The following is a 57,671-nucleotide window of genomic DNA, read 5'->3' as shown; positions in this document are numbered from 1 at the left end:
CGGGCGGCGAGCGCCGCGAGGTCGTCTTCGTCGGCCGGGGCCGGCGATTGGGGCGGTGTGTGGAGGACCTGGCTCACATCCGCTGCTTTCGCTCGGGGGGAGGGGAATGCGTGCGTCCGGCTGCGGTGTCCCGTCGCCCGGCGTTTCCTTACGGTTCTCTTTACGTTCTCTTACGTCGGGACGGGACCGTATCGTCGCAACGTGAGCGTAGGCCGATTCGGCGTCGGAACGCAACCGTTTCGTCGTCACGGATGTGATCGGGTCGTTAGGGTCGCTGGGTTTGCGCCGGGACGGGCCTGTTGCATCGGTACGTGCCGGGCGCGACGGGTCCGTTTCGTCGCGACGCGCCCCACCCGCGTCGGAACGCAACCGTTTCGTCGCAACGCCCCTATGCTTGGGCTATGACGACGAACGCCGACGAGCCCACAACACGTCAGCGCCGCCGGACCCCCGCCGGGGCGGCCGTACTCCGCGAGGATGTGACCGAAGCCATCCGCGCGGCGGTCTTCGAGGAGCTGGCGGCGGTCGGGTATGCCCGGATGTCGATCGAGGGGATCGCGCGCCGCGCCGGGGTGGGCAAGACGGCGGTGTACCGCCGCTGGCGTTCGAAGCTGCACCTGGTGCTCGACGTCGTGTCGGCGATCGCGGTGATGGGGCTGCCGACGCCGGACACCGGTTCCCTGGAGGGTGACCTCCGGATGCTGTACGAGGTGACGTCGCGGGCCCTGCGCCACCCGGTGGCCTCGCAGATCATCCCGGACCTCCAGGCCGAGGCGGCCCGGAACCCGGAGATCGCCGACGCCATGCAGAAGGCGTTGCGCGAGGGCCAGGAGGGCGTGGCCAGCAAGATCCTCGCGGCGGCGGAACGCCGGGGCGAGATCGGCCCCGGCATGGACGAGGACCTGGCCCTGGACCTGATCTCCGGCCCCCTGTACTGGCGCGCCGTGGTGATCCGCAGCCCGAAGCTGCCGAAGGGGTACCTGGGGGCGCTGGCCCGGGCCACCACGGAGGGGCTGAAGGCGCTTTAGGGCTGCGCCGCACAGCGCGACGGAAACTCTGCGAAAACCAGCCCCTCAACCCCTCGAGAACGTCAGGACCGCGCCGCCCCCGGATGCAGCCGCACCCACCCCTCCCACGCCGACGTGATCATGTCCTGGACGTCGTGCTTGGCCTTCCAGCCCAGTTCGGTGGTGATGCGGTCGGCGGAGGCGACGACGCGGGCCGGGTCGCCGGGGCGGCGGGGGTGGACGGTCGGGGGGCGGTCGTAGCCGGTGATCGCGTTGATGTTGTCGATCATCTCGCGGACCGAAACGCCTTCCCCGCGGCCGATGTTGAGGGTGAGGGCGCGGCCGGGGGAGGCCTGGAGGGCGCGGGCCGCGGCGACGTGGGCCTCGGCCAGGTCGACGACGTGGATGTAGTCGCGGACGCAGGTGCCGTCCGGGGTGGCGTAGTCGTCGCCGAAGATGCGCGGGGGCGCGTTCTCGGTCAGCTTCTCGAAGACCATGGGGACGATGTTGAAGACGCCCGTGTCCGCGAGTTCGGGGCTTGCGGCCCCGGCCACGTTGAAGTAGCGCAGGGAGGCCGTGGACAGGCCGGTCGCGCGGCCCGTGGCGCGGACCAGCCACTCACCCGCCAGCTTCGTCTCGCCGTACGGCGACATGGGCACGCACGGCGTCTCCTCGGTGACCAGCTCCACGTCCGGCATGCCGTAGACGGCCGCCGAGGACGAGAACACGAAGGACGGGACGCCGGCCGTGGTCACCGCCTCCAGGAGGACGCGCAGGCCCTCGACGTTCTCCCGGTAGTAGTGCAGCGGCCGGTCGACCGACTCGCCGACCTGCTTCTTCGCCGCGAGGTGGACGACTCCGGTGACGTCCTGGTCGGCGAGGGTGCGGGCCACTAGTTCCGCGTCCAGGACCGAACCCTGCACCAGGGGCACGCCGTCGGGCACGCGCGCGGCGATGCCGGTGGACAGGTCGTCGTAGACGACGGTCTGTTCGCCCGCCTCGGTCATCGCCCTCACGACGTGCGCCCCGATGTAGCCGGCTCCGCCGGTGATCAGCCAGGTCATGTGCGGCAGTCCCCTCCGTCACTCGATCACTGGAGGCGCGTCCCTCACGCTCCCCGGGCCTCAGTCAATCAGGCGCCGGAGTGTGCCGCGGTCAACTGCTGGGACTCCCCGTGCGGGCCGGCGGGCCGCACGCGCGCGTGCGGGGTCGCCGGAACCGCCCTCGACGACCGCCACAGACGGACGAAGGAGAGGACGGCCGCGGCGGCCAGCAGACCGTTGCGTACGACCATCAGCGCGCAGCCCGTCCACGTGCTGTGGATGACGTCCCCGTACAGGGCGGGGAACTCGACGGAGCTGATCGCGGTCGCCGCCACGATCAGTGCCGCCACCGGGCGCTGCACGGTGTGCCGGGAGGTCAGGCAGACGGCGGCCAGGCCGAGCAGCCAGATCATGTACTGGGGGCTGATCACCCGGCTGGTGACGGTGAACAGCAGGACGGCGCTCAGCGCGGCGTCGTAGGGGGTCGCGTCGGTCCAGCGGCGGGCCCGGATCCGCCACAGCAGCAGGAACCCGAAGGCGACCGCCGTGAGCGCGAGGGAGGCGTCGGCGACGGCGGCGACGTGCGGTCCCGTGAACTCCATCGCGCCGTACTGGTAGCGAGCCCGGCCCGGCCAGCCGGCGTGGGTCGCCAGGCCGAGGAGCGTGCCGCCCAGTGACTCGATCTGTACGCCTCTGCCGCCCTGTTGGCGCAAGAAGGCGAAAGGATTGTTGAACAAGGCTACGAGCATCATGAGCGACAAGACCCCCGCCCCCACCGCCCACGACCACACCGACCGTGTAGCCCGCCCCCTCGGCACCCCCAGCAGCACCAGCGCCGGCCACACCTTCACCAGCGCGCCCAGCGCCGCGAACGCGCCGCACGCGCGCGTGGAGCGCGACAACGTCAACAGGGAGATGACGGCGAACGCCGTGACCTGCACGTCGTAGCGGACGAGCGGCATGTCCAGGAGGAGGGGGAGACAGACGATCCAGTAGGCGGCGCCGCGCAGGCTGTGACCGGGGCGGGTGCCCGCGCGGGTCAGCACCACGGTGATCAGCGCGTCGGCGGCGAGGGTGAAGGCGACGAACGCCTGGAAGTACGTCAGGTCCGGCAGCAGCGCCGGGGCCAGCAGGATCGGTCCTGCGCCCGGCGGGTACTGCCACAGGTGGTCGTTGGCCGGGAACGCGCCCTGCGACAGCACCCCGTACCAGTGGTAGTAGAGGCGCCACACCTCCCGGGCGACCGCGCCCCGGCCGAGCAGGGGCAGGCCGTTGTACGTGAGGAGGAGCAGCATTCCGGCGCGGGTGGCGAGCCAGGCGAGCGTGAGGGCGGGGAGGCGGTGTCTGCGGACGGCGTTCATCACAGCGGATCGTAAGCCGGGTGAATGCCGCATGAATGCTAATACACCGTCAATCGTTGGTAAGAGCCCGCTTACAGTACAAAATCGGCCAGGTGGAAAGCCAAGGCGAGGGTGAGTACGGGTACGGGCGACGGACGCGTGCGGAGGTCGTGGCCGTCGTCGTGCCGGTGGCCGTCATGCTCGCGCTGGGGCTGTGGGGGCTCGACCGCGGCGGGATGTGGGGCGACGAGGGCGTCACGTACCTGGTGGGGCGGCGCACGGTGCCGCAGATCTGGCACCTGCTGCACGGCGTCGACGCGGTGCACGGCCTGTACTACCTGCTCATGCACGCCGTCCTCGCCGTCCACCCCGGCGAGGTCGCCCTCCGCCTGCCGTCGGTGTGCGGCGCGGCGGCGACGGCGGGCCTGGTCGCGGCCCTCGGCGTCCGCCTGGCCCGCCCCCGGGTCGGCCTCTGGGCCGGCCTGCTCTACGCGATCACCCCGCTGACCGGCCACTACGCACAGGAGGGCCGGTCGTACGCCATCGTCGCGGCCGGAGTCGCCGGGGCGACGCTGCTCCTCGTGCGGGCGCTGGAAGGGCGCTCGTGGTGGCCGTACGGCGCTGTCCTCGCCGTGACCTTTCTGCTGCACGAGTTCGCCGTACTGCTGCTCTGCGCGCACGCGTTGACCCTGGCGGCGGCACGGGTGCCCAGGCCGGTGTGGGCCGGCTGGGCGCGTGCGGCGGGCTCCGCCGTGGGGATCCTGCTGCCCTTGGCGTGGGTGTCCCAGCGGCAGTCGGGGCAGGTGGCGTGGCTGCGGGTGCCGGACCGGGACACGGCCGAGCGGCTGGCCCGCGGGTTTCTCGCCGTCACCCCGACCGGAGTCGTCTTCTGGACCTCGGTCCTGCTGATCCTGCTGGGACTCGGCGCGGGACGGCTCGCGTCGGTGGCGCTGCCGTTGCTGGTGGTGCCGCCGGTGATCCTGCTGACGGTCTCGCAGTTCCGGCCGCTGTTCCACGAGCGGTATGTGCTGTACGCGCTGGCGGGGGCGCCGTTGCTGGTGGCGGCGGGGGCGGACCGGCTGGCGGGGATGGTGGGACGGCTGTGGCTGGAGAGCCTCCTGCGTCCGGAAGCCGCCCATGAGGCGGGCCGAGCGGCTGTGGTCGAACGCCGCCCCCAGTTGGTCGGCGCCCTTACGGTGCACGGTCACCACTCCGGAGCCACCGCGCGCGGTCACCACCCCGGCACCACCGCGCGCGGTCACCACCCCGGCACCACCGCGCGCGGTCACCACCCCGGCACCACCGCGCGCGGTCACCACCCCGGAGCCGCAACTCGCCCACCACTGGCCGGAGTCGACCGCACGACCGGAGCGGCGAGCCCTCCACCGGGTCCCTCACCGCGCCCCCCGAAACGGCCTGCCCGCACCCACCTCATCACTCTCGCCGGCGCGCTGGCCCTGGCCGTCCCCTTCCTCCACGGCCTTCCCGCCTACCGCAACGACCGGCTGGCGGCCCACCGCCCCGAGAACCTCGCCGAGGTCTCCGCGCTGGCCGGTCGTGAGCTGCGACCCGGCGACCCGGTCCTCTTCCTGCCGTCGTTCTGGAGGGTGACGGCGCTGGCGTACCCGAGGCCGTTCGCCGGGGTGCGGGACCTGGCGCTGGCGGAGTCGGGGGCGAGGTCCGGGACGCTGAGCGGACGCGAGGTGGCGCCGGCGGAGCTGGAGGCCGGGCTCGCCGGTGTGGACCGGGTGTGGATCGTCGCGCAGTCGAATCTGCTGCCGTCCCGGTGGGTGCCGGGCGACCCGGTCGACCGGGTCAAACTCGGCGTCGTGGACGGGGAGTTCGCGCGTCGCAGGCAGTATGTGAGCGGACGCGTGAAGCTGGCCCTCTACATCCGCCGAACGCCTCCGCAGGACATGCTCACGCCTGCCCCGGAGTACAAGGTCACGCCTGCTCCAGCGCCGCCGAGTCCAGCGCGCCCGTGAGTTCGTCGAGCCGTGCCCGCAGTGCGCGGATCTCGTCGATGTCGAAGCCGGTCGCGCCGAGGATGCGGCGCGGCACGTCGAGGGCGCGTTCGCGCAGGGCGACGCCCTCGTCCGTGAGCCGTACCTCCACCGAGCGCTCGTCGCGGGCGCTGCGCTCACGCCGTACCAGACCGGCCGTCTCCAGCCGCTTGAGCAGCGGGGACAGTGTGCCGGAGTCGAGCCGCAGGTGTTCGCCGAGCTTCTTGACGGGCAGCTCGCCGTGCTCCCACAGCACCAGCATCACCAGGTACTGCGGGTAGGTGAGGCCGAGATCCTTGAGGAGCACGCGGTAGACGCCGCCGAAGGCGCGTGACGCGGCGTTCAGGGAGAAGCAGATCTGCTGGTCCAGGCGGAGCCAGTCGCTGGTGGGCGTGTCGGCGGGAGTGGTGGTCATGGTTCCAGGATAGCGCGAGTGGGCCATTTAGTTGTGTGCAATTGAATTGTGTGCTCTACTTGTCGTCGTGAGGGGGCCCGGACACCCGGGCCGAACGCCTCGTAAAGACTTCCGAGAGGGATGGTTTTCCATGGACGCGATCTACACCGCCGTAGCCACCGCCACCCACGGCCGTGACGGCCGCGCGGTCAGCAACGACGGCAAGATCGACCTTCAGCTCGGCTTCCCGGTCGAGATGGGCGGCAACGGCGAGGGCACCAACCCCGAGCAGCTGTTCGCCGCCGGTTACGCCGCCTGTTTCGGCAGTGCCCTCGGCGCCGTCGGCCGCCAGGCGAAGGTCGACGTCTCCGACGCGGCCGTGACCGCCGAGGTCGGCATAGGCAAGCAGGGCGAGGGCTTCGCCCTCAAGGTGACGCTGCGCATCGAGCTCCCCGACACCGTGGACGAGGCGACCGGCCGCAAGCTGGTCGAGACCGCCCACCAGGTCTGCCCCTACTCGAACGCGACCCGCGGCAACATCGAGGTCAACCTCGTCATCGAGTAGTGAATACGAACTAGTCAACATGGACTAGTCGATACGACGCTTCTACGACCCCGGCGACGAGCGCTGATCACCTCGTCGCCGGGGTCGCCCGCGTCAGCGGACCGGCTGAGCCTGCTCCCCGAGCCCGTGCGACTGCGCCGGCACCGCGACGGCCGCCTTCCCCCGCACCACGCTCTCCAGCAGCAACGGCACCCCCACCACCGGCAACAGCCACACCAGCACGATCAGCCGCCCGCCCCACACACTGATGTCCGGGTGCGCGGCCTGCGTGAGGATCCCGGTGAACGCGGCCCCGATGACGAACACCCCGAACACCGGCCGCCGCAGCGCACCCCACACACCGGCACCCAGCGCCGCCGCGAGCACCGGCTGCCACAGCTGCTGCCGCGTCCACTCCAGCCAGAAGTCCGCTTCCAGGTGCAGGAATTCGGGGTAGAGCCGGGTGCGGTCGGGACGCGCGTAGTGATCGGTCAGCAGGTCCTGGAGGCTGTCGGTCTGGGACGGGTAGTGCAGCAGCCCCGCCAACAGCAGAGTTCCTACGGCCGCCGCCGCGCCGAGCCCCGCGACCACCGCCCACGCCCGCTTCCGCTGTCGTACGGCGACCAGCGCACCCGCACCGGCCAGGCACAGCCCGAGGAACAGGGCCTGCGAGTGCTTGACCGTGAAGAGCAGGAGCAGCGAGCCGCCGATCAGGGCGAGTCCGGCGCGTGTACGGCGGCCCGTCGACACCAGCGCGCAGCCCCACACCGCGGCCAGCGTCAGGGCCATCATCAGGCCCTCGGTCATCGGGCGCATCGCGGTCGTCCCGCACGGCAGGACGTAGTAGAGGGCCTGCCCGGTCAGCGAGATCGGTACCGACACGGACAGCGTGCGCAGGATCAGGAACACCAGGATCCCGCCCGCGACCGTGAGGACGACACTCGACGTCCACAGCCCCCACACCGGCCCGAGCAGCGTGACGAACGGGACCAGGAACACCGGGTATCCGGGCCGCACTTCGAAGATGCGCATGAACCGCTCGGGCATGAACGGCGTGATGAACCCGCCGCTGTTCCCGGCCCGCACCTGCGCGTCCACCACCCGCCACTGGGCGGCCCGGCACTTCTTCGCGACCCGCGCGGCCGGGTCCTTGCCGTGGAAGTTCAGCACGTTCACGCTCTGGTCGCGCCGCGCGATCGCTCCCCTGCTCGCGCAGTAGTAGTCGATGGTGACGGTCGCCGCCGCGCGCTTGCTCTCCCCGCTCAGACTCAGCGCGTACGAGAGGTAGTTCTTGGTGTCGGGGGTGTCCCGGCCGGTGACATTGGCGAGTTGGAGCACCGCGAACACGGCGGCCAGCACCAGCACCCACGTGCGGGGCCTCATGAGGACGCCAACTGGTCGTGACCGGCGGCGGGGGAGGGCACGCGCGTGACGGATCGGGCCGACGGCTGCCAGTCGTCCTCACCCAGCAGCAGCGTCCGTACGACCCGCTCGGCGGCGTTTCCGTCGTCGAACTCGCAGTAGCGTGACCGGAATTCGGTCCGCAGCCGTGTCGAGTCCTCGTCCCGCCAGGCACCCGAGGCGAACAGCCACGCCAACTCCCGGTAGGAACCGGACACATGGCCCGGTGGCGCGGCGGTGACGTCGAAGTAGGTGCCCCGGCTCGCCGCGTACGCCTCCCGGTCGTCGGCGTGGAGGACGATCGGCCGGTCGAGGTTGGCGTAGTCGAACATCAGGGCCGAGTAGTCGGTGACCAGCGCGTCGGACGCCAGCATGACGTCCTCCACGGAGGGTTCGTCGGTCGCGTCGACCAGCACACCCCGCCGGTGCAGATCCGCGAGCCCCATGCCCCGCGCGGGACCGGTCGCCAGCGACGGATGCAGGCGTACGACGAGGTTGTGCCCCGGGCCGAGATCCTCCGCGAACCGCGCCAGGTCGAGCCGGTCGACGTGGCCGCTCCTCACGTACTCGCGGCGGGTCGGCGCGTACAGCACGACGGTGTGCCCGTCGGGGATCCCGAGCCGCTCCCGAACTGCCGTCCCCGCCTCCGGAGTTGCTCCGACGAGTACGTCGTTGCGCGGGCTGCCCGTCCGCGCCGACGCGAAGTGGCACGGGTACGCCCGCTCCCACACCAGCTCCGAGTGCCGGTTGGCGACCAGGCTGTGGTCCCAGCGGTCGGCGCGGCGCAGCATCTGCGGTACGTCGACGCCGTAGCGGGCGCCGGGCTTGTCCAGCAGGTCGGCCGCCATGTACTTGAGCGGGGTGCCCTGGTGGGTGTGGATGTGGACGCTGCCGGGGCGCTTGGTGAGGGTGCCGGGCCAGTTGACGTTGTTCACGAAGTACTTGGCCCGCGCGGTGACTTGGTGGAAGCGCGGGGTGTTGAGCAGGACGTGCTCGACGTCCGGCGGCAGCAACGCGGCCTGTTCCGCGTCCTGTACGACCCACACGCCCCGGAGGTGCGGGGCGATCTCCCGCGCCTTGTAGTACACGGCGCCCGGGTCGCCGAGGACTCCGCGGTGCGAAAAGGCCGAGTACACAACGAGGTTGGGGTCGAGGGAGCGGCGGGCGTGCAGCGCGCCCCAGCCGCTCTTGACCCGCCCGGCCGCCGACTTGCGTGCCTGCAACGCTCGCCGTTCGAGCTGCCGCGCGGCCCGTCCCGCCTGCCGCCTGACCAGGTACCTGGCGTAACTCCCCTCCAGGGCGCGGACTTCGGCGTCCACCGGTGCCCCCGCCGCCGGCTTGTGCTTGGCGAACAGCTCGGCCGTACGGCGGAAGAACTCGGCCTTGTCGGACGGGGGCAGGCGGTCCGGCTTGCCGAGGATGTCGAGACAGTGCTCGCCCATCTTGCGGTGCAGGTAGGGGCGCCAACTTGCCAGCTCCGGGCGGGAGTCGACGAACGCGAAGACCCGCTCGTACTGGTCGTGGATGTCGAAGTGCTTGCGGCTGGTGGTGGACAGGATGTTGCCCTGCCTGCGCTGCCGGTAGTTGAGGCAGATCCGGTCGAGGGTGGCGATCCGCTCGGCGCTGAGCAGCACCGGGAACGTCCAGGGCGTGTCCTCGTAGTAGCCCGGCGGGAACTCGAAGGCGTGCTTGTGGACGAACTCGCGGCGGTACACCTTGTTCCACACGACCATCAACAGGTCGAGGATCTCCGGGTGTTCGGCGACCGTGAAGGTGTCGTCGACCTCCGTGAGGACGTGTGCGAGGACGTTGCGCCGGGTGCCGCCCCACCAGTAGGTGCGCGCGTAGTCGAAGACCAGGACGTCCGGGTCGCCGCTCGCGTCGAGCCGGTCGGCCATCGCGCGCAGGGCGCCCGGGGTGAGGGTGTCGTCGCTGTCGAGGAAGAAGAGGAAGTCGCCGGTGGCCAGGGGCATTCCGGCGTTGCGGGCACGGCCGAGGCCGACGTTCTCCGGCAGGTGCAGCACCTGTACGCGCGGGTCGCGGGCCGCGTACTCGTCGAGGATCGCGCCGCACCCGTCCGGGGAGCAGTCGTTCACGGCGATCACCTCGATGTCCCGGTAGGACTGCTCCAGGACCGAGTCGAGGCACTCGCGCAGAAAGCCCTGCACCTTGAAGACGGGGACGATGACGCTGAAGCGGGGCACTTCGGGTTCAGCTCCTTACGAGGGTGGCGGCGGGGGCCGGGACGCGCTCCGCGAGCGGGATCACGGGCGGGACCGCCTCCGGCGGCTCACCGAGGAACACCCGGCGTACGACCCGCTCGGAGGCCAGTCCGTCGTCGAACTCGCAGAACCGGGACCGGAATTCGGCCCGCAGGGCCTTGGACTCCGGCCCCGCGTACGAGCCGTCGCGGAACACCTGGGCCAGTTCCTCGGGCGTGCGGGCGACCGGGCCCGGCGGGGCCTCCATGAGGTCGAAGTAGACGCCCCGGGTCTCCCGGTAGACGTCCCAGTCGTCGGCGTACACGACGATCGGCCGGTCGAGGTTGGCGTAGTCGAACATGATCGACGAGTAGTCCGTGACCAGCGCGTCGGCGGCCAGGCACACGTCCTCGGAGGAGCGGTGCCCGGTCACGTCGATGATCCGGCCGGTGCTCTTCCCGCGTCCCTGGTCGTAGAAGTAGTGGGCGCGCAGCAGCACGACCACGTCCTCGCCGGCCGCCGCGCAGAAGGCCTCCAGGTCGAGTCCGGTGTCGAAGCCGGTCCGGTAGTCGCGGTGGGTGGGCGCGTACAGGACGGCCGTCTTGCCCTCCGGGACGCCCAACTCCCGCCGCACACGCGCCACTTCATCCGCCGTGGCTGTGTAGTAGACGTCGTTGCGCGGATAGCCGTACTCCAGCGCCTCGTAGGAGCCCGGGAAGGCGCGCTCCCACATCTGGGTGGAGTGCCGGTTGGAGGAGATGTTGTAGTCCCAACGGTCCACCCGGCCCAGCAACTTGGCGAAGCTGCCGGTCGCCGCGGCCACCACCGGGTACGTCGACTGGTCGACGCCCATCTTCTTCAGCGGGGTCCCGTGCTGCGTCTGGACGTGCACGCTGCCGCGCCGCTTGACGACGCCCTCGGCGAAGTTGGCGTTGTTCACCAGGTACTTGGCCCGGGCCAGGACCTCCCAGTACTTCCGGCTGCCGATCACGGCGTGCTCGACGCCCTTCGGTACGGCGTCCACCGCGTCCGGCTCGACCAGGAACACCGAGCGGATGTGCGGGGCGAGTTCGGCCGCCTTGGCGTGGATCGCGGCCGGGCTGCACGCGTAGCCCCGCCCCCAATAGGCGCAGTACACGGCCAGGTTGGGGTCGAGGGGGCGGCGCAGATCGCGGGCGTAGCGCATGCGGGTGCGGAGCATCCGGGGGCGGGGGACCCGCTCGGCCGCCTCCGACGCCGAGCGGTTGGCGCCGCGCAGTGCCCGGAACGCCGAGTACGCCCCCGATGCCAGCAGCCGGTGCTGCACGCCCACACTCCCGCCCGGCGCGCGGAAACCGGCGGGCCGGTGTGTGCGGTACAGCCGCCCCGCCCGGCGGAAGAAGGCGCGGTGCCCGGAGGGGAGGCGCTCGGGCCGCGAGGCCGTCTTCAGCACCACGGCGAAGAGCTGCTCGAACAGGGCGCCGGACAGCTCGCTGTCGGCCGCCCGCGTCAGCACCATGTCGACCTGCTCGAGGAGTTGGTGGTGGTGCGCGCCCGGCAGGTTGAGCCGGCTGCCCTGCCGGCGCAGCAGATGCCGTACGACCACCGAGCGCAGCACCGCGACCCGCTCGCCGGCGAGGGTGACCAGGCCACCCCAGCCGAGGTCGGTGAACGGGCCCTCGGGGAAGGTGAGTTGGCGGTCGGTGAGGAAGGCGCGGCGGTAGGCGGCGCTCCAGGCCGGGAGCTGAACGCCCGTCAACTGCGGTGCCTGGGACGGGGAGAAGGCAGCGGCCGGGGTCTTCGCCAGCAGCGGGGCCGCCGGGTTGGTGGGCTCGCCCTCCCACCACGGGGTCCGCTCGTGCTCGAAGTACAGGACGTCGACGTCACCGGTCTCCGTGAGGCGGGCGTTCAGCGCGGCCAGCGCACCGGGGGCGAGGGTGTCGTCGCCGTCCAGGAAGAGGACGTAGGTGCCGGTCGCCGTCCGCAGGCCGGTGTTGCGTGCCCCGCTCAGGCCCGCCGAGGGTGGTGAGTGGACCGGGGCCACCCGGGAGTCCCGTCCGGCGTGGGCGTCGGCGACGTCGGCGGCCGGGGAGCCGGGGGCGTCGCAGACCGGGATCAGCTCGAAGTCGCCGTAGGACTGCGCGAGGACCGAGTCCAGGGCCTGGGAGAGCCGGCCGGCGACCCCGTGGGACGGGACGATGATGCTGAAGCGGGGCATTCTGTTCTTTCTCCAGTGGTCCGGAGGGGAGGTTCCGGGTCAGTGCGCGCGGCGGCCGGGGCGCCCGGTCGGACGCCAGGTGGACGGCCGGGTCGGTGTGGGGCGCGAGGGGCTTGAGGGCATGCGAACTCCCCGGTGTGGAAACGGCGTTCAGAGGCGGTCGGTGACGGGCCGGGGCGCCGTGGGCTGCGGCACGGTGGCGAGGGGGGAGTGCGTGCGGCTCGCGGCGGCCGACGGGACCGGGTGGCGGTCGGCGAGCGGGACGACCGGCGGGAGGTCTCTCTCGCCCAACACCACGTGGCGTACGACCCGTTCGGCGGCGCGGCCGTCGTCGTAGGGGCAGAAGCGTTCGCGGAACGCGGTGCGCAGCTGGGCCGAGCGGGAGCCGCGCCAGTGGTCGGTCGCGAAGATGTCGATCAGTTCGTCCTCGCTGCGCGCGACCGCGCCCGGCGGGAAGGCCCGCAGGTCGAAGTAGGTGCCGCGGGCCGCCTCGTAGGCCTCCCAGTCGTCGGCGTGGATGACGATCGGGCGGTCGAGGTTGGCGTAGTCGAACATCAGGGACGAGTAGTCGGTGACCAGCGCGTCCGAGGCGAGGCAGAGCGACTCGACGCTGGGGTGGTCGGTGACGTCGATGATCCGGCCGGACGCGGCGGCCGCGAGCGGGCCCTCGTGCCAGTAGTGGGCGCGGGCGAGCACGACGAAGCGCGGGCCGAGGCGGCGCAGCACGCGGTCGAGGTCCAAGTGGGCGCGCTGGACGCGGCGGTAGTCGCGGTGGGTCGGCGCGTAGAGGAGCGCGATCGCGTCCTGCGGGATGCCGAGCGACTCGCGCAGGCGGTGCACGTCGGCCGAAGTCGCCTGCTGGAACACGTCGTTGCGGGGATAGCCGTAGGCGAGCGTGGTGTAGCTGCCGGGGTAGACCCGCTCCCAGGTCAGGGTGGTGTGGCGGTTGGGGGACAGGACGTGGTCCCACTTGTCGACGCCCTTGAGGAGTTCGCCGAAGTCCATGTCCCGTGCGGCGGCCGGGCGTTCCTGGAGATCGAGGCCCATGTGCTTGAGGGGGGTGCCGTGTTGGGTCTGGATCAGGACCTGGCCGGGGCGCTTGACCAGCCGGCGGTCGAAGTTGACGTTGTTCACCAGGTACTTGGAGCGGGCCAGCGCCGTCCAGTAGGCGACCGTGTTCGGGCGCAGTCTGCGGGTGGCGGCCGGGATCGTGTGGTGGTGCTCGGGGCGGGCGATCCACGCGGTGCGGATGTGCGGGGCGTGGGTGCGGAACGCGGTCTCCAGCGCGCCCGGGTTGCAGCTGTGGCCGCGTCCCCAGTAGGCGGCGAACACCGCGCGATCCCTCAGCGGGAGCCGGAGTTGGACCTTGTAGTGCAGTTGGAGGACCGCCGCCTTGAGGTTGCGCAGGAGTTTGGCGGTGAGCTTGACCGCCCGGCGGCGCCAGCTCATCGCCTTCTGCACGGCCCGGAAGGTGCGGTGCACGCCGAAGTGCACGAAGGTGTGCCGCATCCGGGTGCGCAGCGGGACCGAGGTGCCCGGGATGCGGTAACGGCGGTAGTGGGCACGGGCCTTGCGCAGGAACTCGGCGCGGGTGCCGCGCGGCAGCCGGTCCGGCTTCGTGAAGACCGTCGCGAGGTGGTCGACCATGCGGCGGAACAACACCGGCCGCCACTGGGCGAGTTCGGGGCGCGCGTCGAGGAACGCGAAGACCCGGTCGTACTGGTCGAAGACGTCGAAGTGCTTACGGCTGGTGGTGCCGAGGATGTTGCCCTGGCGGCGCTGCCGGTAGTGGACGCAGACCCGGTCCAGGGTCGCGATCGTCTCCGCCGCCATCAGGACCGGGTAGGTCCACGGGGTGTCCTCGTAGTAGCCGGGCGGGAAGGCGAAACCCTCGCGCTCGACGAACTCCCGCCGGTACGCCTTGTTCCAGGCGACCATGATGACCCGGAGCAGCCCGGGGCGGTCCTCCAGGCGGAAGGGGGCCGGGCCCTGTTCGGTCAACTGGGCGGCGACCTTGTTGCGTTGGGCCTCCCCGGACCAGTAGGTGCGGGCGTAGTCGAAGACGAGGACGTCGGGTTCGCCGGTCTCCTTGACGCGGTCGGCGATCGAGCGCAGCGCGTCGGGCGTGAGCGTGTCGTCGCTGTCGAGGAAGACCAGATAGTCGCCGGTCGCCTGTTCCAGACCGGCGTTGCGGGCGCGGCCGAGGCCCTGGTTCTCGGGGAGGTGGACGGCGCGTACGCGGGCGTCGCGGGCCGCGAACTCGTCGATGATCGCGCCGCAGGCGTCCGGCGAGCAGTCGTCGACCGCGATCAGCTCCAGATCGGGATACGACTGCGAGAGCACCGATTCCAGGCATTCGTGCAGGTACGCCTGGACCTTGTACGCGGGGACAATGACACTGAACCTGGGCAAGGGACATCCATGGGTCGGTCGGCGCGGGCGTTCTGCCCGGGAACGGCCGATGGAGTGACTTGGTTACGCCGCGTACGGCATACGGGGGACACACGGTGAACGCGAAGGGGCGGGCCGGTGACGGCCCACCCCTTGAACCTTGTGCGGTTTATAGCTATTTGACCGCGCCCGCCATGACACCGGACACGAACTGCCGCTGGAACGCGAAGAACACGGCCAGCGGGATCACCATGGAGATGAACGCGCCGGGTGCCAGCACGTCGATGTTGTTGCCGAACTGGCGTACCTGCGTCTGGAGTGCGACCGTGATCGGCTGGGTGCTGGACTTGGTGAACACCAGCGCGACCAGCATGTCGTTCCACACCCACAGGAACTGGAAGATGCCCAGGCTCGCGATCGCGGGCCCGCCGAGCGGCATCACGACCCGTGCGAACAGCCGGAGTTCACCGGCGCCGTCCAGCCGTGCCGCTTCCAACAGCTCACGCGGGATCTCCGCGAAGAAGTTCCGCAGCAGGAACACCGCGAACGGCAGCCCGTACCCCACATGGAACAGGATCACCCCGAAGATGGTCCCGAACAGGCCGATCTTTCCGAAGAGTTCGGCGATCGGGATCAGCGCGACCTGCACCGGCACGACCAACAGGCTGACCACGCCCAGGAACCACCAGTCGCGGCCAGGGAACTCCATCCACGCGAACGCGTAGCCCGCGAGCGCGCCGATCACCACGACGAGGATCGTCGCCGGGACGGTGATCAGGACGGTGTTCCACAGCGAGCTGGTGATGTCGCTGTTCTCCAGCAGCGTCTTGTAGCTGTGGAAGGTGAGTTGGGAGGGCTGGCTGAAGACCTTCCACCAGCCGCTCGCGTTCATGTCCTCCGGGCTGCGCAGCGAGGACAGCAGCAGCCCGATCGTCGGCACCAGCCAGAACAGGCCGACGAGGATCAGGAACACGCGGACCAGACCCCCGCTCGCCGCCGCCGCGAGCCGCCCGCCGAGCGACTCCCGCGCCTTGACGACCTCAACAGGCCCTGTCTTTCCCAGAGTTCCGGCATCCGTCGTCATCGCCGCACCTCCCGCCGCAGCCGGCGCACATTGAAGAGCATCACCGGGATCACCAGCAGGAGCAGGAACACCGAGATGGCGCTGGCGATCCCCGGCTGGCCCTCCGAGAAGCCCTTCCGGTACAGCTCAAGGGCGAGCACGTTGGCGTCGTCCTGCGAGGAGCCCGGGGCGATGATGAAGACCAGGTCGAAGATCTTCAGCACATTGATCATCAGCGTGACGGCGACGACCGCGAGTACCGGCGCCAGCAGCGGCACCGTGACCCGCCGGAACACCTGCCACTCATTGGCGCCGTCGACGCGGGCCGCCTCCAGCAACTCCCTCGGCACGCCCGCGAGTCCGGCCGCGATCAGCACCATCGCGAACCCGGCCCACATCCACACGTACGACCCGATGATGGCCGGCGTCACGAGCGACGGGCCCAGCCACTCCACGCCGTTGTACGGCGCCTTGAAGTTGCTTGCGGGGAGCCGGAGTTGGGCCCCGTCCGCACTCGCGGGCAGCGTGAAGGTGCCGTCGCCCGCGGCCTTCGTCGAGGCGACCACCTTGCCGTCCTTCACGGCCTCGATGCGCATCCCGCCGTAGCCGAGCTCGGACGGGTCGACCGCGCCGAGCTTGCCGACGCCCTTGCCGCGGGTGAAGTCCTGCCAGGTCGTGCCGGTGATCTTCCCCGGCTCCGGCTTGGCCGCCGCGGCCTTCTTCGCGCTGTCGGGCATCTGGTCGGGGGCGACGCCGACCAGCGGGAGCGTGACGGTCTGGCCGGCGTGGACCGTCGTACTGGTGATGAAGCCGCCCTTGTCCGCCTTCAGCGGCGACTCGCGGCCGGGGTGGGCGTTGGGGAACGCCGACGACGAGACGAACGTGTCGTGGATGCCGACCCAGACCGCGTTGGCGACGCCCTTGTGCGGGTCCTGGTCGTAGACGAGCCGGAAGATGATGCCGGCGGCGAGCATCGAGATCGCCATCGGCATGAAGACGACCAGCTTGAACGCCGTTCCCCAGCGCACCCGTTCGGTCAGCACCGCGAAGATCAGGCCGAGGGCGGTGGCGACCGTCGGCGCGAAGATGACCCAGATGATGTTGTTCTTCAGGGCGGTGCGGATGCCGTCGTCGGTGAACAGGGCCTTGTAGTTGTCGAATCCGGCGAAACCGTCGCCGGCCTGGTTGCCGAAGCTGCGGACCAGCGAGTACCCGATCGGGTAGACCACGAGCGCGCCCAGCAGCACCAGGGCGGGCAGCAGGAACAGCACTGCCACGGTCCTGCGGGTGCCGGTCACGCTCTTGCGGTTGCGGGGAGGGACGGAGGCCCCGGGGGCCTCCGCCGCTGCCGATGCCATCTCGGGCTCAGCTCCCGCTCGCGTAGGCCGCCGCCGCGTCCTTCTCCAGCTGCGCCTGCGTGCCCGCGATATTGGTCGGGTTCTTCAGGAAGTCCTGGAGGTCCTTCCACTCGCCCTTGCCCGGGGTACCGCCGAAGGACTGCGGGGCCTGGTCGGACATGTCGAAGCGGAAGTCGTCACCGGCCGCGATCAGCGACTTGGCGATCGTCCGCTGCACCGCGTTCGGGTACGCCGAGTCCGGCACGTTCTTGTTCGGGGAGAGATAGCCGCCGAGCTTCGCCTGGATCGTCGCCGCGTCCGGCGAGGCGAGGAAGGTCGCCAGCGCCTGGGCCGCCTTGGAGTCCTTCAGGATGACGGCCGCGTCGCCGCCGGAGACCACCGGCGCGGTCGAGCCCACCGACGGGAACGGGAACACCTTGGCGTCGGTGCCCACCTTCGCCTTCGTCTCACCGATGTTTACCTGCACGAAGTCGCCCTCGTAGACCATCGCGGACTTCGGCTGGTCGCCGCCGGTGAAGGTCTGGGTGACCGACGCCGGGAACTCGGTCTGCAGCGCGCCGTTCTGGCCGCCCGCGATGTACGCCTTCTTGCCCCAGATCTGCGCCAGCGTGGTGAGCGCCTCCTTCACGGAGGGGTCCGTCCACTTGATCTTGTGCTGGGCGAGTTCGTCGTACTTCTCCGGGCCCGCCTGCGACAGATACACGTTCTCGAACCAGTCGGTGAGCGGCCAGCCGTCCGCGCCCGCGATCGAGAAGGGGGTGACCCCGGAGTCGTAGACCGTCTGCGCGGTGGTCAGCAGGTCCTGCCAGGTCTTGGGCTCCTTGGCGCCCGCGTTCTCGAAGACCTTGGCGTTGTACCAGATCAGCGACTTGTTGGCGGCCTTGTAGTACACGCCGTACTGCTTGCCGCCGACCTTGCCGATGTCCTGCCAGCCCTGCGAGTAGTTCTTCTGCAACTCCGCGAGCGCGTCGGCTCCGAGGGGCTTGGCCCACTTCTTGTCGACGGCCTGTTTGATCGCGCCGGGCTGCGGGAGCATCGCGACGTCCGGCGGCTGGCCGCCCGCGATCTTCGAACCGAGGAAGTTGATGATCGGGTCCTGCGCGGGCACGAAGGTGACCTTGGCACCCGTGCGCTTCTCGAACTCCGCGAGGACCGCCTTGAAGTTCTTCTGCTCGGCACCCGTCCACACGGCGGCCACCTCGAGGCTCTCGCCGTTCAGCTTGGGGAGGGCGACCGTGCCGATGCTCTCGGAAGGACTGCTGGATTTGCCGTTGTCGCTCTTGTTGTCGCTGCCACCGCAAGAGGTGAGAGAGAGCGCCAGTGCTCCCGCGGCGACAACTGCCGCTGTACGTACGGTGGTGCGTGTCCGGTTTGTGCTGCTCGTGCTGCGCATCACTGCCCCGTTCTTCGTTCCTCGTCGAACGCTCGAACGCTTCCGTGCGCACTGGTCTACGCCCGGTACTTGAACGCGGCAAGATGGCGTCCGCTGTCAAGACCGGGATCGTGACTGGGTCGTGACGTGGGGTTGTGTGGGCGACCTGTGAACGATCAGAGGAGTGACGGGACCTCCGCCGCCGACACCGAACGCGTCGCCCGCTCCAGCGCGCTGGCCAGGAGCGCCAAGTCCGTCGGCCCGTTGCCCAGTTCGCGGACCGGGCGGCGGGCCGGGGGGTCGCCCATGCGCTGCCACTCCAGCGGGACGACCGTGGGGCGGAGCGTCGCCGTGCGCGGGATACGGCCCGTCACACGGCCACCCTGGAACGGGGTGCTCCGGCCGTCCGCGAGGGTCAACCGGCCGCGGCCGGGCGCCGGTTCCTCCGGGCCCTGGGTCGTCGGGTCGAGGGTGACGCGGAGCGTGGCGTGCCGGGCGGGTTCCGTCTCGGCCGTACGGGCGTCCAGTGCGGCGGCCGCCACCAGGTGCACGCCGAGCCGCTCGCCCTCGCGGGCCACCGCCTCCAGCGCGCGTATGACCGAACCGGCGGCGGGACGGCCGGGCGAGCCCAACGGCGGCTTCACCAGGGCGTCCAGGTCGTCGACGACCACGACGAGCCGGGGCAACGGCGGCGCCGCCTCGGTCTGTTGACGGGCCGCAGCCGGGCGCAGCCGGATCGTCGAACTCGTCGGACTCTCCAGATCGCCGGCACCGGACGAGCCCCGCTGGGCGACGATCCGGCCCGACACCTCGTGCCGCGCGTGCCACTCGGCGAACCCGATCATGCCCAGCAGCTCGGCCCGCCGCTTCAGCTCCGCGCTCAGCGACTGCGCGAACTCCCGCATCCGCACCGGGTCGTTGGCCGTGAGATGCGTGGTCACATGCGGTACGTCCGTGCAGACCCGCAGGCCCTCGCCGTGACCGCCGCCCGCGCCGACACTGTCCCGGCCGTCGATCAGCACGATGCCCAGCCGGTCGGGCCGCTCGGCCGCCGCGAGCGAGGCGACCACCGCCCGCAGCGACTCCGTACGGCCGCTGCCCGGCGGGCCCTCGATCAGCAGATGCGGGCCCTCGGCGGCGAGGTCCGCGCTGACCGGCCCGCGCGGTCCGGCCCCGAGCACCGCCCAGGCCCGCCCGCCGAGCGCGTCCTTGTCGTCCCCCGCGTCCGCCCAACGCGCCAGCAGCGACGCCGGGGTGGCCCGGGCAAGACCCAACTCGTCCAGCAGCCGCGCCGATTGGGGCAACGGCGCCGACACGCGCGCGTGCCGCTCACCCGTCGCGCCGTCCGCCCTGAGCGGCGCCAGCGCCCGCGCGAACCGCTCGGCCCACGCGAGTGAGACGGCGTCCACGGCGGCCACGGTGCCTTCGCCTACGGGGCCCACGGGAGCGGAGTCCGCCGAGCCGGGCGCGCCGGGGCGTGGTTCCGCCGCGCCGGGCTGCTGCGACCCGTCGTGCGCCACCCGCAGCAGCCGCAGCGCCGTCGCCACGTCGCCGCTCAGCAGCGCGACCGCGCCGCACTCCCGGAACGTCGGCGCCGCCGCGCAGGCCGCCTCGTAGGTCTCCGTCACCGGCGACGTGGGCGAGGCCGCCTCCGTCTCGGCGAGACACACGACGTGGATACCGGCCCGGGGCCCGTCGTGGGCCAGCCGCGCCACCGCCTCGCGCACATCGGCGCCACCGGGGTCACCGTCCACCACCAGCACGGTGTACGGCCCCGCGAACCCGTCCGCCGGGCTGTCACCGTCGTCGGTGCGGGCCCAGGAGGGGCGGTGGACGGCGCCGCGCACGGAGTCGGAGTCGGCGGGGTCGGTGGAACGGGGCCGGGTGGCACCGGAGTCCGGGTCGTCGAAGGTGCGCGGACCGGGGGCGCCGGAGCGGTCGTGATGGGCCTCGTCGGTGATCGAGTACGCGGTGGGGGCGCTCGACGGGGAACTCGCGCCCGTCTGGTGACGGTCGTCCGCCGGACCGCGCTGCGCGCCGATCCCCGGAGTACGCCGGCCGGCGTTGAGGGAGCCCCCGTAGGTGGCCCTCGGCAGGCCCCCGCCGTGCGGGTCCGAGATGTGATCCTCCAGGCGCCGCAGGAGTTCGTCGGTGCGGGCCGTGGCCTGTTCGCGGTCGTAGGCCAGCAGCAGGCGGCAGTCCTGGCCGTGCCCGGGGCGCAGATGCGGCAGCCAGCCGAGCCAGGACCACTCGGCGGTCCGCTCGGCCACAGGACGCGCCCGGTCCGTGCTGATCAGCACGATCTCCAGGGCGTCCGGGGAGTGCAGCGCGGCGAGCTGGGCCACCACCGCGCGGGCGAGCCCCGCCAGCCGCGTGCGCGGTCCGGCCAGGCCCAGCGCGCCGACCTCGCGGAGCCCGGAGGTCACCGGCACCGCGGGCAGCAGCGCCGAGCCGTCCGGTGTCGCGCGGTCGGCGGTGCCGAGCCGCACGGTGAGCGCCTCGGGGTGGCCGGGGCCGCGCTCCCACAGCCGGGGTCCCGGGCCCAGGGCGGTGAGCAGCAGGGCGGCCGGGTCGGGCCAGGTGTCCGACTGCTGGGCGGGCACGGGCGGGGTCGGCGCGTTCTGACCGGCGCCCTCCCCGTCGTAGGAGTCGTGGGAATCGCCGTACGAGGTGTCGTACGACGACTCGGGGTCCTCGCCGGCCGACTCGCCGCGGCCGCCCGTCAGGCGGCGGGCCCACTTGCCGATGCCGCCACGCCTGCGCACACCCTGCGGCACGTCGGTGCCCCGCAGGGGAGTGCCCTTGCGGCCGTCGTCCTCGCCGGGTTCGTCGCGTACGGGGATGCGGGAGGTCGTCGTCCGCGCGGAGAACGATTCCTCGGCGCGCTCGCCCTCGAGGGCCTCGCCGAGCGCCCCGAAGCGGCCCGCGTGGGTGTCCCCGCCGTCGGGGACCACGCGGTGCTCGATGCTCGGGGCGGCGCCCTGGCCGGGCACCACGGGCGGCTGCGCGCGGGGGCCGGCGGGGGAGCCGGGGGACACGCGCACGTGGCCCTCGCCGTCCGGGGTCGTCTCGGTGCGCGCTCCCGGGCCGCCGGACGGGGTCAGCCGCAGGGCGGACTCGCCGATCCGCAGCAGCGCGCCCGGGGCGAAGCGCACCGGGCGGGTGCCCACGCGCGTGCCCGCCAGCGTGGTGCCGTTCGTCGAGCCCAGGTCGGCGACCGAGACCCGGCCGCCGGGGTCGACCGTCACCGCGCAGTGCAGCCGGGAGACGTCCGGGTCGTCGAGCGGGACGTCGGCGTCGGCGGAGCGGCCGATGTGGATCTGGCCGCCGTGCAGGAGGTGCACCCCGCCCGCGTCCGGGCCCGCGACCACATGGAGCTGGGTCGGGGCGTCGTCCAGCTCGGGATGCGCCTCGGGCTCGGCGGGGGCGCCCAGGGACAGCACCGCGCCGTCCGTCAGCGGGGGCTCGCCGAGCGTGCAGCGCTGGGTGTCCAGGCGCTCCACGCCCGCGTAGAGCACGATCGGGGCGCCGGACTCACGGCTCCGCTCGGGCGCGGACGCGCCCGGGTCGGCGGAGACCGCCGAGGCCAGCGCCGACGCCACCGCGGCCAGGGCCGTGCCGGCGGGCGCGGTGACCAGCACATCGCAGCTCGCGGAGCGGCCCCGCGGCTGCGCGGGCGGCCCCAGCGGGTCTACGACGGTCAGCCGGATCTGCATCGCCGTCAGCGGTCCCTTCTGCCCCGGGCGCGGAATATTCCCCCACCCCGCGCGAGCACATCGGCCAGTTCTGCACGCATCCTCGCACCTGCCACTGACAACGCGCCCGGGGCCCGGCAGCAAGTGATCTTGATTGGTCAGCTCTGTCCCCAAAAGTGCCTGACCAGTGCCGCACCGGTGATCGAGTGAGACCGGTCATGTCCGGCTTCGGTGACCATTGGGGCAACCGGGAGACCGGGGTGAGCGTCTTTCCTTCGAACATGTACGGCGATGCTTACGTAGGTAGCCCCAAGAGGGGCGGCACTACAGTGGACCGGAACACAGGCAAGCAGCAGGGAGCGCAGACGTGCGGCCGGTAGGCAGCAAGTACCTCCTGGAGGAGCCGCTCGGACGCGGCGCCACGGGCACCGTCTGGCGGGCCCGCCAGCGTGAGACCGCGGGCGCCGAGGCGGCTGTCCAGGGTCAGCCCGGTGAGACCGTCGCCATCAAGGTCCTCAAGGAAGAACTCGCGAGCGATCCCGACATCGTGATGCGGTTCCTGCGCGAGCGGTCGGTGCTGCTGCGCCTGACCCACCCGAACATCGTCCGGGTCCGCGACCTGGTCGTCGAGGGCGATCTCCTGGCACTCGTCATGGATCTCGTCGAGGGCCCCGACCTGCACCACTACCTGCGCGAGAACGGCCCCTTCAGCCCCGTCGGCGCCGCCCTGCTCACCGCGCAGATCGCCGACGCGCTGGCCGCCAGCCACGCCGACGGCGTCGTCCACCGCGACCTGAAGCCGGCCAACGTCCTGCTCAAGCAGGGCGGCGGCCAGATGTACCCGCTGCTCACCGACTTCGGCATCGCCCGCCTCGCCGACTCCCCGGGGCTGACCCGCACGCAGGAGTTCGTCGGCACGCCCGCGTACATCGCGCCCGAGTCCGCCGAGGGCCGCCCGCAGACCTCCGCCGTGGACATCTACGGCGCAGGCATCCTGATGTACGAGCTGGTCACCGGCCACCCGCCGTTCTCCGGCGGCTCCGCCCTCGAAGTCCTGCACCAGCATCTCAGCGCCGAACCGCGCCGCCCCTCGACCGTCCCCGACCCGCTGTGGACGGTCATCGAGCGCTGCCTGCGCAAGAACCCGGACGAACGGCCCAGCGCCGAGAACCTCGCCCGCGGCCTGCGCACCGTCGCCGAGGGCATCGGCGTACACGCCAACTCCGCGCAGATCGCCGCCGCCGAGAACGTCGGCAGGCTGCTCGCCCCCGACCCCGCGCCCGCCGCCGTACCGGGCGTACCCGGCGCCGCCGACCCGACGCAGGTCCTCTCGCACGGCGCCGGCGGCTTCGACCCGAACGCGGCCACCAGCGTCCTCCCGCACACCGGCGCCCCGCCGGGCGCCGCCGACCCGACCACCGTGCTGCCGAGCCGGGGCGCGGCCGACCCGACCACGGTCATGCCGCAGAACCCGTACGGCCAGCAGGGCGGGCAGGGCCAGCAGGGGCAGCCCGGCGGCCCCGAGCAGCCGCACCCCTGGCAGAACCAGCTGCGCGCCGCCCGCGACCGCAACGAACAGACCCAGTTCCAGCCCTACCTGGACCCCGGCGAGGACCCGCTGCGCCGCCGCCCCCAGCGCCAGGTCTCCCGCCCCCAGCAGCAGCCGCAGCAGCCCCGCCAGGCCGCCCAGCAGCGCCCGCAGCAGCGGCCCTCGCAACGCCAGCAGCCCCAGCAGGGCTACGGCTATCCGCAGCAGCAACAGCCGCAGCAGTACGCCCCGCCGAGGCAGCCGCAGCAACCCCAGCAGCGGCCTCAGGAACCGGCGCGCGAGCCCCGCCAGGCGCGGCAGCGCAGCTCCAACCCGATGAAGATCCCCGGTCTTGGCTGCCTGAAGGGCTGTCTGTTCACGATCATCCTGCTGTTCGTCGCGGGCTGGCTCGTCTGGGAGCTGACCCCGCTGCAGGACTGGATCGGCACCGGCAGGAGCTACTGGCGGGAGATCAGCCACGTCGTCGGACAGGTGAGCGGCTGGGTCAAGGATCTGAGTTCCGCCGGGAACAACTGACCCTCGATCAACGTCCCAAAGCCCCAAGTCCGGCGTTGTGTTGGTGATTTGTCGACACCCAGTGGGTGATTTCCGCCCTGGCGGTGAAGGTTGGCTCATCTGACGCGTAGTTTTAGCGACACACGCGTCGGTAGGAGCAGTCTTGGCACGGAAGATCGGCAGCCGGTACACCGCCAACCAGATCCTGGGGCGGGGCAGCGCCGGCACGGTGTGGCTGGGCGAGGGTCCCGAGGGGCCCGTCGCCGTCAAGCTGCTGCGCGAGGACCTCGCGTCCGACCAGGAGCTCGTCGGCCGCTTCGTGCAGGAGCGCACCGCCCTGCTCGGCCTGGAGCACCCGAACATCGTGTCCGTACGGGACCTGGTCGTCGACGGCAACGACCTCGCCCTCGTCATGGACCTGGTCAGGGGGACGGATCTGCGCACCCGCCTGGACCGGGAACGGCGCCTCGCCCCCGAAGCCGCGGTCGCGATCGTCGCCGACATCGCGGACGGGCTCGCGGCGGCCCACGCGGCAGGCGTCGTGCACCGGGACGTCAAGCCCGAGAACGTGCTCCTCGACATGCAGGGCCCGCTCGGACCCGGCGGCGCGCACCCGGCCCTGCTGACGGACTTCGGGGTCGCCAAGCTCATCGACTCCCCGCGGCGCACCCGCGCCACGAAGATCATCGGCACGCCCGACTACCTCGCTCCCGAGATCGTCGAGGGCCTGCCCCCGCGCGCGGCCGTCGACATCTACGCCCTGGCGACCGTGCTGTACGAACTCCTCGCCGGATTCACGCCGTTCGGGGGCGGCCACCCCGGTGCGGTGCTACGACGGCACGTCACCGAGACCGTCGTACCGCTGCCCGGGATTCCCGAGGAGCTGTGGGCGCTGCTCGTCCAGTGCCTGGCGAAGGCGCCGGCGTCCCGGTTGCGGGCCTCCGAGCTCGCGGCCCGGCTGCGGGAACAGCTGCCGCTGCTGGCCGGGATGCCTCCGCTGGACGTCGACGAGCCGGACACCGAGCAGGAGGACCAGGAGCCGGAGGAGGCGCCGGTGGCGGCGCCGGCGCGCGGTGAGCGGGTGCGGCGGGGGGCCGTGCCGCTGGTGCCCGGCGCGAAGCCCGCGGACTCCAACCGGGACACGCACACCTCGATGCGGGTGCCCGCGCCGGACGAACTCGCCGGCGGGGCGCGCGGTACGGCTCGCGCCCCGCGTGCGGCGGGTGCTCCGCGGCCCGGCTCGGCCCGGCACCGGGCGGCGACCCGGCGTCGGCGGCTGACCCTCGGGGCGGCGGCGGTGGTGCTGGTCGCGGCGGTGGGGGTCGGTACGTGGGCGGCGACGTCCGGGGACGACTCGGGGGCGACGTCCCCGGACACGAAGAACTCGGCACCGGCTTCGCCATAAGGCTCTTCGCCCCCGCCGCCCCTACCCGTCCCGTCCCTGGGGGCTGCCGCCCCCAGACCCCCGCTTCGGCCTGAACGGCCTCGTCCTCAAACGCCGGACGGGCTGAGTGACGCGGACCGTGATTTCAGAGACCGGGCCGGATGGGCTGAGTGATGGGGGATGGGTGCTTGGGAGACCGAGTCGGACGGGCTGGGGTGGTGCACCTCCTCGGCCGACCGAGTCGGATGGGCTGAGTGATGCGGACCGGTGCTTGAGAGACCGAGTCGGACAGGCTGGGGCGGCGCCCCTCTCGATCGACCGAGTCGGACGGGCTTGAGGTGGGTCACCTCTCGACCGACCGAGTCGGACGGGCTTGTAGTGGTTCAGTTCTTGAGGGACCGAGTCGGGTGGTGGGTGGGCATAGGTCGGGGGTCTGGGGGCGGAGCCCCCAGGTACGCCCGCGGCAGGTGGCGGTGAGTCAGAGGTCCGGTGATCTTCAGGTGGCGGTGAGTCGGGGTCCCGGTGGCCTTCAGGTGGCGGTGAGTCGGAGTCCCCGGTGGCCTTCAGGTGCCGCAGGCTCGGCGCAGCCCGCTTGGTGGAGCCGTTACGCTGGAGGCGTGGCAGTCGTCGATGTTTCCGAAGAGCTCAAGTCCCTCTCCTCGACCATGGAGTCGATCGAGGCCGTCCTGGACCTGGACAAGCTGAGGGCAGATGTCGTCGTCCTCGAGGAGCAGGCGGCAGCGCCCTCCCTGTGGGACGACCCGGAGGCGGCGCAGAAGGTCACCAGCAAGCTGAGTCACCTCCAGGCCGAGATCCGCAAGACCGAGGCCCTGCGCGGCCGGATCGACGACCTCTCGGTCCTCTTCGAGATGGCCGAGGAGGAGGACGACCCGGACACCCTCGCCGAGGCGGAGAACGAGCTGTCCGCCGTCAAGAAGGCGCTGGACGAGATGGAGGTCCGTACTCTTCTTTCCGGCGAGTACGACTCCCGCGAGGCCGTCGTCACCATCCGCGCCGAGGCCGGCGGCGTCGACGCCTCCGACTTCGCCGAGAAGCTCCAGCGCATGTACCTGCGCTGGGCCGAGCGCCACGGCTACAAGACGGAGCTCTACGAGACGTCGTACGCCGAAGAGGCCGGCATCAAGTCGACGACCTTCGCCGTGCACGTCCCGTACGCCTACGGCACGCTCTCCGTCGAGCAGGGCACCCACCGGCTGGTCCGGATCTCGCCCTTCGACAACCAGGGGCGCCGTCAGACCTCCTTCGCGGGTGTCGAGATCCTGCCGGTCGTCGAGCAGACCGATCACATCGAGATCGACGAGTCCGAGTTGCGGGTGGATGTCTACCGGTCCTCCGGGCCCGGTGGGCAGGGCGTCAACACCACCGACTCCGCGGTCCGCCTCACCCACCTGCCCACCGGCATCGTCGTCTCCTGCCAGAACGAGCGCTCGCAGATCCAGAACAAGGCCAGCGCGATGAACGTGCTCCAGGCCAAGCTGCTGGAGCGGCGCCGCCAGGAGGAGCAGGCCCGGATGGACGCCCTCAAGGGCGACGGCGGCAACTCCTGGGGCAACCAGATGCGTTCTTACGTCCTGCACCCGTACCAGATGGTCAAGGACCTGCGTACGGAGTACGAAGTGGGCAACCCCGAGGCTGTGTTCAACGGCGAGATCGACGGCTTCCTCGAGGCCGGAATTCGCTGGCGCAAGCAGCAGGAGAAGTAAGTTTGTCGACAAGGCAACTGCCGTCCACCGGGCGGCAGTTGCCTTTTGCTTTCCCGTCGTGCTCCCCGATGTCTGGGTTTTACATCACACTCACAGGTTCCATCCCCCAGCAAAGAACCCGTAGTTGGACATTGCGCTCGCAACGGCCTTGACGTTGCTGTGAAAAATGGGAAGGGTGAAGCGTGGCATGCGTGTCTCTGGGGCGCATGTGAACCGGGGGAGTCGAGCTTTCGCCAGCCGCTACCCCTGTCGATCACGGCCCCGGACACCGACGCACCACTGACGACGAGCTACATGGGGGTAGCAACCTAATGACGAAGAAGACGCGGATCCGTGTCGCGCGCATAGCGGCGGGCGCGATCATCGCCGCCGGCGCCTCGCTGACCGCCGCGGGTGCCGCATCGGCGCTCGACCTGGGCGTGACCGTGGACGGCAACGGGGTCAGCGCGGACGTCAACCTCGACGACCCGACGACCGACCCGGCCTCGACTCCGCCCGCGACTCCGACCGACACGGGCGTCCCGACCGCCCCGGACAGCACGCCGCCGGCCACCCCGCCGTCCACGCCCGTCTCGACTCCTCCCACCGACGAGCCGACCGAGCCCACGGACAACCCCACCGAGCCGACGGACGAGCCCACGACCGACAGCCCGTCGGACGGCAGCACCAGCGGCTCCGGCTCCACCGGCGGCAACAACGCCGACCCCGACGGCGGTTCCTCCGCCCAGGAAGCCGGTACCTCCGCCCTCACGGACACCGGTTCCGACACCACGGCCCAGGGCAGCGGTGACGAGCTGGCCGAGACCGGTGCCGGCCAGACCGCGTTCCTGCTGATCGGCGCCGCGACGATGATCGCCGGCGGCATCGCCTTCCGCGTCCTCCCGCGCCTCGGGAACGGTCGCAACGGCACGGTCGCCTGACGGTAGCCGTCCCTGTACGGACCGTACGCACGTCGTACGACGAAGGGCCCGGAGCTTGTCGCTCCGGGCCCTTCCCTGTGTCCTCGTCCAGGCCGCCTACGCGGTCTGGTGCGCCACCAGCGCCAGCGCCGCGATCAGCACCGCGAGCAGGGCGATCAACGCCATGGGGTTGAGATTGCCCCACGGGTTCTCCTGCTGCAGCCGCGCGCGGTTCGCGCGGCAGACGGGACAGCGGCCCTCGTTCACGGGCGCCGCGCAGTTCGCGCACACCAACCGGTCGTACGTCATGCGCTCGCCCTCCTTGCACCGGCTTCCACAGACACAACGCCTCGGGAAACTAGAACGTTCCCCCTCCACTGTGCCAGGTTCCGCGGGATTCGGCGCGGCTCGCCTTATCCTGCCCCGACCTTGTGCGTTCCAGCCCTTCAGATCCGCGACAAAACGTGCAAGCCTCGCACAACCCTGGAGGGCGACTGCGCGGGCACACCCAGGTCGCGTATGGTCACGCTCACCTACCCCCGGCTACCCGTGGTGCTCCCGTGATCCGATTCGACAGTGTCTCCAAGGTCTACCCCAAGCAGACCCGCCCCGCTCTCAGGGACGTCTCCCTGGAAGTGGAGAAGGGCGAGTTCGTGTTCCTCGTGGGGTCCTCCGGCTCCGGAAAGTCCACCTTCCTGAGGCTGGTCCTCCGCGAGGAGCGGTGCAGCCAGGGCCAGGTGCACGTGCTGGGCAAGGACCTCGCCCGCATCTCCAACTGGAAGGTGCCGCAGATGCGCCGCCAGCTGGGGACCGTCTTCCAGGACTTCCGCCTGCTGCCCAACAAGACGGTCGCCGAGAACGTGGCCTTCGCACAGGAGGTCATCGGCAAGTCCAAGGGCGAGATCCGCAAGTCCGTGCCCCAGGTGCTCGACCTCGTCGGGCTGGGAGGCAAGGAAGACCGGCGGCCCGGTGAACTCTCCGGTGGTGAGCAGCAGCGCGTGGCCATCGCGAGAGCCTTCGTGAACCGGCCCAAGCTCCTCATCGCGGACGAACCCACCGGCAACCTCGACCCGCAGACCTCCGTCGGCATCATGAAGCTGCTCGACCGGATCAACCGGACGGGCACCACCGTGGTGATGGCGACGCACGACCAGAACATCGTGGACCAGATGCGCAAGCGCGTCATCGAGCTGGAGGGCGGCCGCCTCGTCCGTGACCAGGCGCGTGGCGTCTACGGCTACCAGCACTGACCGCCGTTCGACCGCCGTCTGATGTCCGTCCACGGAAAGGCCTGAAGAAGCCGCCATGCGCGCCCAGTTCGTACTGTCCGAGATCGGTGTCGGTCTCCGCCGCAACCTGACGATGACCTTCGCGGTCGTCGTCTCCGTAGCCCTGTCCCTGGCCCTCTTCGGCGGCTCGCTCCTGATGAGCGACCAGGTCACCACCATGAAGGGCTACTGGTACGACAAGGTCAACGTCTCGATCTTCCTCTGCAACAAGAGCGACGCCGAGTCCGACCCCAACTGTGCCAAGGGCGCGGTGACCGACGACCAGAAGGCGCAGATCAAGTCCGACCTCGACAAGATGTCGGTCGTCCAGAAGGTCACGTACGAGTCGCAGGACGAGGCGTACAAGCACTACAAGCAGCAGTTCGGCGACTCCCCGCTGGCCAGTTCGCTCACCCCGGACCAGATGCAGGAGTCGTACCGCATCAAGCTGAAGGACCCGCAGAAGTACCAGGTCATCGCGACCGCCTTCGACGGCCGTGACGGCGTCCAGTCGGTGCAGGACCAGAAGGGCATCCTGGACAACCTCTTCGGCCTGCTGAACGGCATGAACTGGGCCGCCCGCGCGGTCATGGCCCTCATGCTCGTCGTCGCCCTGATGCTGATCGTCAACACGGTGCGCGTCTCGGCGTTCAGCCGTCGCCGTGAGACCGGCATCATGCGGCTGGTCGGCGCGTCCGGCTTCTACATCCAGGCCCCGTTCATCATGGAGGCCGCCGTCGCCGGCCTCATCGGCGGCACGGTCGCCTGCGGATTCCTGGTGATCGGCCGGTACTTCATCATCGACCACGGCCTGGACCTGTCCCACAAACTCAATCTGATCAACTTCATCGGCTGGGACGCCGTCCTCACCAAGCTCCCGCTCATCCTCGCGACGAGCCTCCTGATGCCCGCGCTGGCAGCGTTTTTCGCGCTGCGCAAGTACCTCAAGGTGTGACGCATGCCAAGAGGGCCGTACGGGCAACCGCCCGTGCGGCCCTTCCCGTTGTCCTAGACTCACCGCCATGTCAGGCCGCGACCTGTTCTGTCAGCCCCGCCGCATCCGCCGCGGGGCAGCCCTGACATTGGTGTTCGCGAGCGTGCTCGTCGCCGGTGCGGCGACCGGGTCGTTCGAGGAACCCGTCCCGCCGGACCGTAAATCGGCGTCCGGTACGGCCCGTTCGGCGCCCGTCGCCAAGCACGAGGACGTCGCGAAGGCCGCCGCCGAGGCGAAGGCCGACGGCAAGTCGCCCATGGAGGCCGCCGAACGCGCCGTCAGCCGCAGCGGGGACCGCTGGGGCGCCGTGTACTCCCAGGGGGAGTACGAGGAGTTCGAGGAGGCCCTCGACGGCCAGTACACCGGCGTCGGGCTCTGGGCCCGCCGGGAGCGCGACGGCCGGATCGAGGTGACCAAGGTGCAGTCCGGGTCGCCCGCCGCCATCGCCGGGGTCCGCAAGGGCGACCGGCTGCGCACGATCGACGGCGAGAACGTCGACGGACAGCCCGTCACCGAGGTCGTGGCCTTACTCCGCGGCGACGCCCAGGACGCCGCCGCCGGCACCACCGTCACCCTCGGCCTGGAGCGCGGCACGCACGCGTGGAGCGAGACCGTACGGCGCGCCCGCCTCTCCACCGACTCCGTGACCGTCACCAGACCCGCCGGCGAGGTCACCGTCATCAAGATCTCCGCGTTCACCAAGGGCGTCGGCGACATCGTCCGCACCGCCGTCCGCCAGGCCCCCGCCGACTCCGGGTTCATCCTCGACCTGCGCGGCAACTCCGGCGGCCTGGTCGCCGAGGCCGTCACCACCGCCTCCGCCTTCCTCGACGGCGGCCTCGTCGCCACGTACGACGTCGACGGCGAGCAGCAGGTCCTGCACGCGGCCACCGGCGGCGACACCACCAGACCCCTGGTCGCGCTCGTCGACGGCGGCACGATGAGCGCGGCCGAGATGCTCACCGGCGCCCTCCAGGACCGAGGCCGCGCGGTCGTCGTGGGCTCCAGGACCTTCGGCAAGGGCTCGGTCCAGATGCCGAGCCAGCTCCCCGACGGCGCCGTCGCCGAACTCACCGTCGGCCACTACCGCACCCCCTCCGGCCACACCGTCGACGGCCGGGGCATCACCCCCGACCTCGATGTCACCGCGCAGGGGCAGGCGGCCGTAGAACGCGCGGAGACCGTACTGAGCGGCCTCGGGGACGCTTCGTAATCGCCTTTCCCTCATGGCCCCTGGTAGTGCGAAAATGGGCAGCACTATGAGCAAGGGAATGTACGTACCCAAGGAGTCCCAGCCCAAGCAGGGCGGCGGGGCCGCGAAGGCCAAGGACGGCAAGCGCAAGATCGTCGCGCAGAACAAGAAGGCCCGGCACGACTACGCGATCGTCGACACCTACGAGGCCGGGCTCGTCCTGACCGGCACCGAGGTCAAGTCGCTGCGCCAGGGGCGCGCCTCGCTGACGGACGGCTTCGTCCAGATCGACGGGGGTGAGGCGTGGCTGCACAACGCCCACATCCCCGAGTACAGCCAGGGCACCTGGACGAACCACACGGTCCGCCGCAAGCGCAAGCTGCTGCTGCACCGCGAGGAGATCGACAAGCTGGCGTCCAAGTCGGAGGAGACGGGTCACACGATCGTGCCCCTCGCCCTGTACTTCAAGGACGGCCGGGCGAAGGCCGAGATCGCGCTCGCGCGAGGCAAGAAGGAGTACGACAAGCGGCAGACCCTGCGCGAGAAGCAGGACCGCCGGGAGTCGGACCGCGCGATCGCCGCCGCGAAGCGGAAGCAGCGGGGCGAGTAGCCACGGGGAATACGGTGGCATCGGCGTGCGTTGGTCACGTACGATGGCTACTGCACCCCACAGCGGGTGCGCCCCCTCTCCGGAGGGACTTGAAAAAACAACATGGGGATGATCGGTTTCGACAGCGGCTGTCGAAGCAGGTGAAGCGTGTCGAGGAAGCGGCAATGATCTCGTTAACCATATGTCGCAACCAATAATCGCCAATTCCAAGAGCGATTCCCAGTCCTTCGCCCTCGCTGCCTAATAACAGCGACTGAAGGACCCTAAAAGGGTGTCAGACCGGGGATGTTCCCGACCCGGACCCTGGCATAATCTAGGGAACTAAACCATCGGGCCCGGTCACGGGGTCCGGTGGGAAATCAAACAGTGACTGGGCCCGTCGGCGACTTGTTCGCGTGATTGCCGGGGCCGAGAAAAGCACAGCGAACTGCACACGGAGAAGCCCTGATTCTGCACCGGTGGACGCGGGTTCGATTCCCGCCATCTCCACTCATCCCATGTGGGTAAAGCCCCCGCTGTTTCGACAGCGGGGGCTTTTTCCTGTCACTGAACAGTGAAGGTCGACATTCGTAGGCCGTTGCTCAGGACCAGATACACGTCCGTACGGCCCTTCGCCGCACCCGACAGATCCGCGGTCACCGTCTCGTAGTCGTACGACGATGAGGTCGCCGCCGTGTGGACCGTCCCCGCGAGCTTTCCCGTCGGGGAGCCGAGCCGGACCTCGATCGTGCCGGCTGCCGTACCCGCCACCCGGGCCGTGAACTTCGTTGCCCCCGCGCCCAGTTGGGTGTCCGCGAACTTCAGCCACGCGCCGTCCGCCGCCGCGCCCACCGCCGTGCCGCTCGCCTTGGACTCGTCGACGAGGTGGACGGCGGAGTAGTCGTCGAAGTTCTCGGCGCGGGTCGTCCGGGAGAGGTTCCGGGGCGGGATGGTCTCCCCGTGGACCTGCCAGGTCGTACGGGCTCGGATGTCCGCCGACGACGCTCCGGCCATGACGTCGTACGTGCCGGATTCCACGACCCATTTCGAGCGCGTGACGTCCCAGTGGGCCAGGTCCTTCTGCTGGATGTTCAGGTGGACCGTCTTTGTCTCCCCGGGCTTGAGCGAGACCCGTTGGAAGGCCTTGAGCTGCTTCAGGGGCTCTTTGTCGCGGGAGGTGCGCTGGTGCGTGTAGAGCTGGACGACCTCGTCGCCCGCTCGGGTGCCGGTGTTAGTGACCGGGACCTCGTAGCCGCCGGCGACGGGTTTCAGGGTGCCGTAGCGGAAGGTCGTGTACGAGAGGCCGTAGCCGAAGGGGTAGAGGGGGGTGCCCTGGAAGTACTGGTAGGTGCGGTCGGACTTGATGATGTCGTAGTCGAGGATCGACGGGAGGTCGCCGTCCGAGCGGTACCAGGTCTGGGTGAGGCGGCCGGACGGGTTGACGTCGCCGTAGAGGACATCGGCGAGGGCGTTGCCCGTCTCCTGGCCGGCGTGGGAGGTCCAGAGGAGGGCCGGGACTTCCTTCTGCACAGCGCCCAGCGTGGTGGGGTAGCTGTTCTCGACGATCACCACCGTCTTGGGGTTGGCCCGGTGGACCGCCTTGACCAGGGCCTCCTGCGAGGGGGCCAGGGACATGTCCGTGCGGTCGTGGGCCTCGCGGCCGTTGATCGACGGCATCGAACCGATGACGACGACCGCCGTGTCCTTGCCCTTCACCGCGGCCACGGCATCGTCGATGCCGTCGCGGACCACGTCCTTCGCGTAGTGCGCCGCCTGGTCCTTGGGCACCAGGCCCAGGGTGCCGTTGGCGTCGGTCGGGCCGAGGTAGACCGGGTTCGACCACCAGGACTCGGCCGTCTCGTAGCCCGCGTACCTCAGCAAGTACGTTCCGTCGTCCTGCTGTTCCAGCTTGAACTGCTGCTGGACGTACCAACCGTTGGGCTGGGTCTGGTCGTTGACGAAGTTCGACCAGTTGTAGCCGACGTACTTGCCGTTGGCGGCCGAGCGCAGGGTGACGATGCCCGAGCCCCAGTCGAACGCGTCGAACTGGGCCGCGGGCGTCGGGGTGTTGGTGGTCTCCTGCAAGGGGGCGCCCGTGTCGCCGGTGCCGGCCGTGACGTACTTGCCGGTCGCCGTGTCGCGCAGGGCGATGCGGTCGACTCCCTCGCTGGTGGCCACGGGTGCCTTCAGTTTCGCGGCGATGCCCTGCGCGGGGGTGACGGCGTAGGGGAGTGTGCCCGAGTACCAGTCGGTGTAGAGCGTGTCGGCGAGGGGGCCGACCACTGCCACGTTTTTCTGTGTCGCTTTCAGCGGAAGTGACGCACTCTTCTTGAGCAGTACCGTCCCCTCGGCCGCCGCCTTGCGCGCCAGTTGCCGATGCGCCGGGCTGTCGATGACCGACGCGTCGATCGAGCCGTACTTGCCGCCGCCCGGGTCGAACTCGCCGAGCCGGACACGGACGGAGAGGATGTCCGACACCGCCTTGTCGATGTCCGACACCTTCAACAGGCCTTGTTGCAGCGCCGAGTTGATCGCCGTGGTCGTCGGGCCGGAGTCGGCGCTGTTGTCCGTGAAGCTGTCGACACCGGCCTTGAGCGCCGCCGCGTCGCCCTCCGCGATCGTCGGGTAGTACTGCTGGGGAGTGACCAGATTGCCGGGGGCGAAGGCGTCGGTGACGTTCAGCAGGTTCTGGCCGGTCCAGGTCCTCACTTCGTCGTCCAGGTCCGGATTGACCGTCGCGGGGCGGCCGTTGACCAGGTTGTACGACGTCATCACGCCGGTGGCCGCGTCCGCCGCTATCGCCGGTTTGAAGGCGGCCTCGTCGTACTCCTTCTCCACCCGTGGGCGCAGGTCGGAGGAGGTGGTCGCGCGGTCGACCTCGTTGTTGTAGCCGAGGTAGTGCTTGAGGGTGGGGGCCGTCTTGAGGTGGTCCGGGTCGCCGCCGGTCAGGCCCTCGCCGTAGGCCGTGGACAGGGCGCCGGTCAGTTCGGGGTCCTCGCTGTAGCCCTCCTCGTTGCGGCCCCAGCGCGGGTCGCGCAACAGGTTCACCACCGGGGCCCAGAGGTTCAACCCCCAGCCGTCCGGGCGTAGTTGCTGGAAGCCGCGGGCCTCGTCGCCGACCGCCGAGCCGACCTGTTCCATCAGTGCCGGGTCCCAGGTGGAGGCGAGTCCGATGGCCTGCGGGAAGACGGTGGCCTTCCCGAGCCAGGCGACTCCGTGCAGCGCCTCGGTGCCGGTGCGGAAGGACTGGATGCCGAGGCGGGGGATCGCGGGCTCGTACTGGTGGAGGAGGGAGATCTTCTCGTCGAGGGTCAGCCGGCCCAGGAGGTCGTCAACGCGCTTACTCACGGGGAGAGTCGGGTCGCGGAAGGGGTACGGGGTGTCGGCTGTCGCCGGGACCGTCGCTCCCAGGCCGATGATCAGGGCGAACGCCACGGCGAGCGTGGTTCTGTGTCTTCTTCTCGTGCCTTTCATATCGCGGCTCCTTCAAGTAGGGCCTTGCATGCGGGCGTTGTGAACGTCAGGGCGCGTGGCGCGGTGCCGTGCTCGCGCGTTCCGTCAGCCGGGGTGCGAGCAGCGTCGCGTCGGGCACGGTCTTGCCGCCCAGCTTCTTCATCAGCAACTCGACCGCCTTGGAGCCGAGTTCGGCGGCGGGCAGGGCGACCGAGGTGACCGGGACGCGTACGGATTCGGCGAGCTCGTCGGGACAGATCGCGGTGATCGAGAGATCGCCGGGGACGCGCAGGCCCAGTTGCTCGAAGGCGTCGACGAGGGGCTCCAGGAGCGGTTCGTTGTGGACGACGACTCCGGTCAACGCGGGCTGTTCGCGCAGCAGTTGTTCGGCCACGGCGGCTGCCGCAGCGGGCGCCGGCTCGCAGGGGTGGACGCAGGAGACGAGCCCGTTGCGGTGCGCGGCGGCCGTGAAGCCCTGAACGACCCGCTGGGCGAAGGCGGTTCGGCGGACGTACACCTCGGGCGGTGACCCGACGAGGGCGACGACCCGGTGCCCGAGCCCCGCGAGCCGTTCCACGCACAGCTCACCGGCCGCCCTGAAGTCGAGGTCGATGCAGGTCAGCCCGTCGGCCTCGGCGGGGAAGCCGATCAGCACGGACGGCCGGTCGAGGGAGCGGAGCAACGGCAGCCGGGGGTCGTCGAGTTGGACGTCCATCACGATCATCGCGTCCACGAGCGCCGAGTCCACGACCCGCCGCAGCCCCTCCTCGCCCTCCTCCTGGGTGAGCAGCAGCACGTCGTGGTCGTGGCGGCGGGCCGTGGTCGCCACCGACATCGCGAACTGCATGACCACGGGGACGTGGATGCCGGTGCGTAAGGGGATGACGAGGGCCAGCACGTTCGACCGGCTGCTGGCCAGGGCGCGGGCACCGGCGTGCGGCCGGTAGCCCAGCTCGCGGATGGACGCCTCGACGCGCTGCCGGGTCTCCTCGGAGATCGGGCGCTTGCCGCTCAGCGCGTACGACACGGTGCTCGGGGAGACCCCGGCGTGCCGGGCCACATCGGTGATCTTCACCATCGGCCCAGCTCCAGGGTCAGGAACCCGCTGCCCGACTTCGACCGTTCCCCGGCGGCCAGCGCCCAGGCCAGGGACGGGTCGCTGCACGACGCCCGGAGCGTGTCCCCTTCCCGTACGACGGTGAAGGTCACGTCGCCGACCGGCACCGTCACCTGCGCGCCCCGCTCCAGGCCGTACGCCCGCAGGGTGACCCCGTCGGCGAAGTCGTAGTCGGGCCGGTCGGACACCGCGCCGACCGGGATCACCGCGCCCGGCCGGACGAGGAGCGGCACGCTGTCGAAGCCGTGCTTCTCGCGCACCCAGCGCGGGCCGGTGACCGTGCGGCCGGTGAGGTAGTGGGTCCAGGTGCCCTCGGGGACGTAGTACGAGACGTCGCCGTCGTCGCTGAAGACGGGCGCGACCAGCAGATCGCTGCCGAGCATGTACTGCCGTTCCAGATGCGCGCACCCGGGATCCTCCGGGAACTCCAGCACCATCGCCCGCATCATCGGCACGCCCTCGGCGGAGGCGGTGCGGGCGGTCTCGTAGAGGTACGGCATGAGGCTCAGCTTGAGGCGGGTGAACTGCCGTAGTACGTCCACGGATTCCTCGTCGAAGAGCCACGGGACGCGGTACGAGGAGCTGCCGTGCAGGCGGCTGTGGGAGGACAACAGGCCGAAGGCCAGCCAGCGTTTGAAGAGGGCGGGGGTCGGGGTGCCCTCGAAGCCGCCGATGTCGTGGCTCCAGTAGCCGAAGCCGGACAGGCCGAGGGAGAGGCCGCCACGCAGGGACTCGGCCATCGACTCGTAGGTCGCCTCGCAGTCGCCGCCCCAGTGAACGGGGTACTTCTGGCTGCCCGTTGTGGCCGAGCGGGCGAAGACGACGGCCTCGCCCTCGCCCCGGTGCTTGCGCAGGACGTCGAAGACCGTGCGGTTGTAGAGGTAGGTGTAGTAGTTGTGCATCCGCTCGGGGTCGGAGCCGTCCGCGTAGGCGACGTCGACCGGGACCCGCTCGCCGAAGTCGGTCTTGAAGCAGTCGACGCCCTGCGCGAGCAGCGCCTCCAGCTTTCCGGCGTACCAGTCGCGGGCGGCCGGGCTGGTGAAGTCGACCAGGGCCATGCCCGGTTGCCACAGGTCCCACTGCCAGACACTGCCGTCCGGCCGGCGCAGCAGGTGACCGAGCGCCTTGCCCTCGGCGAAGAGCGGCGAGCGCTGGGCGATGTACGGGTTGATCCAGACGCAGATGTGCAGCCCGCGGTCCTTCAGCCGGGCGAGCATGCCCTCCGGGTCGGGGAAGACCCGCGGATCCCACTGGAAGTCGCACCAGTTGAACTCGCGCATCCAGAAACAGTCGAAGTGGAAGACGGACAGCGGGAGTTCACGCTCCCGCATCCCCTCGATGAACGACGTCACCGTCTCCTCGTCGTAGGACGTGGTGAACGACGTCGACAGCCACAGGCCGAACGACCAGGCGGGCGGGAGCGCCGGGCGGCCGGTGAGGGCGGAGTACTTGCGGAGGATGTCCTTCGGGGTCGGGCCGTAGATGACGTAGTACGTCAACTGCTGGCTCTCCACGCTGAACTGGACCCGCGACACCGCCTCCGAGCCGACCTCGAAGGAGACCCGGCCAGGGTGGTCGACGAAGACGCCGTAGCCCGCGTCGGTGAGGTAGAAGGGGACGTTCTTGTAGGCCTGTTCGGTGGCGGTGCCGCCGTCGGCGTTCCACATGTCGACGACCTGGCCGTTCTTGACCAGCGGGCCGAAACGTTCGCCGAGTCCGTACACGGATGTGCCGACTCCCAGGCCGAGTTGCTCGCGCAGATAGTGGGCGCCGGTCGCGTCCCGCATGATGCCCATGCCCTTGGGGCCGCTGCCGGTGAGAACCCGGCCGTGCGCGAGGAAGTCGACGTGCCAGGGCCCGGTACGCGCCACCTGGACCGACAGCGCGCCGGAGGTGAGGGTCGCGCGCTCGTCGTCGTAGGACGTGTGAACCGCGAAGTCCTCTGTCCGCACGTCGAATTGGGGGCCGCGCGGTTGCTCGCCCTCGAAGTGGGTGAAGGTGACGCCGATGACGTCGGGCATCGGGGCGTGGGCGCTGATCGTCACGACCGGTCCCTTCAGCAGGTCGCCGCGGTGGCGGATGGGGACGGTCGGCGCGTGGATCTCCAACGCGCCGTCCGGGGCGGTGACATCGAGGACTTCGACCGGGTGGGCGGCGGTGACGCCCTCGCGCAGCAGCCAGTAGCCGTCGGTGAACTTCACGTGGGGGGTCCCCTTACTACTTGACGGCGCCCACGGCGATACCGCGCGTGAGGGTCCGCTGGAAGACGAGGAAGAAGACGATGGCGGGCAACACACCCAGCAGGGCAGCCGCGTTGGTCATCGTGGCGTCCATCAGACGCTGGCCCTGGAGGACGCCGAGGGCCACCGACACGGTCTGGTTGTCGTTGGAGATCAGCATGACCAGGGGGAGCAGGAACTCGTTCCAGGTCCAGATGAAGAAGAAGACCAGCAGCACGCCGATCGTGGGGCGGCTGACCGGGACCACGATCCGCCACAGCACCTGCCACTTGTTGGCGCCGTCGATCCGGGCCGCCTCGATGATCTCCCGGGGGAACTGGCCGAGCACGGACGAGAGGAGATACGTGCCGAACGCCGCCTGGATCACCGTGAAGACGATGACGACGCTCAACCTGGTGTCGTACAGGCCGACTTGCTTGCTCAGGTAGTAGATCGGGTAGACCAGCGCCTCCTGCGGCAGCATGTTGGCGAGGACGAAGAAGGCCAGGACCCACGTGCGGCCCCGGATACGGCCGATGCCGATCGCGTACGCGTTGAGGACCGAGAGGACGGCGGCGAGGACGGCCACCGAGCCGCTGATCAGGACCGAGTTGAAGAGTTTCTGGCCGTAGTCGACGCGCTGCCAGAAGTCCTTGAGGCCGTCCAGGTAGAGGCCCTTGGGGAGGCTGAGGGGGCCGTGTTCGGAGTACTCGGCCGGTGACTTCACGGCGTTGATCAGGACGATCAGGAACGGGACGACCATGAAGAGGGCCGCGATACAGAGGGCGATGAGCACCGGGTAGCGGCGCAGGGCGGTCGTCATGCGCGGTCACCTTCCTCCGCGCGGGTCTGGAGTTTCAGGAAGGCGAGGGAGAGCACGAGGATGATCACGGTCAACACCGTTGATATCGCTGCTCCGTAGCCGACCTGGGTCTTCTCGAAGAACGTGGTGAAGGAGAAGTAGGAGGGCACGTCGGTCGCACCGCCCGGGCCGCCCTTCGTGAGGACGTACACCGCGCCGAACACCTTGAGCGCGGCGATCGTGCACCAGGTGAGGACGACATAGATCTCGGGGCGGATCTGCGGCAGCGTGATGTGCCAGAAGCGGCGCCACCAGCCGGCGCCGTCCAGTTCGGCGGCCTCGTAGAGCTGGGGGTCGACGCGTTGCAGGCCGGCCATGAACACCACGAGCGGGAAGCCGAGTTGGACCCAGACCATGACGCCCATGACGCTGTAGAGCGCGATGTCCGGGTCGCCGAGCCAGTCCTGCTGCCAGGAGCCCAACCCGACTGCTTTCAGCAGGGTGTTGAGGGTGCCGTTGTCGGGGGCGAGGATCCAGCTCCAGACGATGCCGGCGACCGCGATCGGGAGCACCTGCGGGAGATAGAAGCAGGCGCGGAGGACCGAGGCGATCCGGCTGCCGAAGTGCTTGCCGATGTAGTCGAACAGGGCGGCGGCCAGGACGAGTCCGACGATCGTCGGTACGGCGGCCATCGCGACGACCATGAACAGGCTGTGCCGGAAGGACGCCCAGAACTCCGCATCGTCCAGCAGGTCACGGTAGTTGGTGAGGCCGGTCCACTTGGGGTCGCCGATGCCCTGCCAACTCGTGAAGCTCACGGCCGTGTTCATCAGGAACGGGACGACGATCACGGCGAGCGCGGCGAGGGCGCCGGGGAGCAGGAACAGGGCGTACGAGTTGCGGGGGCGAGGGCGGTGCGGGCCGGTGGTGTGGTGCCTGGTGCCGGCCCGCGCGCCCTTCTCGACGGTGACCGTCATGTCGACGGAACGCCCTTGTCGTACGCCTTCTGCAGGTTGCTGAGATAGGCGTCCGGTTTCTCGCTGCTGGTGATCAGCTTCTGGGTCTCGGAGACGAGGACGTCGTAGAAGCCGGGGACCGGCCAGTCCGGGTAGAAGGCCAGGCCGTCGCGGGCCGTGAGGGTGTTGAAGTTGGCGATGAGTTCCTTGGACTTGGGGTCGGTGATCGCGGAGGTGTCGGCCGCGACCGGGATGCCGCCCTTGTTGCCCATCAGGTTCTGGATCTTCTTCGACAGGGTGATGTCGATGAAGTCGTAGGCGAGTTCCTTGTTCTTGGCGCCCTTGGGGACGACCCAGATGTTGCCGCCGGAGCCGAGGGTGAGGTTCGAGCCGGGCCACAGGGTCGTGCCCCAGTCGAACTTGGCCTCCGTCTGGAAGCGGCCGTACCACCAGCTGCCGGAGAACAGGATCGGCGCCTTGCCCTGGATCCAGGAGACACCGGCGTCCTCGGCCTTGGTGGAGCTGGAGGTCTTGGCGATGTAGCCCTTCTTCACCCAGTCGGCGAAGGTGGTCGCCGCGTAGGTCCAGGCCGGGTCGTGGAAGTCCGTCTTGCCCTTGTACAGCTCGTACTTGTCGACCCAGGCGCGGTCGGCCTTCGAGAGGGCTAGCTGGTAGAGGTACTGCTGGGCCGGGTACTCGGCGCCCGCGTTGGCGAGCGGAGTGACGCCCTTCGCCGCGAACTGGTCCATGGCGGCGGTGAGTTCGTCGAACGTCTTCGGCTCGGCGATCTTGTACTTCTTGAAGAGGTCCTTGTTGTAGTAGACCATCGTGTACTCGCCGTAGTCGGTGACGCCGTACCACTTGCCGGAGCCCATCACTCCGTTGGTGTCGTACAGGTCCGTGGTGCCGACGCTCGCGGGGATCTTCTTGTCCCAGCCGCGTTTCGTCGCCTCGGCGGTGAGGTCGGTGAGCAGGCCCTGCTTGGAGAGCAGGCCGGCGGTCGCGTTGCCCTTGTTGTACTCCATGACGTCCGGTGCGTCCGAGGAGTTGAGGACCATCGGGGCCGTCTTCTGGATCTGCTCGAAGCCCTTCTCCTCGAACTTCACCTTCACGCCCGGATGCTGGGCCTTGAACTCCTTGATGGCCTCGTTCCAGGCCACGCCCATCGCACTGTCGGGGCCCTCGTAGTGCCAGAGCTTCAGGGTCTTGCCGTCCGAACTACCACTGTCCGAACTGCCGCAGGACGTGAGGAGCAGGGCTCCCGTCACGATCACCGCAGCCGTCATCGTTCGCCTTCGGGTCGTCAACATCCAGGGCCTCCGGGGGAGTCGGATGGGTGTCGAAGCGCTTCGATGGAGGAACGTATGTAGGCGGTGCTGGTGCGTCAATGGGTTAGGCGGAGATTGGCGCAAGCGATTCGATGAACGGAGGGCTGAACGGGCCGGGACCGGGAGCGTGGTGTCGTCGGCGTCGGCGACCGGTTGAATAGGGCGGTATGGACGCGCAGAAGGTGACCTTGCGGAAAATGACGCCGTCGGAGTACGACGCGGCGACCGAGCACCGTGAAGCCGAGACGGCCCGTGAACTCGGCAAGTTCATGCCGCAGGAGCTGGCGTGGGAGCGGACCCGGCAGGGCACCGCCCAGTTCCTCCCGGACGGGCGCGACACGGCCGGTCACCATCTCGTGGTGGCGGAGAACGGTTCGGGCGAGGTCGTGGGCAACGCGTGGATCGGTCCGGACCCGCGCCAGGCCGCGGGCACCGCGGATTCGGCCTGGCTCTACGACATCAACGTTCTCGCCCCGTTCCGGCGCCGCGGCTACGGATCCGCCATCCTCCACGCCGCCGAGGAACTCGTCGCCCGCGAGGGCAGGACATCGCTCGGCCTGAACGTCGTCGGGAGCAACGAGGCGGCCATCGCCCTGTATCGGCGCAATGGTTATGACGTGGCGTCCATGTATCTGTCGAAGAGCGTGCAGCGTTAGACCGCAGTCGCCCTGGAGGCCGCCCTGCCCGATACCGCTGTCAGCAGCGCCGTAGCCGCTGCCGCGACCGGTACCGCGAAGCCCGCCGTCGGCGATGCGTGGTCCGCTGTCCAGCCACCCGCCGCCGAACCGCACGCGATCCCCAGCAGCAGGCCCGTCACCGCCAGGCTCATGCCCTCGTTCAACCGGCCTTCCGGTGTGCGGTGTTGGAGCAGCGTCATCGCGGTGACCATCGTCGGGGCCGTTGCCATGCCTGCCACCAGCAAGGCCGCCGCCAGCGCCGGGAGGGAACCGAGTGCCGTGGTGGCAAGCAGCGGCAGGGTCATCAGGCCGCTCATCGCCAACAGGCACCACCACAGCCGGAGTTCGGGTGCCCCCGCCGGTTTCAGCCTCCCGTACAGCAGGCCCGCCACGCACGAGCCGGCCGCCTGGAGTGCCAACACCGCACCGCCCACCGCACGGTGACCCGTCGCGTTCGCGTACGCGAGCGTGGCGACCTCCATCGAACCGAACACCGCGCCCGTCGCCACGAAACCGGCGAGGAGGGGAGGGATGCCGGGCACGCGCAAGGGCGGGGCGCCCTTCGGGGTCGGTCTCGGTGGTGGTTCCGTCGAACGCTGCGCCGTGAAGATGAGGATGCCGGTGAGCAGTAGCACCGCCCCGGTCAGCGTCCCCGCCTCCGGGAAGAACGTGCCGCACAGGAACGCCGCCAGCGCCGGGCCCAGCATGAAGCACAGCTCGTCGGCCGCCTGCTCGAAGGAGTTCGCGGTGTGCAGGGCCTCGGTGTCACCGGCGAGCAGATGGGCCCAGCGGGCGCGGGACATGCCGCCGGTGTTGGGGGTCGTCGCGGTGGCCGCGTACGCGGCGAACAGGGTCCAGTCGGGGGCGCCGTAGCGCACGCAGAGGAGGAGCGAGACAGAGCCCAGGACCGCGACCACCGTTGCCGGTACGGCCGTTCGGGACTGGCCGTGGCGGTCCGTCAGGCGCGCGATCCACGGGCCGGCGAGTGCCGTCGCCGCGAGGCCGGTCGCGGTGACGGCGCCGGCGAGGGCGTACGAGCCCCGTGAACCGGCGATCATCACGACCGCGCTCACGCTGAACATGCCCGCGGGGAGACGGGCGATCAGGTTCCCGGCGGTGAAGGCGCGGGTGCCGGGGAGGGAGAAGAGGCGGCGGTACATGTGTCCCACCGTCACCCCCGGACGATCAAGGGGTCCAACACTTGTTCCGCGCCGATTCACGCACCTGCGTTGTAAGTTCGCCGGATGTCCTGGACACCGGCCCACGTGGACCCCCGACTCCTCCGCGCCTTCCTCGCCGTCGCCGAGGAGCTGCACTTCACCCGCGCCGCCACCCGGCTCTACGTCGCTCAGCAGGCGCTGAGTCGTGATGTGCGGCGGCTGGAGCGGGAGTTGGGCGCCGAGCTGTTCGTGCGGACCACCCGGCAGGTGACGCTGACGGCGGACGGTGCGCGGCTGGTGCCGTACGCCCGGCAAGTGCTCGCCGCGCAGGACGAGTTGCTCGCCGCGTTCCGGCAGGCCCGGCCGCTGCTCGTGGATCTGAACTCGCCGGGGCTGGGCACCGCGCGCCGGGTGCTGCACCGGGCCCGTGAACTCGCCCCGGAACAGGAGCTGATGGCCCGCTACGAGAGTGGACTGACGGGTGCGGCGGGGGAGTTGCTGGCGGGGCGGCTCGACGTGTCGTTCGGGAGGTTCGCCGGGCTCGACCGGGCGCTGCGGAGCGGGCTCGACCATCGACTCGTGCGGTACGAGCCGATGGCGGTTGTATTGCCCGAGGACCACCGGCTGGCGGAGCTCGCCGAGGTGCCGGTGGACGCGCTCAAGGGGGAGGCCGTGTACGCGGGGGCCGGGAATCCGCGTACCCCGGAGTGGACGGATCTCGCGCGGCGGTTGTTCGAGGGGCGTGACATCGAGGTTGCGGCGCCCGCACCGATGGCCGTAGGGGAAGAGGAATTCGAACGGGTGATGGGCCGGACGCGGAACCCGATTCTTGCCGTAGTGGACTTTCCGGCCATGCGGCGGACCGTGTTGCGGCCCCTGGTGAAGCCGGTGCCCTTGTCCCCCGTGTCGCTCGTGTGGCGAAAGGGGCTGGTGCACCCCGGATTCGACGCGCTTCGACGGGCTGCGGTGGAGATCGGCAGCGCCGAGGGGTGGCTGCGTCGGCCCGTTGATGGATGGATTCCAGCCATGGACGTGGACATGCTAAAGACGTAGAAATTACGCATCCCAGTACATGTGAGGTTCCGTTGCGCTACCTTCGGGGGCCTGAGCACGGTGTGGTAAGGGGGGCGCGTGGACCGGGTGGGGGCCCGGTTCGACGGCGTGTGCTCAGGGTCGTCCGCGCGCCCCGAACAGTTCCGTGGGGGGATGTGCGTGCGCGTGGAAAAGTGGCGGGAAGACGCCCAACCGGAATGGCCCCAGGCTGCATCCGCGACCAGAGACGTACCGGTCGTAGGCGGAGAGGCCCAGGCGTTCCCGGAGACCGGAGCAGCCGGAACGGCCGGACGCTCGGAGATCCTTGAGGGCGGCCGGCACGGCCGCCACAGCGGTCATGCCAGTCATGCCGCCGGTCGTATACGGACCGAGTCGTCCCCGTCGTCCGGACCGCCGGGGTCGTCCTGGCCCGTCGTGCCCAAGGGAGTACGCAAGGGACCGGCAGGACCGCTCACCGGTCCGCCGGCCGGTCCGCCCATCGGGCCTTCCGGTGCCCTGGCCGACCCCTGGGGCACACCCGCGGCGAACGACCCCGACGAGGTGACCGTCCAACTCGACGGTCCCGCCGAGGAGTTGGACGGCGATCCGGCCGCGAAGGGCGCCGGTCAAGACGGCTCCGACGGGCCCGTCTTCGTCGACGAGTCCGGGCGCCGCAGCCGTAGGTACCGCCGGATCGGCATGGCCGTCGGCATCGCCTGCGCGGTCTACGCCGTCGTCATCGTCGCCACGCTGCTGTCCGGCAGTTCCGACGCGCCCTGGCTCCCGGTGCCGGGGCAGAAGGACGACCCGCCCGCGAGCAAGGTCGACACCTCGCCGCTGCCCGCCGAGTCGGGCCGGCCGTCCGGTGGCGGCGGCAGCGTGCAGCCGGGGAACATCCCGACGGCGAGCGACGGTACGACACCGTCGCCGGGCGCCAGTGCGAGCGCGAGCGGCGCGTCCAAGGCCCCTGGCAGTAAGGCGAGTACATCCGCGTCTCCCAAGCCGTCCACGAGCAGGACATCGTCGGCGCCGGTCGGCGGGACCGTGAGCAATCCCGTCGTACAGCCCTCGCATCCGCAGGACACCCCGTCCGCCGGCCCGAGCACGCCGACGGGCGGTACGAGTTCCCCGGCGCAGCCGACGACGCCGACCCCGACCCCGACGGCGGGCACCGGCACGGTCGCCGACGCCCCGAACTCGCCGTCGCCCGTGGCACAGGGACCGGCCGCGCCCTCCGAACCGGCACCGGCACCGGCCCCGTCCACGACCCCGGAGCACATCGTCTGATGGCATCGCACAACCGCCGCCCCGCAGCCACGAACACGGCCCCGGGCGGCCGTCACGGAGGCATGCCCAAAGCCGCTCGCGGCTCCCGGCGGCGCCGCCTCTCCATGCGGTTCCTGCTGCCGGTGCTGCTCCTCGTCGCGATGCTCGCGATGCTGATGCTGCGCGGCTATGTGCACAGCGAGATCCTCGCCGACCACCGCATCCGCCCCGAGGCGGCCACCAACAAGGTGCCGGAGAAGATCCTCGACGGCGGCCCGGTCATCGACACCCGCAGCGGCCGTACGACGAGTCTGGACGTGCCGGACCGCGACATCGTCCTCACCTTCGACGACGGCCCCGACCCGACCTGGACCCCCAAGGTCCTGGACGTGCTGAAGAAGCATCACGCGCACGGCGTCTTCTTCGTCACCGGCACCATGACCTCGCGCTACCCGGAGCTGGTCAAACGCATCGTGGACGAGGGCAACGAGGTCGGCGTGCACACCTTCAGCCACCCCGACCTCTCCTTCCAGTCGAAGAAGCGCATCGACTGGGAGCTGTCGCAGACCCAGCTCGCGATCACCGGCGCGGCCGGCATCCGGACCTCGCTGTTCCGGCCGCCGTACTCCTCCTCCGCCGACGCGATGGACAACCTGTCCTGGCCGGTGACCGAGTACATCGGCACCCGCGGCTACATCACCGCCGTCAACAACACGGACAGCGAGGACTGGCAGAAGCCCGGCGTCGCGAAGATCATCAGCAATGCCACCCCGCGCGCCGGCAAGGGCGCGATCGTCCTCATGCACGACTCCGGCGGCGACCGCCACCAGACCGTGCAGGCGCTCGACAAGTTCCTGCCGGAGATGCAGGCCAAGGGCTACCGGTTCGACAACCTCACCGAGGCCCTCGGCGCGCCCAGCGCGCTCACCCCGGTGACCGGCCTGAACCTGTGGAAGGGCAAGGCGTGGATCTTCCTGGTCCAGGCCTCGGACAACATCACCGACATCCTGGTGGTCGGACTCGCGATCACCGGCTCCCTCGTCATCGCCCGCTTCGTGCTGATGCTGCTGCTCTCCGTGCTCCACGCCCGCCGGGTCCGCCGCAAGGACTTCGCCTGGGGCCCGCCGGTCACCGAACCGGTCACGGTCCTCGTCCCGGCGTACAACGAGGCCAAGTGCATTGAGAACACGGTCCGTTCACTGATGGCGAGCGAGCATCCCGTCGAGGTGATCGTCGTCGACGACGGCTCGGCGGACGGCACGGCGAGAATCGTCGAGGCGATGGACCTCCCGAACGTCCGGGTCGTACGCCAGCACAACGCGGGCAAGCCCGCCGCCCTCAACCGCGGCCTGGCGAACGCCAGTCACGACCTCGTCGTGATGATGGACGGCGACACGGTCTTCGAACCGGCCACCGTACGGGAGCTGGTCCAGCCCTTCGGCGACCCGCGCGTGGGCGCGGTGGCGGGCAACGCGAAGGTGGGCAACCGGGATTCGCTGATCGGCGCCTGGCAGCACATCGAGTACGTGATGGGCTTCAACCTCGACCGACGGATGTACGACATCCTCCGCTGCATGCCGACGATCCCGGGCGCCGTGGGGGCCTTCAGGAGAAGCGCGCTGGAGCGGGTCGGCGGCATGAGCGACGACACGCTCGCCGAGGACACCGACATCACGATGGCGATCCACAGGGACGGTTGGCGGGTGGTGTACGCCGAGAAGGCCCGTGCGTGGACCGAAGCCCCGGAAACGGTCCAGCAGTTGTGGTCCCAGCGCTATCGCTGGTCCTACGGCACGATGCAGGCGATCTGGAAACACCGGGGCGCGCTGCTCGACCGCGGCCCGTCCGGCCGCTTCGGCAGGGTCGGCCTCCCGCTGGTGGCCCTCTTCATGGTCGTCGCCCCCATCCTGGCCCCGCTGATCGACGTGTTCCTGCTCTACGGGCTGGTGTTCGGCCCGACGGAGAAGACGTTCCTGGCCTGGCTGGGCGTCCTCGCCATCCAGGCGTTCTGCGCGGCGTACGCCTTCCGCCTGGACCGCGAACGCATGACCCACCTGGTCTCGCTGCCCCTGCAACAGATCCTCTACCGCCAACTCATGTACGTCGTACTGCTCCAGTCCTGGATCACCGCACTCACCGGAGGCCGCCTGCGCTGGCAGAAGCTGCGGCGCACGGGAGTCGTGGAGGCACCCGGCGGTCCGGTACCGACCCAGCGCAGCCGCAGTGGCAGTGACGATCGGAGGACTGTGGCATGACGCACGGACACGGATACACGGCGGGGACGGGTACGGGCCCCGAGTCGACGCCGGCCTACGGGATTCCCCAACAGCGCCAACAGGAACCGGAGTTGGCGCCGGGACCGGAGCCAGCGAAGCCCAAGGCGGGCGGCGGCGGCCGGGACCGCTACCTCGACCTCCTCCGCTCGATCGCCCTCGTCCGGGTGGTCGTCTACCACCTCTTCGGCTGGGCCTGGCTGTCGGTCCTGTTCCCGTCCATGGGCGTGATGTTCGCGCTCGCGGGTTCCCTGATGGCCCGCTCGCTGAACCGTCCCGCGCTGGGCGTGATCAAGGGCCGGCTACGGCGACTGCTGCCCCCGCTCTGGGCGTTCAGCGCGGTGGTCCTGGTGCTGATGTTCGCCATGGGCTGGAATCCGCTCAAGGACCCCGACCTGGGCGGCACTTGGTGGGGTGCGGCAAAGGTCTTCGACTACCTCGTGCCGTTCGGCGCACCGCCGTACCCCGAGCATCTGGGCTCCGAATCGGGCCTGTTGGAGAGCACGTGGGCGGACCAGGCGGCGGGCCCGCTCTGGTACCTGCGGGCGTATCTGTGGTTCGTGATCGCGTCACCGCTGCTGCTGTGGGCGTTCCGGCGTGTTCCGTGGGCGACGCTGCTGGCGCCTTTGCTGCTGACGGCGGTCGTAGGCACAGGCCTTGTGACGATCCCGGGCGAGACGGGCAACGCGGTCTCCGACTTCGCGGTGTACGGCGGCTGTTGGGTCCTGGGCTTCGCCCACCACGAGGGGAAGCTGAGGGAGGTCCCGCGCTATCTCGCGGTGTCGGCCGCGACCGTCGTCATGGGCTTCGGCCTGTGGTGGGCGTCGGGTCATCTGGGCCCGGACGGCTGGGACTTGAACGACATCCCGCTGGCGCAGGCGACGTGGTCCTTCGGGATCGTGGTGATCCTCCTCCAATACGCCCCGTCCTGGCAGGAGTTGCCGGGCCGCCTGGCCCGCTTCGACAAGCTGGTCACCCTCTCCAACAACCGCGCCGTCACGATCTACCTGTGGCACAACCTCCTCATCATGGCCACGGTCCCGATCATCGACCAGCTGTACAACCTCCCCTTCATGGAGAGCGACAGCGCGACCGCCCTCCTCGACAAGGCGGACACGTTCCTGATGTTCCTGCTGATCTGGCCGCTCATCGCGGTGGCCATCCTGGCGTTCGGGTGGATCGAGGACATCGCGGCGAAGCGGGGGCCGCGGTTGTGGCCGAACGGGGTCAGTGGTGGGGGGAATCGGCGGAGGGGGACTTGAGGGCGCGCGACGTGTCGCGGCCCCAGGGGTGTGATTGAGCGAGGCGGTCGGCACTTGGGCGCGACATCTGTCACGGCTGAGTGGGTCCGGCTGACGGGACGCGTTGTCCGCGCAGGAGGAGGTCTTCGGGCCGCCACAGGGTGAGGGCCAGGCCGAGGCCGAGTGGGATCTGCAGGAACTGCTGGATCACCGGAGGCCCGGGCATCCACTGGGCGTGCGCGACGACGGCTGTGCGCACGATCGCCCACAGCGCCAACGCTGTGCTGGTGCTTGCGGCGCCCACCAGCACCCGCCAAGCCACGCCTGTCCGCCCTGTGCCTGCTTCCTCCGCGCTCACCTTCACCCCTGCTCTCGACGAAACCGCCGGCCTGGTGGTGCACGCGTTCCAACGTATGGATTGTTGAACGATCCTTCAATAGGATGGCTCAACAATGAGTCGTCTGCTTCGCGGACGCGGAACGGCAACCAACCGGAGGGCTGCAGGAGATGAGCCGGTATCAGTTCGAACAGGTCGACGACCTCGGGCGGATCCTGTTCTGCGACGACCCCGCGCTGCAGCTCGAGTGTGTGCTGGGGGGCCTGGAGACCGCGGACGGCACAGTCACCCTCCATCCCGCACAGACACCCCGCATGCCCATCGCCCTCTTCGAGTTCAGGCAGGCCGTGGGTGTGGGCTACTTCGGGTATGTCGTGCCGAAGGGAGCCTCGCTCGACGAGATACCCGAGGAACCGCAGCTCGAAGGCGCCATCCTGTTCGGCATGAGGCGCCTACCGCCCGACGTCTACTGCGACCTGCCCTGGATCCTCGGATGGGAGCTGCACGAGATACCCGATGAACAGCCAAAACTGGAGGAGCGCTACGGATACACCTACTCCCGGCTGGAACTGCGGACGCCCGACGGTGAGATCTACTCCCGGACCTGGGTCGCGCACGACCCCGAGTGGACGGCCGCCGCCCTGCGTCACGGCTACGTCGTGTGCCTGTGCGGCGTGGAACTGGGGATCCGCGGGGTGTATGCGATGACCGACGCCCAGCACACCCCGGGCATGCGCCACGAAGCCTTCCGCCGCGGATGCACGCTGGGTCTGAACGCCGGCGGGCTCGTGGCCTACGTCGACCACCGCTGACTTCGACATGCGGCCCGGTGACCGACTTCCGCCCGCCCCGCTCGACGCCGACAGCGGACGCGGCCTCCACCTCGTGCAGGCGTACGCCAGCTGCTGGGGCGGTTGGCCGATCGGTGACGGCGGGCTGTTGGACCGGGGAGCCGGAAAGCCGCTGTGGTTCGAGATCGGTGGTGCACGCTCCGGGTGAGCCACTGTCAGAGGCATCCGTCATGCTCTGCGTATGGATGAGAACGGCTTCTGGCAGCTCATCGGCGACTGCGCACCGTTCGACCCCGACCCCGATGCCGAACAGCTGGCCACCGCGTTGACGGACTGTCTGGCCGCAGGACCGGCGGCGACGGGCATCGGGTTTGCCGAACAGCTTTCGTGGGCGCTGTACCGGCTGGACCGCAAGGAGTACGGGCACGGGCTGTCGGGCGACAGCTTCCTCTACACCCGCGCCGCCGTCGTGGCCGCCGGCCGTGAAGCCTACGAAGCCACACTTCGCGATCCCCGCCTTTTCGCTCCGTACGTCGAAGACCTCGTCTGGGCGGAGAGCCTGCTCTACGTGCCGGACAAGGCGTACGGCCGTATCACGGGCGAGGAGTGGGATCGCTGCACCCGCTACTCCTACGAGTCCTACTCGAACACCGAGGGATGGGCCGCCGCCCAGCGTTCCCACCTCACCGCGCCCACCTCCCGCTCGTGAGAGCAACGTTCCCTTCCGGTCACTCACAGCCACAGCGTGGAAACCCGCCCTCCCTACCTTCGGGATGCATCACCGCTCGTTACCCCGTAGTGCGGACCGTGGAGGCGTCATGACAGCCACTGGCAAGTGGATCGAGCACTGGGACCCGGAGGACGAGACCTTCTGGCGGGAGACCGGAGAGAAGGTCGCCCGTCGCAATCTCCTGTTCTCCGTGCTCTCCGAGCACATCGGCTTCTCGATCTGGACCCTGTGGTCCGTGCTGGTGCTCTTCATGGGCCCGGAGTACGGGCTGACCCCGGCCGACAAGTTCCTGCTGACCTCGATGGTCACGCTCGTCGGCGCGGTCGTCCGGGTGCCGTACACCTTCGCGGTCGCCATCTTCGGCGGGCGGAACTGGACGATCGTCTCCGCGAGCCTCCTCCTCATCCCCACCATCGCCGCGTTCGTGGTGATGAAGCCGGGGACCTCCTTCGACACCTTCCTCTGGATCGGCCTGCTGGCCGGCATCGGCGGCGGCAACTTCGCCTCCTCCATGACCAACATCAACGCCTTCTTCCCGTTGAAGAAGAAGGGGTGGGCGCTCGGGCTCAACGCCGGGGGCGGCAACATCGGGGTTCCTGTGATCCAGTTGATCGCCCTCGCGATCATCGGGGCCAGTGGCGGGCCGCGCGTGCTGCTCGGGATCTACATCCCGCTGATCCTGATCGCCGCCACCCTCGCCGCCCTCTTCATGGACAACCTCACCTCCGTGAAGAACGACACCGGCGCCGCCAAGGACGCCGCGCGGGACTGGCACACCTGGATCATGGCGTTCCTGTACATCGGCACGTTCGGGTCGTTCATCGGGTACGCGTTCGCCTTCGGGCAGGTGCTTCAGGTCCAGTTCGGCCGTACGCCGCTGCAGGCCGCGTACCTCACCTTCATCGGGCCGCTGCTCGGCTCGCTGATCCGCCCCGTCGGCGGCTGGCTCGCCGACCGCTACGGCGGCGCGAAGATCACCCTGTGGAACTTCGTCGCCATGGCCGCCGCCACCGCGATCCTGGTCGTCGCCAGCATGCAGAAGTCGCTGCCGCTCTTCGTCACCGTCTTCATCGTCCTGTTCGTGCTCAGCGGGCTCGGCAACGGGTCGACGTACAAGATGATCCCCGGCATCTTCCAGACCAAGGCCCTCGCGAAGGGGCTCACCGGTGACGAGGCGGCCGCCTACGGGCGCCGGCTCTCCGGCGCCTCCATGGGGCTCATCGGGGCCGTCGGCGCGCTCGGCGGCGTCGGCATCAACCTCGCCTTCCGGCAGTCCTTCCTCTCCTACGGCTCCGGCACCGGCGCGTTCGTCGCCTTCCTCGCCTTCTACGGCCTCTGCTTCGCGGTCACCTGGGCCGTATACCTTCGCCGCCCGACCGCCCAGGCGCAGGCCAAAGCTTCCGCATCGGAGGCGAAGTCGCAGCTCAGCTATGCCGAGGTGTGACGTAACACCGCTGACATGAAGCCGAACCGAGCCTGTCACGCACCGTTGACAGGCTCGTTCGGCATGTAGGCGCCGCCGCACCATCTCCTGCACGACCGCATGCACGACTACATGCACGACTACGTTCGGGACGAGAGACATGGACGAACAACCGCAGCGACCGGAGAGCGCGCCCCACGGCCCCCTCTCCGGGTTCACCGTGGGCGTCACCGCCGCACGCCGTGCCGACGAGCTGGGGGCCCTGCTCCAGCGGCGCGGCGCGGTGGTCGTGCACGCGCCCGCGCTGCGCATCGTGCCCCTCGCCGACGACAGCGAACTGCTCGCCGCCACCAAGGAGTTGATCGATCAGGCGCCCGATGTCGTGGTGGCCACCACCGCGATCGGATTCCGGGGGTGGGTCGAGGCCGCCGACGGGTGGGGGCTCGGCGAAGGCCTCCTCGACCGGCTGCGCGGGGTGGAACTGCTCGCGCGCGGGCCCAAGGTGAAGGGCGCGGTACGGGCCGCCGGTCTCACCGAGGAGTGGTCACCGTCCTCCGAGTCCATGGCCGAGGTGCTCGACCGGCTCCTGGAGGAGGGCGTCGACGGCCGCCGGGTCGCCGTACAGCTGCACGGTGAACCGCTGCCCGGGTTCGTGGAGTCGTTGCGGGCCGGGGGAGCGGACGTCGTGGTGGTCCCCGTGTACCGGTGGATGCCGCCCGAGGACATCGCCCCGGTGGACCGGCTCCTTGACGCGGCGGTCTCGCGCGGCCTGGACGCGCTGACCTTCACCAGCGCGCCGGCCGCCGCGTCGCTCCTCTCCCGCGCCGAGACCCGGGGCCTGCTGCCCGAACTCCTCGCCGCCCTGCACCACGACGTCCTCCCGGCCTGCGTCGGCCCCGTCACCGCGCTCCCGCTCCAGAACCACGGCGTCACCACGGTCCAGCCCGAGCGCTTCCGCCTCGGCCCGCTCGTCCAGCTCCTCTGCCAGGAACTCCCCGCCCGCGCCCGCACCCTGCCCATCGCGGGCCACCGCGTGGAGATCCGCGGCCACGCGGTCCTGGTCGACGGCGAGCTACGGCCCGTCCCGCCGGCCGGCATGTCCCTGCTCCGTGCCCTGTCCCGCCGCCCCGGCTGGGTCGTCGCCCGCGCGGAACTCCTCCGCGCCCTCCCCGGCGCCGGGCGCGACGAGCACGCCGTGGAAACGGCGATGGCGCGACTCCGTACGGCACTCGGCGCACCGAAGCTGATCCAGACGGTGGTGAAACGGGGGTACCGGCTGGCGCTGGATCCGGCCGCCGACGCGAAGTACTCCGACGGTTGAGCGGGTGTTTGTGCGGGTGCCGATGCGGGCGCCCCTGGGGGCTCCGCCCCCAGACCCCCGATCGGCCCTGAAGGGGCCTCGTCCTCAAACGCCGGACGGGCTGGATTTCGCCGACCTGAGTCAAGAGGCGAGCCGGTACGGGCTCGATTTTCCGGGCCTGCGTCATGAAGCGAGTTGGCGCGGGCTGGATTGTGTCGGCCCACGCCGTGAAGTGAGCCGGGAAGAGCTGGATTGTCGCGGCCCGCGTCATGGAGTGGGCCGGGCGGACTGGGTTGCCCGGCCTGCGTCAAGGAGTGGGCCGGACGGACTGGATTGCCCGGCCTGCGTCAAGCAGTGAGCTCGTGCCGACTGGATTGCCCGGCCTGGGTCAAGAGGCGAGCCGGGGCGGACTGGATTGTGTCCGCCCGTGTCAAGAAGCGAGCCGGGACGGGCTCACCTGCGCCGACCGGTGTCGACAGGCCCCGTACAACACCAACCCCCGCCCCAAACACCCCACCGCCACCGTCGACAACACCGCCCGCACCACGTTCCACCCCACCCACGCACCCTCGAACCGCTCCCTGGCCACCCCCACATCCGCCGTACGCGCGAGCTCGTCGTTCAGCGGGATGTTGAAGGCGACCGTGACGAGGAAGGCGAGCGCGTACGCCGTCAGCGCGGCCCACACCCACCCCCGGTACGGGCGTCCGCGTGCCTGCCATGCCGACACCGCGGTCAGCGCCGGCGCCCCCATGAAGCTCAGGAAGAACACCGGGTTCTGGATCACGTCGTTGATGTTCCGCATCACCTCGACGAAGACCCGGTCGTCGCTGCGCGCCAGCCCCGGCATCACCGCGCAGGCGAAGACGTAGAAGGCCCCGGCGATCAGCCCCATCGCGACCGTGGCCGCACCCAATACCCAACCTGTGGCAGTCGTGTTGTCCGACCTGTTCTCTGTCATGCCTCCAGTCAACGGACCCGGCCCCGCCCCCGACATCGCCGAGACGCGCACGCGCATACGCGGCCGTCCACGCGCACTCCCCACGCGCGCTCGGTACGAGGGGTTCCGGCCGCGCGGGTGGGCAGGCACTGTAGAGGCAACGGTTTCCCGACCGGGGTAATCCCTAGGCGGTGACAGGCACATGGCACTGGGTACGACCATGGCCCCGTACGAGCTGCGCTTCGACGCCGGGCGGATCTGCCTGGATCTCCTCGCGACCACGCATCCCGAGGAACGGCTCGACGCGCCGGAGCCGCTGCGCGCGTGGATCGTCCGTTCCGGGCTCGTCCCGGCGGCCACCGAACTCGCACACGTCGACGCGACCTGGCTCGTCGGCTTCCGCGAACTGCGGGGACGGATCGGACAGTTGGTGCGCAGCAGGCAGCCGGTGGAAGGCGGGTTCTACGACCTCGCGCTCGCCCACCTCAACGACCGCGCCCGCGCCGCGCCCCCGGCACCCCGTGCCGTACAGGCCGAAGACGGGGCGCTGGTGCGGGAGTTGGCCGGTCCGCCGGGGTGCGAGGCGTTGCTCGCGGTGATCGCCAGGGATGCTGTCGAGCTGCTCACCGACCCGGTCGCGCGGGCCTCGCTGCGGGAGTGCGAAGGGGACAACTGCCCCATCGTGTACCTGGATACGTCACGGGGACGCAGGAGGCGCTGGTGCTCCAGTGAGGTCTGCGGGAATCGGGAGAGAGTGGCCCGGCATCGTCGGCGCGCGGCCCTCGCCCGAGCCTGAGAATCCCATATGCGGCTTCTGTGAGGTGACGTACCGTCAATTGACGAAGTGATTTTGACAACAGTGCGTTTCACTCGGCAACCGCACGGGCAGCTCGCGTGATCTTGCTGATGTGGTGGAAATGTAAAGATCGTACGGCTGGAATGTGCACTCATGTCCCGGTCGTCACGTCACTTCGAAGAAAACTGTCGCCTCACGTTGAACACCCGCCCGCCCTCTCGCGTACCTCTCCATGAGCGACCGACCGGGGCAACCCCCGGACACCGGAGGTGGGCGTGCGCAAGGATTCCGTCGTGGCCAATGAACAAGCGCCGAGGGCCCGACATCGCATGTCCCAGTCCTCGGAACCTGATGAGGAGCTGATGCGTGCCCTGTACCGAGAGCACGCCGGACCCTTGCTCGCCTATGTGCTGCGGCTCGTCGCCGGTGACCGGCAACGTGCCGAGGACGTGGTGCAGGAGACGCTCATCCGGGCCTGGAAGAACGCCGGCCAGCTCAACCGGGCGACCGGATCGGTACGACCCTGGCTGGTGACGGTCGCACGGCGCATCGTCATCGACGGTCACCGCAGCCGGCAGGCCCGGCCGCAGGAGGTGGACCCGTCGCCGCTGGAGGTCATCCCCGCGGAGGACGAGATCGACAAGGCGTTGTGGCTGATGACACTGTCGGACGCGCTGGACGACCTGACCCCGGCCCACCGGGAGGTGCTCGTCGAGACGTACTTCAAGGGGCGTACCGTCAATGAGGCGGCCGAGACGCTTGGCATCCCCAGTGGCACGGTGCGCTCAAGGGTGTTCTACGCCCTTCGATCGATGAAGCTTGCTCTGGAGGAGCGGGGGGTGACGGCATGAGCATTTACGGGGGATACGGAACGGGTAGTCCTGGTTCCATGCAGGGATCTCAGGGCTCGAACGAACACGAGACCGTCGGCGCCTACGCCCTCGGGATTCTCGACGACGCCGAAGCAACCGCTTTCGAGGCACACCTCGCCACGTGCGAGTGGTGCGCCCAGCAGCTCGACGAGCTGGCCGGGATGGAACCGATGCTCGCGGCGCTCGCGGACCTGCCGGGCTCCGGCACCCCCGCGATCGGCGAGTCCCTGTCGGCCAGGCCGAGCCCGCGGCTGGTGGAACGGCTGGTCGACGACGTAGGTGAACGCCGGGCCATGAAGCGCCGGCGCAGCTTCTACATGATCGCCGCGGCGGCCGCCCTGATCATCGCGGGACCGCTGGCCGTGATCGCGGCCAACGGCGGCGACAGCTCGGGGCAGAAGGGCACCGTGGCCGCGGCGACCGCGAAGGACACCTTCGAAACTCTGTCCGACAAGGTCTCCGCCACGGACAAGACCACCAAGGTCTCCGCGACCGTGGCGATGACCAAGAAGGACTGGGGCACCCTCGGGGTCGTCGAGCTCAGCAACGTCAAGGGCCCGCTGAAGTGCTCCCTGATCGCCGTCGGCAAGAACGGCGAACGCGAGACCATGAGCTCCTGGTCGGTCCCGGCCTGGGGTTACGGCATCGCGAACGCCACGAAGGCCGAGGCCAAGGCGCCGCTCTACGCCCAGGGCGGAGCGGCTCTCACGCCGAACGAGATCGACCACTTCGAGGTCATGACCTTCGACGGCAAGAAGCTCGTGGAAGTGGACGCCTAGCAGCTGGTCCACTGTGCTCGACGGGGTCCGGAGCGCGCACGCGCGCACCGGGCCCCGCGTCTTTGTCAGGATCCGC

At 70.2% G+C, this 57,671-nt stretch carries 45 protein-coding genes and 1 other RNA gene (1 of these 46 cut by a window edge); 24 read left to right on the top strand and 22 right to left on the bottom strand.

Annotated elements, in window-relative coordinates:
* A protein-coding gene (locus SSP08S_RS02560) for an ABC transporter permease (RefSeq protein ID WP_019066008.1) crosses the window boundary here: on the bottom strand, positions 1–77 show its start. It extends 841 nt beyond the left edge of the window; the window shows 77 of its 918 coding nt (coding positions 1–77); it begins with the start codon at positions 75–77; its stop codon lies off the left edge, out of view.
* A 324-nt stretch (positions 78–401) separates the two neighbouring features.
* On the opposite strand from SSP08S_RS02560, the gene SSP08S_RS02555 reads away from it, so the two are divergent.
* A complete protein-coding gene (locus SSP08S_RS02555) occupies positions 402–1,028 on the top strand; it encodes a TetR/AcrR family transcriptional regulator (RefSeq protein WP_026178125.1) in 627 nt (208 codons plus the stop codon).
* Between the two features lie 62 nt (positions 1,029–1,090).
* Here the strand turns inward: SSP08S_RS02555 and galE are convergent, their stop codons facing one another.
* Complete coding sequence (gene galE / locus SSP08S_RS02550) at positions 1,091–2,071, bottom strand: UDP-glucose 4-epimerase GalE (protein ID WP_019066006.1); 981 nt, start codon at positions 2,069–2,071, stop codon at positions 1,091–1,093.
* A gap of 68 nt (positions 2,072–2,139) precedes the next feature.
* Positions 2,140–3,411, bottom strand: coding sequence for a glycosyltransferase 87 family protein (locus SSP08S_RS54725; protein WP_019066005.1), 1,272 nt, complete (start codon positions 3,409–3,411; stop codon positions 2,140–2,142).
* Positions 3,412–3,587: 176 nt separating this feature from the next.
* Between SSP08S_RS54725 and SSP08S_RS58975 the strand changes: the two genes are divergently transcribed.
* Complete coding sequence (locus SSP08S_RS58975) at positions 3,588–5,375, top strand: glycosyltransferase family 39 protein (RefSeq protein WP_043259241.1); 1,788 nt, start codon at positions 3,588–3,590, stop codon at positions 5,373–5,375.
* Here SSP08S_RS58975 and SSP08S_RS02535 read toward each other — a convergent pair.
* A complete protein-coding gene (locus tag SSP08S_RS02535) occupies positions 5,335–5,808 on the bottom strand; it encodes a MarR family winged helix-turn-helix transcriptional regulator (protein WP_019066003.1) in 474 nt (157 codons plus the stop codon). The genes SSP08S_RS58975 and SSP08S_RS02535 overlap by 41 nt on opposite strands.
* 130 nt (positions 5,809–5,938) lie before the next feature.
* Here SSP08S_RS02535 and SSP08S_RS02530 point away from each other — a divergent pair, with 130 nt between their 5' ends.
* Positions 5,939–6,352 (top strand): organic hydroperoxide resistance protein, encoded by a 414-nt coding sequence (locus SSP08S_RS02530; RefSeq protein WP_019066002.1) that lies wholly within the window; start codon positions 5,939–5,941, stop codon positions 6,350–6,352.
* 93 nt (positions 6,353–6,445) lie between these two features.
* Here the strand turns inward: SSP08S_RS02530 and SSP08S_RS02525 are convergent, their stop codons facing one another.
* The 8 genes from SSP08S_RS02525 to SSP08S_RS02490 all read right to left on the bottom strand — a co-directional run bounded on the left by SSP08S_RS02525 (position 6,446) and on the right by SSP08S_RS02490 (position 22,030).
* The gene (locus tag SSP08S_RS02525) at positions 6,446–7,714 is read right to left on the bottom strand and encodes a hypothetical protein (RefSeq protein WP_026178124.1); all 1,269 of its coding nucleotides are present in this window, start codon (positions 7,712–7,714) and stop codon (positions 6,446–6,448) included.
* A complete protein-coding gene (locus tag SSP08S_RS02520) occupies positions 7,711–9,936 on the bottom strand; it encodes a bifunctional glycosyltransferase/CDP-glycerol:glycerophosphate glycerophosphotransferase (protein ID WP_019066000.1) in 2,226 nt (741 codons plus the stop codon). Before SSP08S_RS02520 ends, SSP08S_RS02525 begins: the two co-directional genes overlap by 4 nt.
* A gap of 7 nt (positions 9,937–9,943) precedes the next feature.
* Positions 9,944–12,130 carry a bifunctional glycosyltransferase/CDP-glycerol:glycerophosphate glycerophosphotransferase gene (locus tag SSP08S_RS02515; RefSeq protein WP_019065999.1) on the bottom strand — a complete coding sequence of 729 codons (2,187 nt, stop codon included), beginning with the start codon at positions 12,128–12,130 and terminating at the stop codon, positions 9,944–9,946.
* A gap of 150 nt (positions 12,131–12,280) precedes the next feature.
* Entirely contained in the window at positions 12,281–14,542 is a 2,262-nt protein-coding gene (locus tag SSP08S_RS02510; protein ID WP_019065998.1) for a bifunctional glycosyltransferase/CDP-glycerol:glycerophosphate glycerophosphotransferase, read from the bottom strand.
* A 154-nt stretch (positions 14,543–14,696) separates the two neighbouring features.
* The gene (locus SSP08S_RS02505; protein WP_019065997.1) at positions 14,697–15,605 is read right to left on the bottom strand and encodes a carbohydrate ABC transporter permease; all 909 of its coding nucleotides are present in this window, start codon (positions 15,603–15,605) and stop codon (positions 14,697–14,699) included.
* Positions 15,602–16,942, bottom strand: a complete 1,341-nt coding sequence (locus SSP08S_RS02500; protein ID WP_019065996.1) for a carbohydrate ABC transporter permease — start codon at positions 16,940–16,942, stop codon at positions 15,602–15,604. The genes SSP08S_RS02505 and SSP08S_RS02500 overlap by 4 nt, the downstream gene beginning before the upstream one ends.
* Before the next feature lie 7 nt (positions 16,943–16,949).
* Complete coding sequence (locus tag SSP08S_RS02495) at positions 16,950–18,335, bottom strand: ABC transporter substrate-binding protein (protein WP_019065995.1); 1,386 nt, start codon at positions 18,333–18,335, stop codon at positions 16,950–16,952.
* A gap of 155 nt (positions 18,336–18,490) precedes the next feature.
* Complete coding sequence (locus tag SSP08S_RS02490; protein ID WP_019065994.1) at positions 18,491–22,030, bottom strand: FHA domain-containing protein; 3,540 nt, start codon at positions 22,028–22,030, stop codon at positions 18,491–18,493.
* A gap of 346 nt (positions 22,031–22,376) precedes the next feature.
* Between SSP08S_RS02490 and SSP08S_RS02485 the strand changes: the two genes are divergently transcribed.
* The 4 genes from SSP08S_RS02485 (at position 22,377) to SSP08S_RS02470 (ending at position 28,081) form a co-directional block, all read left to right on the top strand.
* A complete protein-coding gene (locus SSP08S_RS02485) occupies positions 22,377–24,074 on the top strand; it encodes a serine/threonine-protein kinase (RefSeq protein WP_019065993.1) in 1,698 nt (565 codons plus the stop codon).
* A 142-nt stretch (positions 24,075–24,216) separates the two neighbouring features.
* Positions 24,217–25,458: a serine/threonine-protein kinase gene (locus SSP08S_RS02480; RefSeq protein ID WP_019065992.1), complete on the top strand. Its 1,242-nt coding sequence runs from the start codon at positions 24,217–24,219 to the stop codon at positions 25,456–25,458.
* Between the two features lie 596 nt (positions 25,459–26,054).
* Positions 26,055–27,161, top strand: coding sequence for a peptide chain release factor 2 (prfB, locus tag SSP08S_RS02475; protein ID WP_019065991.1), 1,107 nt, complete (start codon positions 26,055–26,057; stop codon positions 27,159–27,161).
* Between the two features lie 311 nt (positions 27,162–27,472).
* A complete protein-coding gene (locus SSP08S_RS02470) occupies positions 27,473–28,081 on the top strand; it encodes a hypothetical protein (RefSeq protein ID WP_019065990.1) in 609 nt (202 codons plus the stop codon).
* Between the two features lie 96 nt (positions 28,082–28,177).
* Here SSP08S_RS02470 and SSP08S_RS02465 read toward each other — a convergent pair whose 3' ends face one another.
* Positions 28,178–28,369 (bottom strand): hypothetical protein, encoded by a 192-nt coding sequence (locus tag SSP08S_RS02465; protein WP_019056429.1) that lies wholly within the window; start codon positions 28,367–28,369, stop codon positions 28,178–28,180.
* Between the two features lie 251 nt (positions 28,370–28,620).
* Here SSP08S_RS02465 and ftsE point away from each other — a divergent pair, with 251 nt between their 5' ends.
* From ftsE to ssrA, 5 genes are all read left to right on the top strand, one after another.
* Positions 28,621–29,310, top strand: coding sequence for a cell division ATP-binding protein FtsE (ftsE, locus tag SSP08S_RS02460; RefSeq protein ID WP_019065989.1), 690 nt, complete (start codon positions 28,621–28,623; stop codon positions 29,308–29,310).
* 55 nt (positions 29,311–29,365) lie between these two features.
* Positions 29,366–30,283, top strand: coding sequence for a permease-like cell division protein FtsX (ftsX, locus tag SSP08S_RS02455; RefSeq protein ID WP_019065988.1), 918 nt, complete (start codon positions 29,366–29,368; stop codon positions 30,281–30,283).
* A gap of 67 nt (positions 30,284–30,350) precedes the next feature.
* The gene (locus tag SSP08S_RS02450; RefSeq protein ID WP_174479363.1) at positions 30,351–31,535 is read left to right on the top strand and encodes a S41 family peptidase; all 1,185 of its coding nucleotides are present in this window, start codon (positions 30,351–30,353) and stop codon (positions 31,533–31,535) included.
* 46 nt (positions 31,536–31,581) lie between these two features.
* Positions 31,582–32,124 carry an SsrA-binding protein SmpB gene (gene smpB, locus SSP08S_RS02445; protein WP_043259227.1) on the top strand — a complete coding sequence of 181 codons (543 nt, stop codon included), beginning with the start codon at positions 31,582–31,584 and terminating at the stop codon, positions 32,122–32,124.
* 104 nt (positions 32,125–32,228) lie between these two features.
* Positions 32,229–32,616, top strand: a transfer-messenger RNA (tmRNA) gene (gene ssrA / locus SSP08S_RS58685).
* A 51-nt stretch (positions 32,617–32,667) separates the two neighbouring features.
* Here ssrA and SSP08S_RS02440 read toward each other — a convergent pair.
* From SSP08S_RS02440 to SSP08S_RS02415, 6 genes are read right to left on the bottom strand one after another with little or no spacing between them, the layout of a single operon-like run.
* A complete protein-coding gene (locus SSP08S_RS02440) occupies positions 32,668–35,577 on the bottom strand; it encodes a glycoside hydrolase family 3 protein (RefSeq protein ID WP_051105840.1) in 2,910 nt (969 codons plus the stop codon).
* Positions 35,578–35,623: 46 nt separating this feature from the next.
* Positions 35,624–36,634: a LacI family DNA-binding transcriptional regulator gene (locus SSP08S_RS02435; RefSeq protein ID WP_019065984.1), complete on the bottom strand. Its 1,011-nt coding sequence runs from the start codon at positions 36,632–36,634 to the stop codon at positions 35,624–35,626.
* On the bottom strand, positions 36,628–38,874 hold the full coding sequence (yicI, locus tag SSP08S_RS02430; RefSeq protein WP_019065983.1) for an alpha-xylosidase: 2,247 nt from the start codon (positions 38,872–38,874) through the stop codon (positions 36,628–36,630). Before yicI ends, SSP08S_RS02435 begins: the two co-directional genes overlap by 7 nt.
* Before the next feature lie 16 nt (positions 38,875–38,890).
* Complete coding sequence (locus SSP08S_RS02425; RefSeq protein ID WP_019065982.1) at positions 38,891–39,715, bottom strand: carbohydrate ABC transporter permease; 825 nt, start codon at positions 39,713–39,715, stop codon at positions 38,891–38,893.
* Positions 39,712–40,671 (bottom strand): carbohydrate ABC transporter permease, encoded by a 960-nt coding sequence (locus SSP08S_RS02420; RefSeq protein ID WP_019065981.1) that lies wholly within the window; start codon positions 40,669–40,671, stop codon positions 39,712–39,714. The genes SSP08S_RS02425 and SSP08S_RS02420 overlap by 4 nt, the downstream gene beginning before the upstream one ends.
* A complete protein-coding gene (locus SSP08S_RS02415; RefSeq protein WP_019065980.1) occupies positions 40,668–41,936 on the bottom strand; it encodes an extracellular solute-binding protein in 1,269 nt (422 codons plus the stop codon). The genes SSP08S_RS02420 and SSP08S_RS02415 overlap by 4 nt, the downstream gene beginning before the upstream one ends.
* 209 nt (positions 41,937–42,145) lie before the next feature.
* On the opposite strand from SSP08S_RS02415, the gene SSP08S_RS02410 reads away from it, so the two are divergent.
* A complete protein-coding gene (locus SSP08S_RS02410; RefSeq protein ID WP_019065979.1) occupies positions 42,146–42,634 on the top strand; it encodes a GNAT family N-acetyltransferase in 489 nt (162 codons plus the stop codon).
* Here SSP08S_RS02410 and SSP08S_RS02405 read toward each other — a convergent pair.
* Positions 42,631–43,815 (bottom strand): MFS transporter, encoded by a 1,185-nt coding sequence (locus SSP08S_RS02405; protein WP_019065978.1) that lies wholly within the window; start codon positions 43,813–43,815, stop codon positions 42,631–42,633. The two genes, SSP08S_RS02410 and SSP08S_RS02405, sit on opposite strands and share 4 nt — an antisense overlap.
* Positions 43,816–43,899: 84 nt before the next feature.
* On the opposite strand from SSP08S_RS02405, the gene SSP08S_RS02400 reads away from it, so the two are divergent.
* The 4 genes from SSP08S_RS02400 (at position 43,900) to SSP08S_RS02385 (ending at position 49,648) form a co-directional block, all read left to right on the top strand.
* Positions 43,900–44,868: a LysR family transcriptional regulator gene (locus SSP08S_RS02400; RefSeq protein ID WP_026178122.1), complete on the top strand. Its 969-nt coding sequence runs from the start codon at positions 43,900–43,902 to the stop codon at positions 44,866–44,868.
* 414 nt (positions 44,869–45,282) lie between these two features.
* Positions 45,283–46,134, top strand: coding sequence for a hypothetical protein (locus SSP08S_RS60650; RefSeq protein ID WP_019065976.1), 852 nt, complete (start codon positions 45,283–45,285; stop codon positions 46,132–46,134).
* A gap of 62 nt (positions 46,135–46,196) precedes the next feature.
* Positions 46,197–48,368, top strand: a complete 2,172-nt coding sequence (locus SSP08S_RS02390) for a bifunctional polysaccharide deacetylase/glycosyltransferase family 2 protein (RefSeq protein ID WP_019065975.1) — start codon at positions 46,197–46,199, stop codon at positions 48,366–48,368.
* Positions 48,365–49,648, top strand: a complete 1,284-nt coding sequence (locus SSP08S_RS02385; protein ID WP_019065974.1) for an acyltransferase family protein — start codon at positions 48,365–48,367, stop codon at positions 49,646–49,648. The genes SSP08S_RS02390 and SSP08S_RS02385 overlap by 4 nt, the downstream gene beginning before the upstream one ends.
* A 70-nt stretch (positions 49,649–49,718) precedes the next feature.
* Here the strand turns inward: SSP08S_RS02385 and SSP08S_RS02380 are convergent, their stop codons facing one another.
* Complete coding sequence (locus SSP08S_RS02380; protein WP_158697123.1) at positions 49,719–49,949, bottom strand: hypothetical protein; 231 nt, start codon at positions 49,947–49,949, stop codon at positions 49,719–49,721.
* Positions 49,950–50,134: 185 nt separating this feature from the next.
* Here SSP08S_RS02380 and SSP08S_RS02375 point away from each other — a divergent pair, with 185 nt between their 5' ends.
* From SSP08S_RS02375 to SSP08S_RS02355, 4 genes are all read left to right on the top strand, one after another.
* Positions 50,135–50,776 (top strand): hypothetical protein, encoded by a 642-nt coding sequence (locus SSP08S_RS02375; RefSeq protein ID WP_019065972.1) that lies wholly within the window; start codon positions 50,135–50,137, stop codon positions 50,774–50,776.
* Between the two features lie 220 nt (positions 50,777–50,996).
* Complete coding sequence (locus SSP08S_RS58070; protein WP_019065970.1) at positions 50,997–51,464, top strand: DUF4240 domain-containing protein; 468 nt, start codon at positions 50,997–50,999, stop codon at positions 51,462–51,464.
* A 109-nt stretch (positions 51,465–51,573) separates the two neighbouring features.
* Positions 51,574–52,929, top strand: coding sequence for a nitrate/nitrite transporter (locus tag SSP08S_RS02360; RefSeq protein ID WP_019065969.1), 1,356 nt, complete (start codon positions 51,574–51,576; stop codon positions 52,927–52,929).
* Positions 52,930–53,068: 139 nt separating this feature from the next.
* Positions 53,069–54,229, top strand: coding sequence for a uroporphyrinogen-III synthase (locus SSP08S_RS02355; RefSeq protein ID WP_019065968.1), 1,161 nt, complete (start codon positions 53,069–53,071; stop codon positions 54,227–54,229).
* Between the two features lie 409 nt (positions 54,230–54,638).
* Here the strand turns inward: SSP08S_RS02355 and SSP08S_RS02350 are convergent, their stop codons facing one another.
* Positions 54,639–55,169 carry an anthrone oxygenase family protein gene (locus SSP08S_RS02350; RefSeq protein ID WP_245607817.1) on the bottom strand — a complete coding sequence of 177 codons (531 nt, stop codon included), beginning with the start codon at positions 55,167–55,169 and terminating at the stop codon, positions 54,639–54,641.
* A 181-nt stretch (positions 55,170–55,350) separates the two neighbouring features.
* Between SSP08S_RS02350 and SSP08S_RS02345 the strand changes: the two genes are divergently transcribed.
* The 3 genes from SSP08S_RS02345 (at position 55,351) to SSP08S_RS02335 (ending at position 57,595) form a co-directional block, all read left to right on the top strand.
* Entirely contained in the window at positions 55,351–55,944 is a 594-nt protein-coding gene (locus SSP08S_RS02345) for a CGNR zinc finger domain-containing protein (protein WP_019065966.1), read from the top strand.
* A gap of 329 nt (positions 55,945–56,273) precedes the next feature.
* Positions 56,274–56,795, top strand: coding sequence for a sigma-70 family RNA polymerase sigma factor (locus tag SSP08S_RS02340; protein ID WP_019056398.1), 522 nt, complete (start codon positions 56,274–56,276; stop codon positions 56,793–56,795).
* Positions 56,796–56,833: 38 nt separating this feature from the next.
* Positions 56,834–57,595: an anti-sigma factor family protein gene (locus tag SSP08S_RS02335; protein ID WP_019065965.1), complete on the top strand. Its 762-nt coding sequence runs from the start codon at positions 56,834–56,836 to the stop codon at positions 57,593–57,595.
* Positions 57,596–57,671: the final 76 nt, after the last annotated feature.

Source organism: Streptomyces hokutonensis (genome assembly GCF_000376565.1).
Classification (GTDB): Bacteria; Actinomycetota; Actinomycetes; order Streptomycetales; family Streptomycetaceae; genus Streptomyces; species Streptomyces hokutonensis.
The sequence above is the reverse complement of the archived record's forward strand: the minus strand, read 5'-3'. Positions and strand labels throughout refer to the sequence as shown.

Excerpts from the sequence above, each read along its gene's own strand:
- SSP08S_RS02555 (WP_026178125.1), top strand. The coding sequence starts at position 402 with ATGACGACGAACGCCGACGAGCCCACAACACGTCAGCGCCGCCGGACC.
- galE (WP_019066006.1), bottom strand. The coding sequence starts at position 2,071 with ATGACCTGGCTGATCACCGGCGGAGCCGGCTACATCGGGGCGCACGTC.
- SSP08S_RS54725 (WP_019066005.1), bottom strand. The coding sequence starts at position 3,411 with ATGAACGCCGTCCGCAGACACCGCCTCCCCGCCCTCACGCTCGCCTGG.
- SSP08S_RS58975 (WP_043259241.1), top strand. The coding sequence starts at position 3,588 with ATGCTCGCGCTGGGGCTGTGGGGGCTCGACCGCGGCGGGATGTGGGGC.
- SSP08S_RS02535 (WP_019066003.1), bottom strand. The coding sequence starts at position 5,808 with ATGACCACCACTCCCGCCGACACGCCCACCAGCGACTGGCTCCGCCTG.
- SSP08S_RS02530 (WP_019066002.1), top strand. The coding sequence starts at position 5,939 with ATGGACGCGATCTACACCGCCGTAGCCACCGCCACCCACGGCCGTGAC.
- SSP08S_RS02525 (WP_026178124.1), bottom strand. The coding sequence starts at position 7,714 with ATGAGGCCCCGCACGTGGGTGCTGGTGCTGGCCGCCGTGTTCGCGGTG.
- SSP08S_RS02515 (WP_019065999.1), bottom strand. The coding sequence starts at position 12,130 with ATGCCCCGCTTCAGCATCATCGTCCCGTCCCACGGGGTCGCCGGCCGG.
- SSP08S_RS02505 (WP_019065997.1), bottom strand. The coding sequence starts at position 15,605 with ATGACGACGGATGCCGGAACTCTGGGAAAGACAGGGCCTGTTGAGGTC.
- SSP08S_RS02500 (WP_019065996.1), bottom strand. The coding sequence starts at position 16,942 with ATGGCATCGGCAGCGGCGGAGGCCCCCGGGGCCTCCGTCCCTCCCCGC.
- SSP08S_RS02495 (WP_019065995.1), bottom strand. The coding sequence starts at position 18,335 with ATGCGCAGCACGAGCAGCACAAACCGGACACGCACCACCGTACGTACA.
- SSP08S_RS02490 (WP_019065994.1), bottom strand. The coding sequence starts at position 22,030 with ATGCAGATCCGGCTGACCGTCGTAGACCCGCTGGGGCCGCCCGCGCAG.
- SSP08S_RS02470 (WP_019065990.1), top strand. The coding sequence starts at position 27,473 with ATGACGAAGAAGACGCGGATCCGTGTCGCGCGCATAGCGGCGGGCGCG.
- SSP08S_RS02465 (WP_019056429.1), bottom strand. The coding sequence starts at position 28,369 with ATGACGTACGACCGGTTGGTGTGCGCGAACTGCGCGGCGCCCGTGAAC.
- ftsX (WP_019065988.1), top strand. The coding sequence starts at position 29,366 with ATGCGCGCCCAGTTCGTACTGTCCGAGATCGGTGTCGGTCTCCGCCGC.
- SSP08S_RS02450 (WP_174479363.1), top strand. The coding sequence starts at position 30,351 with ATGTCAGGCCGCGACCTGTTCTGTCAGCCCCGCCGCATCCGCCGCGGG.
- smpB (WP_043259227.1), top strand. The coding sequence starts at position 31,582 with ATGAGCAAGGGAATGTACGTACCCAAGGAGTCCCAGCCCAAGCAGGGC.
- SSP08S_RS02440 (WP_051105840.1), bottom strand. The coding sequence starts at position 35,577 with ATGAAAGGCACGAGAAGAAGACACAGAACCACGCTCGCCGTGGCGTTC.
- SSP08S_RS02435 (WP_019065984.1), bottom strand. The coding sequence starts at position 36,634 with ATGGTGAAGATCACCGATGTGGCCCGGCACGCCGGGGTCTCCCCGAGC.
- SSP08S_RS02425 (WP_019065982.1), bottom strand. The coding sequence starts at position 39,715 with ATGACGACCGCCCTGCGCCGCTACCCGGTGCTCATCGCCCTCTGTATC.
- SSP08S_RS02420 (WP_019065981.1), bottom strand. The coding sequence starts at position 40,671 with ATGACGGTCACCGTCGAGAAGGGCGCGCGGGCCGGCACCAGGCACCAC.
- SSP08S_RS02415 (WP_019065980.1), bottom strand. The coding sequence starts at position 41,936 with ATGACGGCTGCGGTGATCGTGACGGGAGCCCTGCTCCTCACGTCCTGC.
- SSP08S_RS02410 (WP_019065979.1), top strand. The coding sequence starts at position 42,146 with ATGGACGCGCAGAAGGTGACCTTGCGGAAAATGACGCCGTCGGAGTAC.
- SSP08S_RS02405 (WP_019065978.1), bottom strand. The coding sequence starts at position 43,815 with ATGTACCGCCGCCTCTTCTCCCTCCCCGGCACCCGCGCCTTCACCGCC.
- SSP08S_RS02400 (WP_026178122.1), top strand. The coding sequence starts at position 43,900 with ATGTCCTGGACACCGGCCCACGTGGACCCCCGACTCCTCCGCGCCTTC.
- SSP08S_RS02390 (WP_019065975.1), top strand. The coding sequence starts at position 46,197 with ATGCCCAAAGCCGCTCGCGGCTCCCGGCGGCGCCGCCTCTCCATGCGG.
- SSP08S_RS02385 (WP_019065974.1), top strand. The coding sequence starts at position 48,365 with ATGACGCACGGACACGGATACACGGCGGGGACGGGTACGGGCCCCGAG.
- SSP08S_RS02375 (WP_019065972.1), top strand. The coding sequence starts at position 50,135 with ATGAGCCGGTATCAGTTCGAACAGGTCGACGACCTCGGGCGGATCCTG.
- SSP08S_RS58070 (WP_019065970.1), top strand. The coding sequence starts at position 50,997 with ATGGATGAGAACGGCTTCTGGCAGCTCATCGGCGACTGCGCACCGTTC.
- SSP08S_RS02360 (WP_019065969.1), top strand. The coding sequence starts at position 51,574 with ATGACAGCCACTGGCAAGTGGATCGAGCACTGGGACCCGGAGGACGAG.
- SSP08S_RS02355 (WP_019065968.1), top strand. The coding sequence starts at position 53,069 with ATGGACGAACAACCGCAGCGACCGGAGAGCGCGCCCCACGGCCCCCTC.
- SSP08S_RS02350 (WP_245607817.1), bottom strand. The coding sequence starts at position 55,169 with ATGACAGAGAACAGGTCGGACAACACGACTGCCACAGGTTGGGTATTG.
- SSP08S_RS02345 (WP_019065966.1), top strand. The coding sequence starts at position 55,351 with ATGGCACTGGGTACGACCATGGCCCCGTACGAGCTGCGCTTCGACGCC.
- SSP08S_RS02340 (WP_019056398.1), top strand. The coding sequence starts at position 56,274 with ATGTCCCAGTCCTCGGAACCTGATGAGGAGCTGATGCGTGCCCTGTAC.
- SSP08S_RS02335 (WP_019065965.1), top strand. The coding sequence starts at position 56,834 with ATGCAGGGATCTCAGGGCTCGAACGAACACGAGACCGTCGGCGCCTAC.